We start from the raw sequence: 55402 nt of genomic DNA, 5'->3' as shown, positions 1-55402 counted from the left end.
ATGGAAAAGCAGGCCGCGCGCCATTGGCGCAGCACCAGCAGCAGGGTACCGAGCAGGGCGCCGGCGAGGAGCTGGGTCTGGAAGTCGCCCACCCGGGTGATCAGTACCATCATCCGGTCCAGGCTGGCGTGGCGCTGCTCCTGGACCAGTGCCATCAGGCCCTGGTCCAGCGCCTGCAGGTGCGGCCAGCCGATCAGCAACGCGCCAAGGGCGGCCAGGCACAGCCCGGCCGCCAGTGGATTGGCCGAACGCTTTTCCTGCAGGATGCTGTGGATGATCAGGCCGAGCACGGCCACCACCACCACTATCACCACCCCGGCCTCGCCCCAGAAGCCTTGCGGCAGCGGCAGGCGCAGGGCCGCGCCGGTGGCCCAGCCGGGCACCAGGTAGGCCACCGCCCAGCCGGCGGCGGCCAGCATGCTCACCGCGACGAAGCGAGGAAAGGGCATGTCGAGCATGCCCGCCACCATCGGCAGCATGGGGCGCAGCGGGCCGATGTAGCGGCCCACCAGCAGGCTGGCGACACCGTAGCGATGGAAGTAGTTCTCGGCGCCGCTGATCCATTCCGGGTGATCGCGCAGCAGGGGCAGGCGGCGGATGTTCTGGTGGAAGCGCCGGCCCAGTCCGTAGGAGATCAGGTCGCCCAGCAGGCCACCGAAATAGGCCAGCGCCAGGGTTTCCCAGAGCTCCAGGGCGCCGCTGCCCGCCATCACCCCGACGGCGAAGAGCAGGGCGACACCGGGGACCACGATGCCGGCGATGGCCAGGCACTCGATGCAGGCGATCAGGAAGATGGCCAGGCCCAGCCACTCCGGGTTGGCGCCCAGCCAGGCGGTGGCCTGGTCGAACCATTGACTCATGGGTGGATATCCTCGATCAGCTGGTAGTCGCGTCCTTCGAGCTGCCCGCGGCGCAGCGGATTGCGCGTGCAGAAGCGGGCATAACCGGCATCGACGAAGCGGTAGGGCAGGTGTTCGTCACGACCATGGGGGATGCCCAGGCGGGAGGTCTGGATGATGGCAGCCGGGCGTTCGCCGACGTCCTCGACGAACAGGCGCTGGCAGTCGAAGCGCTGGCCGTCCCAGTCCGGCACCTTCAGGCCGAGGGCCTTGCACAGCAGGGTCTGGCCGGCGCAGAGGCGCTCGGCCGGTCGCGCCTGACCCTTTGCGTCGGGGTTGTTGCGTTGCATGGCGGCCAGGGCGTCGGCGGGCGAGATGGCGTCGACCCAGGGGTGGCCCGACTTGATCAGTACTGCGTTGCCGGCGCCATTGGCGCTGAAGTTCAGCGAGTCGCCGCCACGGGCGTAGTACATATAGATGTGCCCGCCATCGAGGAACAGCGCGCGGCGCTTGTGGGTGTAGCCGAGCGAGGCGTGGCTGCCCTTGTCCACCAGGTAGTAGGCCTCGGTCTCGATGATGCGGGCGGACAGCCAGCGGCCATCGACGCAATGGCGGATCACCTTGCCCAGCAGTTCCCGCGCCACCAGTTGGGCGTCGCGGTCGAAGAAAGCGTCCGCCAGCGGGCGGGCGCCGGGCCAGGGCAAACTTAGGATGGGATCGCGGGACATGGGGCTGTCGCTGGGTTCCGGCTGGGAATAGGCTGGCGATTATACGGAAGCCATGCTGAGCCGAAGCTGAAGTCCGGCGTCGGAATCGTCACGCAAAATAACAAGAGCCCGTTGCCATGTCCCGAGCCGCCCGCCTCGACAGCGCCCATATCACCCCCAGCGCCCATTACACCGGCTACGTCTGGTATCGCCACCACCTGGCCGACGAGTCCTTCGTCACGCCGTTCGGACGCCTCGCCCATGCCGCACTGGCGCCGGTCAACTGGGGCGCGCGTCTGGCCTTCGGCCTGGATGTGGAGCGTTTCCTGCTGCAGCGCCACCTGCTGATCGACGCCCTGTTGCGCCAGGCCATCGAGCAACATGGGGTGCGCCAGGTGGTGGAAATCGCCTGCGGTCTGTCGCCCCGGGGACGGCGCTTCTGCTCGCGCTACCCGGATTTGCGTTACCTGGAGGCCGACCTGCCCCACATGGCGGCGCGCAAGCGCCTGCTGCTGCATGAGGAAGGGTGGCTGGATGCGCGGCATCAGGTGCGTCCTGTGGATATCCTTGTCGAGCAGGGTGGCAATGACCTGCAGGCGCTGTTCTCCGGCCTGGACCGCGAAGCGCCCGTGCTGGTGATCACCGAAGGGCTGGTGAACTACTTCGCCCTGCCGGTGATCGAGTCGTTCTGGACCCGGCTGGCGGCGCAACTGCGTGTGTTCCCATCCGCTACCTATCTCACCGACCTCTATCCCGATCTGCGTGAGCACCCGCGCTATCGCCAGCTGCGCTGGGGCATCGACATCGTGGGCCGGCTGACCCGTGGCCGCTACTACCTGCACTACGCAGGGGAGCAGGCCATGGTCGAGGGCTTTGGCGGCTGCGGTTTTACCGAGGTGCGCGTGCATGACCCGCAGGAGCTGGATGCCGCCCTGCGGGACGCCTGGCCGGCGCTGGTGCGGGTGGTGGAGGCGCGAATCTTGTAGGGGCGAATTCATTCGCCAAGGGATGCGCAGCAGCCCCTGCAATTCTGAAGGGCCGGCCCTTCGGCCCGGTTGGCGAATAAATTCGCCCCTACAGAGTTAGTGCGAACCTTTGCGTCAGCCAATGGCCACGGCGCGGGGTTCGGCCTGCACCACCTGCGCCGCCAGCGCCTCGCTGGCCTGCGCGTCGATGTGGGGGAATACCAGTGCCAGGCTGTCGCGATCCCGGCGCAGCGGCAGCAGGTCCAGTGCCGGCAGGTCGCCGGTCTGCAGGCGCCAGCCGCGCTCCGGCAGCGTCGCCGGTAGATTGCCCTGCACCAGACCACCAAAGAAACCCAGTTCGCTGACTTCCACCGGCCACTCGCCGGCTTCGGCGTGGAACATACGGCCGCGCCGGTTCAAGGGCGCCACCCTTGGCTCCTGGCGCCGTTCCAGGCAGTCCAGGCGGCTGCGCGAGAGCCGCGTGGCGCCTGGGTTGGCCAGGGGCAAGGTGGTGCCCCGGAGAAAGGGTCGGTAGAAGCTGGCGCAGGCCTCGCGCTGTTCGAACTGGGCCAGGTGGTCGGCATTGTGGATAAGCGCACAGTCGGCATTGGCGCAGGCGGCGGCGAATCCGGCGTGCTCCCAGGGCTGGGTGAAGTGGTCGTATTCGCCGGCCAGGACCAGGGTAGGGCAGGCCGGGTGCCGGTCGAATCCGGTGAAATCCAGCAGTCGGCGGCTATTCTGACGGTAACGTTCGACTTCCTGCGGGGAAAGTCGATGCATCTGCCGTAAAAGCGACTTGCGGAATGCCTGCGGGACACCGGTCTCTTCCAGGCGCAAGGGGTTGACCAGGCCGGTCAGTGCCCCCTGGGCGAAGCGCTGGGCCTGGCCCTCGGCCAGCAGGTCGAGGCCTTCCTCGAGCAGGCGTCGCGCACCGGGGCGGCCGAAGGCGGTGATGCCGGCGAGCAGCAGGCGGGCGCAGCGCTCGGGGTGGCGTACGGCGAACAGCGCAGCCAGGGCCGAGCCATAGGACAGGCCGATGGGCATCAGGGGCGGCAGCCGCAGTTCCGTGGCGAAAGCGGCGATCAGGTCGGCCAGTTGTTCCAGGGCGAGTTCCGGCGCCAGCTGCAGGTTGCTGCCCTGGCTGGGCAGGTCGAGGAGAATCACCGGATGGTGCGGTAACAGCTCCTGCACTTCCGCGCCGAAGGAGCGGAAGCTCTGGAACGCGCCGCCGAGCATCAGCACCGGTTCCCGGCTGTCCTCGGCGTGGCGGGAAAAGGCCAGGAAATGCAGGGACCAGGGGCCGATCCGGAGGACGCGGGGAGCATCGGCCAGCCGCTGCGGGGCGAAGTCGGTCTGGTAACGCATGGCGGATTCTCCGGCGCCGGGGCGCTTGTTGTTGTTCTGCGACGACTCGGAATGCAAGGTAAACAGCACGGTCGATTTTGGTTACCCAACCTTCGGGCGGCGGGGCTGGCCGGGTGTCACCGTGCCGGCCGCGGCCCGCTTGGGCCGGGGGCTCTGCCGTTACCGTCGGCTGGCCGGTCTACCATCCGCCCGGCGCCGCTGGGCGCGGACGAGCGCGGTCGCTATAATCAGCCGCTTTCCCTTCGCCAGAACCCGAGACCATGACCGAGTCCGTTCTCGATTACATGACCCGCCTGGGCCGCGCCGCACGCGCCGCCTCGCGCGTGGCCGCCCGTGCCAGCACCGCGCAGAAGAACCGCGCCCTGCTGGCTGCCGCCGATGCCCTGGACGCCGCCCGTGCCGAGCTGTCCGCCGCCAATGAGCAGGACCTGGCCAATGGCCGGGCCAATGGCCTGGAACCAGCCATGCTCGACCGCCTGGCCCTGACCCCGGCGCGCATCGACGACATGATCGAGGGCCTGCGTCAGGTCGCCACCCTGCCGGACCCCATTGGCGAGATCCGTGATATGCGCTATCTGCCGTCCGGTATCCAGGTGGGCAAGATGCGTGTGCCGCTGGGCGTGATCGGCATCATCTACGAGTCGCGTCCCAACGTGACCATCGACGCCGCCAGCCTGTGCCTGAAGTCCGGTAACGCCACCATCCTGCGTGGCGGCTCCGAGGCCATCCATTCCAACCAGGCCATCGCCGCCTGCATCCAGAAGGGCCTGGCCGAGGCCGGCCTGCCCAGCGAGCTGGTGCAAGTGGTGGAAACCACCGACCGCGCCGCCGTGGGCGCGCTGATCAGCATGCCGGAGTACGTGGACGTGATCGTCCCGCGCGGTGGCAAGGGCCTGATCGAGCGCATCAGCCGCGAAGCCAAGGTGCCGGTGATCAAGCACCTGGACGGCATCTGCCACGTCTATATCGACGTCGCCGCCGACCTGGACAAGGCGATCCGCGTGGCGGACAACGCCAAGACCCAGCGTTACGCGCCGTGCAACACCATGGAAACCCTCCTGGTGCACAGCGCCATCGCCGCTCGCGTGCTGCCGCCGCTGGCCGCCATCTACCGCGACAAGGGCGTTGAGCTGCGCGGCGATGCCGCCACCCGCGCGCTGCTGGGCAGCGATGTGCTGGAAGCGACCGAGGAAGACTGGCGCACCGAGTACAACGCGCCGATTCTCTCGATCCGCATCGTCGACGGCCTCGATGCGGCCATCGAACACATCAACACCTACGGCTCGCAGCACACCGACGCCATCATCACCGAGAACTTCAGCGACGCGCGGCGCTTCCTCACCGAGGTGGATTCCGCTTCGGTGATGGTCAACGCCTCGACCCGCTTCGCCGATGGTTTCGAGTACGGCCTGGGGGCGGAGATCGGCATTTCCACCGACAAGCTGCACGCTCGCGGCCCGGTCGGCCTGGAAGGCCTGACCAGCGAGAAGTACGTGGTGTTCGGCGACGGTCACGTACGCACCTGATGGGCAAGCGCATCGGCCTCTTCGGCGGCACTTTCGATCCCGTGCACATCGGTCACCTGCGGGGTGCCCTGGAAGTGGCCGAGCAGTTCGGCTTCGACGAGCTGCGCCTGATCCCCAGCGCGCGTCCGCCGCATCGCGAGACCCCGCAGGTGTCGGCGGATCAGCGCCTGGAAATGGTCCGACTGGCGGTGGACGGTGTCGCGCCGCTCTTGGTGGACGATCGCGAGCTCAAGCGCGAGCGGCCCTCCTGGACCATCGAAACCCTGGAGTCCCTGCGCGCCGAACTGGACGCCGAGGACCAGTTGTTCCTGCTGGTGGGCTGGGACGCTTTCTGCGGGCTGCCGAGCTGGCACCGCTGGAGCGAGCTGCTGGACCACTGCCACATCCTGGTGCTGCAGCGGCCCGATGCCGACAGCGAGCCGCCGGAAACCCTGCGCGACCTGCTGGCCGCGCGCAGCGCGGTCGATCCGCAATCCCTGTTGGGGCCCGCCGGGCAGATCGCCTTCGTCTGGCAGACGCCCCTGGCGATTTCCGCCACCCAGATTCGCCAATTGCTGGGGGAGGGGCGCTCGGTGCGCTTCCTCGTGCCCGACGCCGTATTGGTCTATATCCATGCGCACGATCTGTACCGTGCGCCGAACTGATTCACTGAGGTAGTTGAACCCGATGCAAAACGAAGAACTCGTCAAGGTCGCCATCGCGGCCCTGGAAGACCTGAAGGGTCAGGAAATCACCACCATCGACGTGCGTGGCAAAACCAGCATCACCGATTTCATGGTGATCGCCAGCGGTACCTCCGGTCGCCATGTGAAGTCCATGGCCGAAAACGTGCTGGAGAAGGTCAAGGAGCAAGGCGTGCGCCCACTGGGCAGCGAAGGCCTGGACGGCGGTGAATGGGCCCTGCTGGACCTGGGCGATGTGGTGGTGCACGTGATGCAGGTGGCCACCCGCCAGTTCTATGACCTGGAGCGCCTGTGGCAAGGCGCCGAGCAGAGCCGCGCCCACCACCACCACGAATAAGCGGGGCGTCCCTTGCGTCTTCGTCTTATCGCGGTCGGCTCGCGCATGCCGCGCTGGGTGGAAGAGGGCTGGCAGGAGTACGTCAAGCGCCTGCCGTCCGAGCTCAGCCTGGAGCTGGTGGAAATCCCCCTGACCACGCGCGGCAAGAACGCCGACGTGGCGCGGATGATCCGCCAGGAGGGCGAGGCCATGCTGGCCAAGGTGCAGCCGGGGGAACGCATCGTCACCCTGGAAGTCCAAGGTCGACCCTGGAGCACCGAGCAGCTGGCGGCCGAGCTGGATCGCTGGCGCCTGGATGCGCGTACCGTCAACCTCATGGTCGGCGGCCCGGAAGGGCTGGCGCCGGAGGTCTGCGCGCGCAGCGAGCAGCGCTGGTCGCTATCGCCGCTGACCCTGCCGCACCCCCTGGTCCGCATCCTCATCGGTGAGCAGATCTACCGTGCCTGGACCGTGCTGTCCGGCCACCCCTACCACAAGTAAGTCCTGGTCATGCCGCAACCGATCCGCCTGAAAGACCACGAAAAGGATGCCCGCCTGGTGCGCCAGCGCGTGATCGTGGGCGCGGTGGCGGTATTGATGCTGACCTGCGCGCTGATCGCCCGTCTCTATTACCTGCAGGTAATCCAGTACGAGTACCACTCGGCTCAGTCCGAGAAGAATCGAATTCACGTGCAACCGATTCCGCCCACCCGTGGGCTGATCTTCGACCGCAATGGGGTGATCGTCGCCGATAACCGGCCGAGCTTCAGTCTCAGTGTCACCCGCGAGCGGGCCGGTGACTGGCAGAAGACCCTCGATGTGATAGTCGAAGTGCTGGAGCTGACCCCGGACGACCGCGTGCTGTTCGAGAAGCGCATGAAGCAGGGTCGCCGCCCCTTCGAGCCGGTTCCCATCCTCTTCGAGCTGACCGAAGAACAGATCGCGCGGGTGGCGGTGAACCAGTTCCGCCTGCCTGGCGTGGAGGTGGTGGCGCAACTGGTGCGGCACTATCCGCAGGGTGCGCATTTCGCCCATTCGGTGGGTTACGTGGGGCGGATCAACGAAAAGGAACTCAAGCAGCTCGATTCGACCAACTACGCCGGTACCCACCATATCGGCAAGACCGGCATCGAGCGCTTCTACGAAGCGCAGCTGCATGGCGAGGTAGGCTACGAGGAAGTCGAGACCAATGCTCGTGGCCGCGTCTTGCGGGTGTTGAAGCGCACTGACCCGAAGCCCGGCACGGACCTGGTGCTGACCCTTGATGTGCGCCTGCAGGAAGCCGCTGAGCAGGCCCTGGCGGGACGCCGTGGCGCCATCGTCGCCATCGAGCCGTCCAGTGGCGACGTGCTGGCCATGGTCAGCCAGCCGAGCTTCGACCCGAACCCCTTCGTCACCGGCATTAGCTTCAAGTCCTATGCCGAGTTGCGCGATTCCATCGATCGGCCGCTCTACAACCGTGTGCTGCGCGGCCTCTACCCGCCGGGTTCGACCATCAAGCCGATGGTGGCGGTGTCCGGCCTGGACGCCGGCGTGGTAACGCCGGCCTCGCGCGTGTTCGACCCGGGTTTCTACCAGTTGCCGAACTACGACCACAAGTACCGCAACTGGAACCGCTCCGGTGACGGCTGGGTGAACATGGAAACCGCGATCATGCGGTCAAATGACACCTATTTCTATGATCTTGCCCACAAGATGGGCATAGATCGCCTCCACGACTACATGAGCCGCTTCGGCTTCGGCCAGCGCGTGGCGCTGGACATGTTCGAGGAGTCGTCCGGGCTGATGCCCTCCCGCGAGTGGAAGCGTGCCCGCTACCGCCAGGCCTGGTTCCCGGGTGAGACCCTGATCCTCGGCATCGGCCAGGGCTACATGCAGGCCACGCCGCTGCAGCTGGCCCAGGCCGTTGCGCTGATGGCCAACCGTGGCAAGTGGATCCGCCCGCACCTGGCCAAGACCATCGAGGGCCAGCCGCCGGTGGACCCCGAGCCGATGCCGGACATCGTCCTGCGCGATCCGAAATACTGGGATTACGGCCGCATCGGCATGGAACAGGTGGTTCACGGCGCCCGTGGCACCGCGCACAAGGTGGGCGCCACCTCGGTCTATCGCATCGCCGGCAAGTCCGGTACTGCCCAGGTGGTGGCGATCAAGCAGGGCGAGAAGTACGACCGCAACAAGCTGCAGGAGCGCCATCGCGACCACGCGCTGTTCGTCGCCTTCGCCCCTGCCGAGGATCCGAAGATCGCCGTGGCGGTGATGGTGGAGAACGGCGAGTCCGGTTCCGGCGTCGCCGCCCCGGTGGTCAAGCAGGTGATGGACGCCTGGCTGCTCGGTGAAGACGGCCAGTTGAAACCCGAGTTCCGCCCACCGCAGCCGTTGGCGGACCAGCAGAGCGCCAATCGATGAACAGCAATTTCGATCGCACCATCTCCCAGGAGGACGTGCTCAAGCGCCGCGCCACCCTGCTGCAGCGCATGCACATCGATGGCTGGCTGCTGCTGATCCTCCTGTTGCTCGCCGCCGGCAGCCTGTTCGTCCTCTATTCGGCCAGTGGCAGGCACTGGGACCTCCTGGCCAAGCAGGCCAGCTCGTTCGGCCTGGGCCTGGGGGCGATGGTCGTCATCGCCCAGTTCGAGCCGCGCTTCATGGCGCGCTGGGTTCCCCTGGGTTATGTGGTGGGGGTGGCCCTGCTGATGGCGGTGGAGGTCATGGGCCACACCGCCATGGGCGCCACCCGCTGGATCAACATTCCCGGGGTGATCCGCTTCCAGCCTTCGGAGTTCATGAAGATCATCATGCCGGCGACCATCGCCTGGTACCTGTCGCGGCACAACCTGCCGCCCAAGCTCAGGCATATCGCCATCAGCCTGGTGCTGATCCTGGTGCCCTTCGTGCTGATCCTCAAGCAGCCGGACCTCGGCACCGGCATGCTGATCCTCGCCTCGGGCGCCTTCGTGCTGTTCATGGCCGGCCTGCAGTGGCGCTGGATCTTCGGTGCGGTGGCGGCGGTGGTCCCGGTGGCGGTCGGCATGTGGTACTTCGTCCTGCACGACTACCAGAAGCAGCGCATACACACCTTCCTCGATCCGGAGAGCGATCCGCTGGGTACCGGCTGGAACATTATCCAGTCGAAGGCGGCCATCGGTTCGGGCGGGGTGTTCGGCAAGGGCTGGCTGCTGGGCACTCAGTCGCACCTGGATTTTTTGCCCGAAAGCCACACGGACTTTATCATTGCGGTCCTCGGCGAAGAGTTCGGCCTGGTGGGCGTCTGCCTGCTGCTGCTGGTCTACATGCTCCTTATCGGCCGTGGGCTGGTGATCACCGCCCAGGCCCAGACCCTGTTTGGCAAGCTGATGGCGGGCAGCCTGACCATGACCTTCTTCGTATACGTGTTCGTCAACATCGGCATGGTCAGCGGACTCTTGCCGGTCGTGGGGGTACCCCTGCCCTTCATTAGCTACGGCGGAACCCATCTGGTTACGCTGCTGTCTGGGTTCGGGGTGTTGATGGCGATTCACACCCATCGCAAGTGGATCGCCCAGGTTTGAAACGAGTGAACGATTTGAAAGCACTGCGCAAGTGGATGCAGTTGGGCGCCAGTGGCGCCGCCCTGGTCGGACTGCTGGGGGCAGCCGCACCGGCACTTTCCGGGGACTATGAGGGATCGCCGCAGGTGGCCGAGTTCGTCGCTGAGATGACCCGTGACTACGGCTTCGCCGGCGAGCAACTGGTGGACCTGTTCCGCGAGGTGGAGCGCAAGCAGTCCATTCTCGACGCCATTTCCCGACCCGCCGAGCGGGTCAAGCCGTGGAAGGAATACCGTCCGATCTTCATCACCCCGGCGCGCATCCAGAAAGGCGTGACCTTCTGGAACCAGCACGCCGATGCCCTGGCCCGCGCCGAGAAAGAATACGGCGTACCGGCCCAGGTGATCGTGGCGATCATCGGCGTCGAGACCTTCTACGGTGGCAACACCGGCAACTTCCGCGTGATCGACGCGCTGTCCACCCTGGGCTTCGACTACCCGCCGCGCGCCGACTTCTTCCGCAAGCAGTTGAAGGAATTCCTCCTGCTGGCCCGCGAGGAACAGGTCGATCCGCTGGTGCTCAAGGGTTCCTACGCCGGCGCCATGGGCCTGCCGCAGTTCATGCCGAGCAGCTTCCGCGCCTACGCCGTGGATTTCGACGGCGACGGCCATATCGATATCTGGAACAACCCGGTGGATGCCATCGGCAGTGTCGCCAGCTACTTCAAGCGCCATGGCTGGGTCTCCGGCGGTCCGGTGGTCAGTCGCGCCCAGGTCCGCGGCGTGCGAGTCGACGAAGGGTTGACCCAGGGGCTGGACCCGGTGAAGAACGTCGGCGATCTTAGGACGCTGGGCTGGGCAAGCAGCGACGCACTGCGCGATGATGTGCCGGTTACGGCCTTCAGGCTGGAGGGTGACGAGGGAGCGGAGTACTGGATGGGATTACCGAACTTCTACGTCATTACCCGCTACAATCGCAGCGTGATGTACGCCATGGCCGTGCATCAGCTTTCCGAACAGCTGGTCAACGCAAGGGGCGGGCGTTAACCGATGCCACAACCGATAAGAGTCGCCGTATACGGCGCCGTAGCATTGTTGCTGGCCAGCTGCTCGAGCAGCCGCGCGCCGGAGCCGGTCCAACCCGGCGGGCCGATTTCCGGCCCCGGCGATTATTCGCGTCCGCACAGGGACGGCGCGCCCTGGTGGGACGTCGACGTCTCGCGCATTCCCGATGCCGTACCCATGCCGCACTACGGCGCGGTCAAGGCCAACCCCTATACGGTGCTGGGCAAGACCTACTACCCGATGGACGACGCGCGCCGCTACCAGGCGGTGGGTACCGCATCCTGGTACGGCACCAAGTTCCACGGCCAGGCCACCGCCAACGGCGAGGCCTACGACCTCTATGGCATGACCGCAGCGCACAAGACCCTGCCGCTGCCGAGCTATGTCCGGGTGACCAACCTGGACAACGGCCGCAGCGTGATCCTGCGGGTCAATGACCGCGGCCCGTTCTACTCCGACCGCATCATCGACCTGTCCTTCGCCGCGGCGAAGAAGCTCGGTTATGCCGAGACGGGCACTGCCCACGTCAAGGTGGAAGGCATCGATCCGCAGCAGTGGTGGGCGGCCCAGGGCCGTCCGGTGCCGATGGTGCTGGCGCAGCCGAAAATGGCCGCCAAGCCCCAGGCCCAGCCGCAGCCGGCCGTCCAGGTGGCCAGCGCGCCGATCGAGCAGTACACCCCGCCGCCGCAGCAACACGCGGCCGCCGTCCTGCCCGTGCAGATCGACGCAAAAAAAAACGATTCACTCGCAGCCTCTGGCCTGTATCTCCAGGTGGGCGCCTTCGCCAATCCGGACGCTGCGGAACTCCTCAAGGCCAAGCTGAGCGGGACGGTGAGTGCCCCGGTCTTCATCAGCTCGGTCGTGCGCAACCAGCAGATACTGCACCGGGTACGCCTGGGGCCGATCGGAACGCAGGGTGAGGCGACGGAGGTACAGAATACTGTGCGCCTGGCCAATCTCGGCCAACCGACCCTGGTGAAGCCGGACTGACGGCTTCTCTTATTTGCCCGCAAGGGCCTGTTAGACCATTAGCTACTTCTCAGAGAGACGGATGAACATCTTCAGCTTCGCCAAACGCCTATTACTGCCCGCAGCCCTGCTCATCGTCGCGCCGGTCTCCATGGCGAACCAGCAGGTCGTCCCGTCGGCCCCGCAACTGGCCGCCAAGTCCTACGTGCTGATGGACGCCCAGAGCGGACAGGTGCTGGTGGAGAACAACGGCGACCAGCGCCTGCCCCCGGCCAGCCTGACCAAACTGATGACCGCCTATATCGCCACCCTGGAGATCCGCAAGGGCCAGATCGGCGAGAGCGATCCGGTGACCATCAGCGAGCACGCCTGGCGTACCGGCGGTTCGCGCATGTTCGTCCAGGTCAACACCCAGGTAACCCTGAGCGACCTGCTGCACGGCATCATCATCCAGTCGGGCAACGATGCCAGCGTGGCCGTGGCCGAGCACATCGCCGGCAGCGAAGATGCCTTCGCCGACATGATGAACACCACTGCCGAGAAGCTCGGCATGAGTGGCAGTCACTTCATGAACGCCACTGGCCTGCCGGACCCGGAGCACTACTCCACGGCTCATGACATGGCTCGCCTGGCCCGCGCGATCATCTACGAAGATCCGGCCCACTACGCGATCTACTCCCAGAAAGAGTTCTTCTGGAACAACATCAAGCAGCCCAACCGCAACCTGCTGCTGTGGCGCGACAAGACCGTCGACGGCCTGAAGACCGGCCATACCGACGAAGCCGGCTACTGCCTGGTGGCCTCCGCCGTGCGTGACAACATGCGCCTGATCGCAGTGGTCTTCGGTACCAACAGCGAGCAGGCCCGCGCGGCCGAGACCCAGAAGCTGCTGACCTACGGCTTCCGCTTCTTCGAAACCCAGACCTTCTACCAGAAGGGTGCCGAACTGGCCAAAGCCCAGGTGTGGAAGGGCTCGACCCGTGAAGCCAAGGCCGGCCTCGCTCAGGACCTGACCCTGACCCTGCCCAAGGGCCAGGCCAAGAAACTGCAGGCCAGCATGACCCTCAACCCGCAGCTGATCGCGCCCATCAAGCAAGGCGACGTGATCGGCAAGGTGGAGGTCAAGATGGAGGACCAGGTTGTCCACAGCGCCGACCTGATCGCCCTGGAGACCGTCGAGGAAGGTGGCTTCTTCCGCCGCCTGTGGGATAGCATTCGCCTGTTCTTCTACGGCCTGTTCAACTGACCAACTGAGCCGACGCCTCGCGCCCTACCTGGGCCCGGGGCGTCCGCATCGCGGATCACGAGTCCGCCGCTGCCATGACCGATACTCCTGACGTACAACCCCCGAAAATCGAGTTCCCCTGCGAGCGCTACCCCATCAAGGTGATTGGCGACTCCTTCGACGGCTTCGCCGACCTGGTGATCGAAATCATCCGGCGCCATGCGCCCGATCTCGATGCCTCCACCCTGGTGGTGCGCGACAGCCGCAACGGCCGCTTCCTCTCGGTGCAGGTGCTGATCACCGCCACCGGCGTCGATCAGTTGCAAGCCATCCATGTCGACCTGCGCGCCACTGGCCGCGTGCACATGGTGCTGTAGTGCCACCTGCCGAACTCATCGTGCGTCACTTGGGGCTGGTGGACTACCTGCCGACCCTGGAGGCGATGCGTCGCCTGACCACCGAGCGCGACGAGCGGACGCCCGACGAAATCTGGCTGCTGCAGCATCCCAGGGTGTTCACCCAGGGCCAGGCCGGCAAGGCCGAGCATCTGCTGGCACCGGGAGACATTCCGGTGATCCAGGTCGAGCGCGGTGGCCAGGTCACCTACCATGGCCCCGGCCAGTTGGTGGCCTATCTGATGCTGGACCTGCGCCGCCTGGGACTGGGCGTGCGCGAGCTGGTCACGGCCATGGAGCAGAGCCTGGTCGATGTGCTGGCTGCCTATGGCGTCGAGGCGGCGCCCAAGGCGGATGCGCCCGGCGTCTATGTCGAAGGCGACAAGATCGCCTCGCTGGGGCTGCGGGTCAGCCGGGGCTGCTCCTTCCACGGCCTGGCGCTCAACGTGGATATGGACATGTCGCCCTTCTGGCGGATCAACCCTTGCGGCTACGCCGGACTGAAGATGGTGCAGCTCAAGGACCTGGTCGAGACGCCGCCGCAGTTCGATGAGGTGGCGCAGCACCTGGAGCAGGCCCTGCGCCGGCGGCTGGGCTACACGCGGTAGAAGCACGTTCCCGGAAAAACGACGGCCCCCTCTCCCATCGGGAGAGGGGGCCGTTTCGTTTGCTCGCGTCTGATTACCCGCTGCAATCACCCCAGCCCTCTCCCTCGGGAGCGGGCTGGGCAGTTCCTGCTCAACCCAGGTTGAGTGTCGGAATGAGGCTCGAGTCGAGGGGCTGGCCCGGTACCGGAACGGGCGCCGCCAGGCCCAGGTTGTTCTTCTCGAACACCCGATCGGCGCGGTAGCTGGAGCGCACCAGCGGGCCGGCTGCGACTTCCATGAAGCCCTTCTGCAGGCCGATATCGCGGAAGCGGTTGAACTCTTCCGGGCTGACCCAGCGCTGGACCTTCAGGTGGTTACGGGTGGGCTGCAGGTATTGGCCGAGGGTGAGAATGTCGACGCCGATGGCGCGCAGGTCGTCCATGGTTTCGATGACTTCCTCGTCGGTCTCGCCCAGTCCCAGCATCAGGCTAGTCTTGGTAAGAACCTGCGGGCGGTGGCGCTTGGCATGCTCCAGCACGCCCAGGGTCTTCTCGTAGCCGGCGCGCGGGTCGCGCACCACATGGGTCAGACGCTTGACCGTCTCGACGTTCTGCGCGAACACCTCAAGGCCGGAGTCCACTACCTGTTCGATCGCCTCATGAACGCCATCGAAATCCGGGGTCAGGGCTTCCACGACCACCTGCGGCGTGCGCTCCTTGATGGCGCGCACGCAGGCCGCGTAATGGCTGGCGCCGCCATCGTCGAGGTCGTCGCGATCCACCGAAGTCAGCACGATATAGCGCAAGGCCATCAGCTCCACCGACTTGGCGGTGTTCTGTGGCTCTTCCTGATCCAACCAGCCGTTGGGGTTGCCGGTGTCCACGGCGCAGAAGCGGCAGGCACGGGTGCACACCGAGCCCATCAGCATGATGGTGGCGGTGCCGTTGGACCAGCACTCACCCATGTTCGGGCAGTGCGATTCCTGGCACACGGTGCTCAGGCGATGCTCGCCGACATTGCGCTTGACCGCCTCGAAGCGGCTACCGCCCGGTGCCTTTACCCGCAGCCACTTGGGCTTGGGTTCGAATACCTGGGGTTCGGCCGAGGGGCGGCGCTTCTGGCCATCCTTGATCGCGGTGATGCCCTGGGCAGTACGAAACTTTTCGCCGCTGGCGACGGGTTTGGACGAGTCTGTATCGGACATCGGAAATCTGGCTCCGCGAGAGGCTCGGTTGGCTGCCGCAGGGGGCAAAAGGGGTTGCGCAGTTTATCACAAAGGTGCCTGCACGAGCGGGCGGCCGTCTGGAGGCGGGAGCCTTCAGCGCCCCTCTCCCAAGGGTGGGCCGAGCAACGAGCAAGGGCCCCGAGGGGCCCTTTCAATTCGGGACCGCTGCGCGGTCCTTGGCGAATGAGTTCGCCCCTACACGGGTGGGGTAAACCGGATGTGGGTGGAAAGTGCAAAGCAATTTCCACCAGACGGGGCGAGGCTTCGTAGCTGTTACGACTCGGGTTGTCTGGCTAGAGCGACGGAACCGACCAGGTAGGGTGCGCCGTGCGCACCAAGGGTTGAGCGAGGCGCAGGGGCTGATCCCGCGATCGGTGCGCATGGCGCACCCTACGGTGGGGCGAGTGCAGAAGCCTCGCCCCAGGTGCGTAGGTAGGCCCCGCCAGTTACCCCTCACTGCAGTCGCAGGTTCTCCAGTAGTTTCTGGGTGGGGAAGCCGTCCGCCGGCCAGCCCAGGCGCTGTTGGTAGCCGCGGATCGCCTTGCGGGTGTTGGCGCCGATGATGCCGTCTGCGGAGCCGGGGTCATAGCCGGCCGCGCTCAGGGACTCCTGCAGTTCGACCCTTTCGCTGCGGCTCAGCGGACGCTCGTCCCGGGGCCAGTTGCCGACAATCTGGCCGCCGCCGTCGAAGCGCTCGCCGAGCAGGCTGACGGCGAGGGCGTAGGACGAGGAGTTGTTGTACTTGAGGATGGCGCGGAAATTGTCCAGCACCAGGAAGGCCGGACCCCGATGGCCGGCCGGCAACAGCAAGGAGGCGGACTCTCCAGCCAGGCTGGCCGCTTGTGGGCTGACCTGCACGCCCATGGCCTGCCACTGCGCGACCGATTTGCGGATGTCGGCGTCGGCATGGGCGTAGTCGAAGCCGGCGGGCAGTTGCACCTGCAGTGCCGCGGGTTGGCCCTTGCGCCAGCCGGAGGCCTGCAGGTAATGCGCGGCGGAGGCCAGGGCATCGGCCGAGGAATTCCAGATGTCGCGGCGGCCGTCGCCATCGAAGTCGACCGCGTGGCTGTTGTAGGTGGTGGGGATGAATTGGGTCTGGCCCATGGCGCCTGCCCAGGAGCCAAGCATGCTGGCTGGCTGGATGTCGCCGTGCTGGAGGATCTGCAGGGCGGCCAGCAATTGCTCGTGGGCGAAGGCAGGACGCCGGCCTTCATAGGCCAGGGTGGCCAGGGAGCGGATCACCGACTTGTCGCCCATGAACTGGCCGAAGCTGCTTTCCATGCCCCAGATAGCCACCAGCGGCTCGCGGTCGACGCCGAAGCGCTGCTCGATGGCGTCCAGGGTGGCCGCGTGTTCGGCGATCAGGGCCTGACCCTTGCGGACCCGATAGGTCGACATGGCGCCTTCCAGGTACTCCCAGACCGGCCGGGTGAATTCGGGCTGGCTGCGGTCGGCGGTGATCACCGTGGGGTCGGGGGTGATTCCGGCGAAGGCGCGATCGAAGAGGCTGGCATCTATGCCGTTGGCCAGGGCCTCGCGGCGGAAACCATCGCGCCAGTCATTGAAGCTGATGGCCGGCATCACCACCGGGGCCTGTGCAGGTGCCGCGGGGGTTTTGGCGGCCGGTTGGCTGGCCTGGGGCAGGGGCGCGCTGGCGGGCTTCTGGGCAGGCGCTTCGGCGCAGGAGGAAAGCAGGGCAAGGCTGGTGGCCACGGCCAGGCTGCGGAACATCTGGCCAGGGGCTGGGGCGTCGAACATACCGGGGTCTCGAGGCAGACGAATCAGCCGCGACCTTAACACGTCTCGGCCTTTTCACGCCGCTATAAGCGACGAAGCCTCCCAATTGTGGGAGGCTTCGCGGCGGTAACTTCCTTTGCCTTTCAGGGGCTTTTCCTGGCGGCAGCGGAAGAGGGGTTGGGCTACCAGGGATTTCGCGCGATCGGGCGCGCCGTTCTTGCGTTTCTTGGCCATGGACTGTCCTCGCTTGGCGCCCGCAGTGGCGCGGGCGCGCGCATCATCGACCCCTGCTCGGAAAATGTCCAGCTATTGGGCGGAAAGCGGCAGACGCTGGCCAGCCAGCAGCAGCGCAAGACGGGCGAGGCCGTTCCAGGGATCGCCGGGTGCCTGGCCCTTGATTTGCGCGTCGATGCGCTGGGCATCCAGCAGCAGCTGGTTCCAGCGGGATGCCGGGTGGCGTTGCAGGGCGCGGGTGACCAGCGGGCGGCGCTTGTCCCAGACCGGCGGGCGGGCTGCGGCGAAGGCCTTTTCCAGGGGCACGCCCTGGCTGTACTGCTGGGCCAGGCCGGCCAGCAGGCGCAGTTCGCGGGCCAGGGCCCAGAGGATCACCGGTGGTTCCACGCCTTCGCCGCGCAGGCCTTCCAGCGTGCGCAGGGTATGGGCCGGTTCGCCGTTCAGGGCAGCATCGATCAGGCCGAAGACGTCGAAGCGCGCGCTGTCGGCCACCGCCGCCTGGACGGTGGCGGCATCGACCTGGCCACCTTCGGCCAGCAGCTTGAGTTTCTCGATCTCCTGGGCGGCTGCCAGCAGGTTGCCTTCGACCCGCGCGGCGATCAGGTCGACCGCCTCCTGGTTGGCCGCGAGCCCGGCCTGAGACAGGCGCTGGCGTATCCACTGGGGCAGGTTGTGGGCCTCGATGGGCCAGATCTGGATGAACTGGGCGTCCGGCCCGTCGATCAGGGCCTTGGCCCATTTGGTCTTCTGGGTGCTGCCGTCGAGCTTGGGCAGGCTCAGCAGCAGCACGGTGTCTTCCGGCGGCCGGGCCAGGTACTCCAGCAGCGCAGCGGCGCCCTTGTCCCCCGGCTTGCCCGAAGGCAGGCGCACTTCCAACAGGCGTTTCTCGGCGAACAGCGAGAGGCTGGCTCCGGCTTCCAGCAGCAGGCCCCAGTCGAAGTTGGCCTCGGCGTTGAACACCTGGCGTTCGCTGAAGTCCCGCGCGCGAACACTGGCGCGAATGGCGTCACAGGCTTCCTGGCAGAGCAGGGGCTCGTCGCCGCTGACGACGTAGACCGGGGCCAGCTGGCCCTGCAGGTGTTTGCCCAGTTGTGCGGGGTTGAGTTTCATAGGCGCAAATGATCGGGGCCGCTGGTGCGGCCCCTGGTACTCACTGGATGGGCAGTTGCAGCGGCGATTGCTGCGGTTGCTGGGCCTCTTCGGCCTGGCGCGCGGCTTCCGCCGCATCGGCTTCGGCCTTGGCCTTGGCTTCGGCGGTCTGCTGCAGCTGGTCGAGCTGGGCCGGGGTGATCATCTGCAGGCGCATGACCATCTGCTGGACCATTTCATGGCGCATTTCCTGGCGCAGCTGGGCCGCTTCCTGGTCGGAACCGATGAGGTTGTTGCTGTCGTGCACGTAGTACTTCTGCACGGTCAGCCTGTCGTTCATCAGCAGCAGATCGTTGTTGCCGCGGATCTCGTACTGCAGGACCTGGGTCAGCTCGTACTCGGCGCTACGGGCACCCGTGGTGTAGGAGGCGCTGCGCTGGGACTCGTCCTCGCGCGCCAGCACCAGGGTGTAGGGCGCGCCGGCATGGACGTTGACGCCATTGTCTTCCAGCGCCTTGCGCACGTCCTTCAGGGTCTGGCCGTACTGGTTGCGGGCCGTCACGTCCATTTCGGTGAGGGCGAAGTCGGCGTCGCTGGTGCCGCGCAGATGGAAGCCACAGGCGCTCAGCAGCGTGGCGAGGCCCAGGACCAACAGATTCCGTTTCATCATCGTTTTGCTTTCCCCTTGGCGAGCATTCCGGCGCCGCTCCTTCCAGGAGGGCGCCGGCTTCGATCAGTTGGCGACTATGTTGACCAGTTTGCCGGGCACCACGATGACCTTGCGGATGGTCAGACCGTCGGTGAAGCGCAGCACGTTCTCGTTGGCCCGTGCGGTGGCTTCCACGGCTTCGCGGCTGGCATCGGCCGGTACTTCGATGTGACCGCGCAGCTTGCCGTTGACCTGAACTACCAGCTGCAGGCTGTCCTGCACCAGCGCCGCTTCGTCGATGGCCGGCCAGGTGGCATCGATGACGGCGTCGGCATGGCCCAGTTCGCGCCACAGCTCATGGCTGATGTGCGGGGTGATCGGGGCCAGCAGCAGAGCCACGGTCTCCAGGCCTTCCTGCAGCAGGGCGCGGTCTTCGGCGCTGGCCTGCGGGGCCTTTTCCAGCACGTTCATCAGGGTCATCACGGCGGCGATGGCGGTGTTGAACTTGTGGTACTGGCCGATATCCTGGCTGGCCTGCTTGATCGCCATGTGGATCGCGCGGTGCACGGCCTTCTGGGCGTCGTCCAGGGCGCTGCGGTTCAGCTCGCCCGGCAGGCCCGCGGCGACGTGGCCCTGGGCCAGGCGCCAGACGCGGCGGAGGAAGCGGCTGGCACCTTCGACGCCGGAGTCGGACCACTCCAGGCTCATGTCCGGCGGCGAGGCGAACATCATGAACAGGCGGCAGGTGTCGGCACCGTACTGGTCGATCATCGCCTGCGGGTCGACGCCGTTGTTCTTCGACTTCGACATCTTCTCGGTGCCGCCGATTTCCACCGGCAGGCCGTCGGTCTTCAGCTTGGCGCCGATGACCTTGGCCTTGGCGTCACGCTCGACCTCGACGTCGGCCGGGTTGAACCAGTCCTTGCCGCCGTTGGAAGCGGTGCGGTAGTAGGTCTCGGCGACCACCATGCCCTGGGTCAGCAGGTTCTTGAACGGTTCGTCGGAGCTGACCAGGCCTTCGTCACGCATCAGCTTGTGGAAGAAGCGCGCGTAAAGCAGGTGCAGGATGGCGTGCTCGATGCCGCCGATGTACTGGTCCACGGGCAGCCAGTGGTTGGCCGCGGCCGGATCGACCATGCCCTTGTCGTAGTTCGGCGAGGCGTAGCGGGCGAAGTACCAGGAGCTTTCCACGAAGGTGTCCATGGTGTCGGTTTCGCGCTTGGCCGCGGTGCCGCACTTCGGGCAGGTACAGCCGTAGAACTCGGGCATCTTGGCCAGCGGGCTGCCGGCGCCGTCCGGCACCACGTCTTCGGGCAGCACCACCGGCAGCTGGTCCTCCGGCACCGGCACGTCGCCGCAGTTCGGGCAGTGGATGATCGGGATCGGGCAGCCCCAGTAGCGCTGGCGGCTGATGCCCCAGTCGCGCAGGCGGAACTGGGTGCGGGCCTGACCGAGGCCTTTCTTCTGCAGGGCCACTTCGATGGCGTCGAAGGCGCCCTGGTAATCCAGGCCGTCGAATTCGCCGGAGTTGATCAGTTGGCCGTGCTCGCCGTAGGCGTCCTGCCACGGGGCCGGGGTTTCGTCGCCGGCGGCGGTGCGGATCACCGGCTTCACCGGCAGGTCGTACTTGTGGGCGAAGGCGAAGTCGCGCTCGTCGTGGGCCGGTACGGCCATCACGGCGCCTTCGCCGTAGTTCATCAGTACGTAGTTGGCGACCCACACCGGCAGCTTGTCGCCGGTCAGCGGGTGCTCGACGAACAGCGGAGTGGGCAGGCCCTTCTTCTCCTGGGTGGCGATGTCGGCTTCGGCGACGCCGCCGCGCTTGCACTCGTCGATGAAGGCCTGCAGCTCGGCGGCCTTGTCGGCCGGCAGCTTCTGCACGGCCAGGGTGGCCAGCGGGTGCTCGGCGGCGACGGCGACGTAGGTGGCGCCCAGCAGGGTGTCCGGACGGGTGGTGAAGACCTTCAGCGCGCCTTCCTGGCCGATGCTGGCCTGGTCGAAGGGGAAGGCGACTTCCATGCCGCGGGACTTGCCGATCCAGTTGCGCTGCATGGTCTTGACCTGCTCGGGCCAGCCGTCCAGGTCGTCGAGGCTGCTCAAGAGTTCATCCGCGTAGGCGGTGATCTTGAAGTAGTACATCGGGATCTCGCGCTTCTCCACCAGCGCGCCGGAACGCCAGCCGCGGCCGTCGATGACCTGCTCGTTGGCCAGTACGGTCTGGTCCACCGGGTCCCAGTTGACGGTGCCGTTCTTGCGATAGATCACGCCCTTCTCGAACAGCCTGGTGAACAGCCACTGCTCCCAACGGTAGTAGTCGGGCTTGCAGGTGGTGACTTCACGGGACCAGTCGATGGCCAGGCCCAGGCTTTTCAGCTGGGACTTCATGTAGTCGATGTTCTCGTAGGTCCACTTGGCGGGCGCCACGTTGTTCTTCATCGCGGCGTTTTCCGCCGGCATGCCGAAAGCGTCCCAGCCCATGGGCTGCAGCACGTTCTTGCCCTGCATGCGCTGGTAGCGGGCGATCACGTCGCCGATGGTGTAGTTGCGCACGTGCCCCATGTGTAGCTTGCCGCTCGGGTAGGGGAACATCGACAGGCAATAGAAGGTGTCCTTGCCGGGCTGCTCACTCACTTCAAAGGATTTATGCGCGTCCCAGTGGGCTTGCGCGGCGGCTTCGATTTCGCGGGGCTGATACTGTTCGTGCATGGCTACTGGCGCTGGAGGATTGGGTTCCCTGGGGCCGATTGCGCGAGCGGTCGCTGCGGCGCCGACCCCGTCGGGAAACGGAAATTCAAGCGACGTAGCATACATGACCCCCATCGGCCTAGGGAAACCCTGAATTCGCGGGCGGGCGTCTGTCGGCAATCCCCGCGCCGTTTGTCGCGGGCACCTTGCAGCAGGGAACCGAACGCTAAGCTTTTCATAAGCAAGGCAAGCGTTTACGTGGTACGAGGTGCTGGATGGCTGAATTGCGGCGGACGGATTCAGGGAACGGGCTTTACGAACGGTTGTTGCACCGGTTGGCCCTGGCGCTGGATGAAGCGGATACGGCGGTTCGCTTACGCGACGAGGAACCGCTCGAACTGGAACTCAAGGGGCTGACCCCCGCGGAGATGGAGCTGATCCGCGCCTATCTGGATCGCGACATGCGCTGGCTCCGAGGCTGGCATGCCGCCGCCGAGGAGTTGGCGGCCATCGAGGAGCTGCCACGGCGCTCCGCCAAAGTCGAGCACGGCCCTGACAGGGCCTTCACCCTCAAGCCCAGGCCGACGTTCAAGCGCCGCCAACAGTTGTGTTGCGCCATGTGCGGCACGCCGGCGATCTGGCAGCGTGGCCAGGGTGTGCAGGCCTGCATGTCCTGCGGCTCGCAGCTTTTCCGCACGTCCAATCCCCGCTAGGCTCCGGGCACCATGGAGGTGCCCATGCCGATTCGTTACATCCTCAAGCAATTGCTGCTGCCGCCCGGCGGCTTGTTGTTGCTGTTGCTGTTCGCCTGGTGGCTGCGCCGGCGCATGCCTCGATTGTCCGCGGTGTGCTTCGTCGCGGGCGTGGGTGGCCTCTGGCTGATGAGCCTGCCGATCGTGGTCGAGTGGTCGGCCAGGGCCCTGGAGCGCGAACCGCCCCTGGCGGAGGCGGAATGGTCGCGCCTGCCTGAGCGGGTGGATGCCATCGTCGTGCTGGGGGGCGGACGCGAACGTGACGATCCGGCCTGGCGGAGCGATCAGCCATCGCTGGTCGCCATGGAGCGGGTGCGCTATGCGGCACGTCTGGCCCGCGCCAGCGGCCTGCCGCTACTGACCAGTGGCGGCCTGCATTTCGGCGAGCCGCCCAGCGAGGCGCAGCTCATGGCCGACACCTTCAAGCGTGATTTCGGCCTGGAGGTGCGCTGGCAGGAGGATGAGAGCCGTACCACCTGGGAGAACGCCGCCTACAGCGCGAAGCTGCTCCAGCCCCAGGGAATCCGCCGGGTGCTGCTGGTCACCCAGGCTGCACATATGCCGCGGGCGCGCTGGTGCTTCGAGCGCGCGGGCTTCGAGGTGGTGAGCGCACCCATGGGCTACCTGGGCGTGCCCAACGGCCGGCCGCTGGGTGGCTGGCTGCCGGAGAGCAAGGCGGTGTGGCAGAGCGGGATGCTGCTGAACGAAGCCGTGGGGCTGCTGGCCTATCCGTTGGCCTATCGGTGACCTGGGGACGACCGGGCCGCTTTGCGGCCCTTCGCGAATGAATTCGCTCCTACAGCGATTGCCCCCACACAACCTGTCAGACCGTCTTGGCGATGCGGCCGGCCATCAGCGCCCAGGCGAACAGGAGGCCGCAAAGGATCACCAGCGGCCAGGCGCGCCATTGCAGGTACGGCGTCAGGCCCTGCATGGGCAGGACTTCCCCGTAGAGCACGCCTTGCTGGAACTGCGGGATGCTCTCGGTGACCTGGCCGAACGGGTCGATCAGCACGGTGATGCCGTTGTTGGTGGCGCGAATCATCCAGCGGCCGGCTTCCAGGGCGCGCATCTGCGCCATCTGCAGGTGCTGCAGCGGGCCGATGGAGGTGCCGAACCAGGTGTCGTTGCTCACCGTCAGCAGTATGTCGCTGTTGGCCGCCAGCTCGGCGGCGAACTCGGGATAGACCACTTCGTAGCAGATGTACGGGGCAATGCGGTAACCCTTGGCCAGCAGTGGCGGCTGGTTGGAATCGCCACGGGCGAAGTCGGACATCGGCAGGTCGAAGAAGGCGATCAGCCCGCGCAACAGGTCCTGCAGCGGCACGTACTCGCCGAACGGGACCAGTTTCTGCTTGAGGTAGGTGCCTTCACCCTGGCCCGTCACGGTGATGCCGTTGTAGTAACGCTTCTCGCCGCGTTCGTTGGTCTGCCGGATCGGCACGCCGGTGATCAGCGCGGACTGGCGGTCGTTGGCGAAGCGGCCCATCACGCCGAGGTAGCCGTCGACGAACTCCTTGAGCACCGGTACCGCGGTCTCCGGCCAGACGATCAGGTCGGCCTTCTCGGCGCTGAAGGTCATGTCCCGGTAGAGGGCCAGTTGGGCGTTGAGCTGCTCCGGGTCCCACTTGAGGTTCTGATGCACGTTGCCCTGCATGGCCGCCACCTTCAGCGGCGCGCCGGCGGCCTGGGTCCAGGCGTGGCCCTTGAGCGCCAGTCCGGCGGCCCAGGGCGCGATCAGCAGGACCAGGCCGGCGCCGAGGAAGGCCGGGCGACTGCGCAGGCGCGCCAGGTTCACCAGCAGTGCGGCGGTCAGGGCGAGGGCGAAGGACACCAGCCAGACGCCACCCACTGGCGCCAGTCCGGCCAGCGGGCCTTCCAGCTGGCTGTAGCCGGCGTAGAGCCAGGGAAAACCAGTGAGGAACCAGCCGCGGAAAGCTTCCTGGGCCAGCCAGAGCGCGGCGAAGGCCAGGGTGTCGGCCAGGGCCGCTTCGCTGCGGCGCAGCCAGCGCGCCCAGACCAGCGCCGGCAGGGCGAAGAACAGGGCCACGCCAGCGCTGAAGCCGACGGTGAGGAAGGCTGCCAGGGGCACCGAGGCGGCACCATAGTCGTGGATGCTGACGTAGATCCAGCTGGTGCCGGCGAGGAACAGTCCCAGCCCGTAGCACCAGCCGCGCCAGAACGCGGCCTTGGGCGCGAGGTCGCGCAGGCCCAGGTAGAACAGCGCCAGTGACAGCAGTTCCAGGGGCCAGAAATCGTAGGGCGCGAAGGCCAGGGGGGTCAGGGCGCCGGCGGCCAGCGCCAGCAGGTTGCCCGGCCAGCCGGGGCGGGTGATCCAGTTCATGCTCGTTCCTTGGGCGGATAGGGAGCTGGAATAGCGTGCGGGGCAGGATTATCCACATGCGCCCCTCTGCTGTGGAGGGGCGCAGGCGACTCAATGGGACAGCGGGGAGAGGCGCAGCAGATGAATGCGGCGGCTGTCCGCGTTCAATACGCGGAAGCGGAACTCGCCGATCTCGGTGGTCTCGTTGCGCTTGGGCAGGTGACCGAAGGCGCCCATGACCAGGCCGCCGACCGTATCGAACTCGTCCTCGGAGAAGTCGGTCTCGAAGAATTCGTTGAAGGCATCCACCGGGGTCAGCGCCTTGACGATGAAGTCGCCACTGGGCAGCGGCTTGATGTAGCTGTCTTCCTCGACATCGTGCTCGTCCTCGATATCGCCGACGATCTGTTCCAGGACGTCTTCGATGGTCACCAGGCCCGCCACGCCGCCGTACTCGTCGATGACGATGGCCATGTGGTTGTGATTGGCGCGGAATTCGCGCAGCAGCACGTTGAGACGCTTGGATTCGGGCACGAAGGTGGCCGGACGCAGCAGTTCCTTGATGTTGAAGGACTCGCCGTTCTCCTGGAGGATCAGCGGCAGCAGGTCCTTGGCCAGAAGGATGCCCATGACGTCATCGAGGCTTTCGCCGACGACCGGATAACGGGAATGCGCCGCGTCGATGATCGCCGGGAGGAACTCCCTGGGCGTTTGCGCGGCCTTGATGCTGATCATCTGCGAACGCGGCACCATGATGTCGCGTACCTGCAGGTCGGCGACCTGGATGGCGCCTTCGACGATCGACAGCGCTTCGCTGTCGAGCAGTTTGTTCTGGTGGGCCTCGCGCAGCAGCTCGAGAAGCTCCTGGCGGCTTTTGGGCTCATGGGCAAAGGCCTGGGTCAGCTTTTCCAGCCAGGACCTGTGCCCGTTGCTCGATCGATCTTCGCTCATATGTCCTTTGCTCGATGCTTCTTATTGGTCTTCGTCGTCGCGATAAGGGTCGGGGTGGCCAAGTTCGGCCAGCAATTCCCGTTCCAGTGCTTCCATTTCCTCGGCTTCCTCGTCCTCGATATGGTCGTAGCCGAGCAGGTGCAGGCAACCGTGGATCACCAGGTGCGCCCAGTGCGCCTCCAGGGCCTTGCCCTGTTCGGCGGCTTCCCTTGCCACCACCGGCGCGCAGATCACCAGGTCGCCGAGCAGCGGGATGTCCAGCAACTCGTCCGGTACGTCTGCGGGGAAGGAGAGCACGTTGGTAGCGTAGTCCTTGTGCCGCCAGGTGTTGTTCAGTTCGCGGCCTTCGGGCTCATCCACCAGTCGAATGGTCAGCTCCGAGTCGGCGCTGCGCTGGCGCAGGGCCAGTTCGCACCAGCGACGGAAGTCCGCCTCGCTCGGCAGGCCCTGGGCCGTGCTGGCGAGTTGCAGGTCGAGTTCAAGCATTGTCGTCTATCGCGCCCGGATCATTGTCGGCCGGCTTGGCCCTGGCCTGTTGCTGGCGGCTGTCGAAGCGGTCGTAGGCTTCCACGATGCGCTGCACCAGCGGATGACGGACCACGTCATGGGACTTGAAGTGGGTGAAGCTGATGCCGGGCACGTCGCGCAGCACGTCGATCACGTGGGTCAGGCCCGAGCGGGTGCCCCGCGGCAGGTCGATCTGGGTGATGTCGCCGGTGATCACGGCGGTTGAGCCGAAGCCGATACGGGTCAGGAACATCTTCATCTGCTCGACGGTAGTGTTCTGACTTTCGTCGAGAATGATGAAGCTGTTGTTAAGGGTGCGGCCGCGCATGTAGGCCAGCGGCGCGACCTCGATCACCTGCTTCTCGATCAGCTTGGCCACGTGGTCGAAGCCGAGCATCTCGTAGAGCGCGTCGTAGAGCGGGCGCAGGTAGGGGTCGATCTTCTGCGCCAGATCGCCCGGGAGGAAACCGAGTTTCTCGCCGGCTTCGACCGCCGGGCGCACCAGCAGGATGCGGCGCACCTGTTCGCGTTCGAGGGCGTCAACGGCGCAGGCCACGGCCAGGTAGGTCTTGCCGGTGCCGGCCGGACCGATGCCGAAGTTGATGTCGTGGTCGAGGATCGACTTCACGTAGCGCTGCTGGTTGGCGCCGCGGGGGCGGATGTTGCCCTTGCGGGTGCGCAGGGCCACCGCTTCTGCCTTCGGATCGGCTGCGTCCATGCCGGTCTCGCGCAGGAACAGGTGCACCATGTCCGGCGACAGCTCGCTGGCCTCGGTCTCGCGATACAGACGATTGAGGAGGTGTTCCGTGGCGAGGGTGCGTTGCGGGTCACCGACCAGCTCGAACTGGTTGCCACGGTTGCGGATCTCGATGCCCATGCGCTGCTCGATCAGGCGCAGGTGCTCGTCGAATTGGCCGCACAAGTTGGCGAAGCGGCGGGCTTCAAAGGGGTCCAGGGTGAAGCGGTGCAGATCCAGGGAGGCGTTCAATGTCGTGTGTTCGCCCTTGGGGCGGCAGGAGAGGGATGGGATCAAGCATAACCCCGAGGGCCCGGCGGGAAAAGCACGGGCCCGGGGTGTCTCAGTGCGGGGATTCTTCCAGCAGGCTGCCACGCAGGGAGTGGGGCAGGGCGTCGTCGATGCGAACGTCGACGAACTGGCCGATCAGGCGCGGGTTGGCGCTGCGGAAGTTGACGATGCGGTTGTTCTCGGTGCGGCCCTGGAGCATGCCCGGGTCCTTCTTGGAGAAGTCGCTGACCAGAATACGCTGGATGCTGCCGACCATTCGTCGGCTGATCTCGAAGCCCTGCTGGTGGATGCGGCCCTGGAGGATCTGCAGGCGCTGCTTCTTCACCTCTTCCGGGGTGTCGTCCGGCAGGTCGGCCGCCGGCGTGCCGGGGCGCGAGCTGTAGACGAAGGAGAAGGAGAAGTCGAAGCCGACGTCTTCCACCAGTTTCATGGTCTGCTCGAAATCCTTGTCGGTCTCGCCGGGGAAACCGACGATGAAGTCGGAGCTGATGCAGATGTCCGGCACCGCGGCCTTCAGCTTGCGGATACGCGACTTGTATTCCAGTGCGGTGTGATTGCGCTTCATGGCCGCGAGGATGCGGTCGGAGCCCGCCTGCACCGGCAGGTGGACGAACTTCACCAGTTCCGGCACCTCGGCATGGGCCTGGATCAGGGCGTCGGAGAACTCCAGCGGGTGCGAGGTGGTGTAGCGGATGCGGTCGATACCATCGACGGCGGCGACCACGCGGATCAGTTCGGCGAAGTCGGCGATGCGCCCGTCATGGGTCAGGCCCCGGTAGCCGTTGACGTTCTGCCCCAGCAGGGTCACTTCACGGACGCCATTCTCGGCCAGGTGGATGACCTCGGCCAGCACGTCATCGAACGGGCGGCTGACTTCCTCGCCACGGGTATAGGGCACCACGCAGAAGGTGCAGTACTTGCTGCAGCCTTCCATCACCGAGACGAAGGCGCTGGGGCCGTCGACCCGCGGCTCGGGCAGGCGGTCGAACTTCTCGATCTCGGGGAAGCTGATGTCCACCTGGGGTTTGCGGGTGATGCGCGCGGCATCGATCATTTCCGGCAAACGGTGCAGGGTCTGCGGGCCGAACACGACGTCCACGTAGGGCGCGCGCTCGCGGATGGCGGAGCCTTCCTGGCTGGCCACGCAGCCACCGACGCCGATCACCAGTTCGGGGTTCTGCTGCTTCAGCTCACGCCAGCGGCCAAGTTGCGAAAACACCTTCTCCTGCGCCTTCTCGCGGATCGAGCAGGTGTTGAGCAGAATCACGTCGGCTTCTTCCGGACGCTCGGTGACCTCCAGCGCCTGATGTTCGCCGAGCAGGTCGACCATGCGCGAGCTGTCGTACTCGTTCATCTGGCAGCCGTGGGTTTCGATATAGAGCTTCTTGGCCATGCACTTCAGATCAGGTGGTTCGAAGAACCGCGCATTATAGTCGCCATCCCCCGGCCTTCCTAGCGTTGCCTGCCTGGCGGCTATGCTATGATCTGCGCCCCCGAAATTCCCCCGCGACGACCGCCGATCCGCCATGAGCAAGTCCGACCCCATCTATAAGGTGATTTTCTTCAACCAGGGCCAGGTGTACGAGATGTATGCCAAGCAGATCTACCAGAGCGATCTGTGGGGCTTCCTGGAGGTGGAGGAGTTCGTCTTCGGCGAGCGTACCCAGATGGTGGTCGATCCCAGCGAGGAGAAGCTCAAGGCCCAGTTCGAAGGTGTGGTGCGCAGCTTCCTGCCGATGCACTCGATCATCCGCATCGACGAGGTGGAGCGTCTCGGCACGCCGAAGATCAGCGAGGCCAAGGGCGGTGGCAACGTGATGCCGTTCCCAATGCCGATGCCGGAGAAGTGATCGGGCAATCCGCTGATTGAGCCGCTGCCGTCAGGGTAGCGGCGAGAAGGGCGAGCCGCCGTCCGCGGCCTGCAGTTCCAGCAGGTAGTTGCGGAAGATCTGCCCCAGTACCTGGGTGGCGATTTCCAGTTCGTCGCTACGCATCTGTGCGGCCACCAGGTCGGCGCTGTCCATTGCCTCGTCCGAGCCATTCACCGCCGCCATCTTCAGCACGATGTAGGCCTGCACGTTATTGGCCGGAACGCCTTCGCCGCGGAAGAACATGTTGCCGAGGCGCAACTGGGCCTGGGCGTGGCCCTTGAGGGACGCCTGTTCGAACCATTGCAGGGCCTGGGCCAGGTCGCGGGGGGTGCGCTTGCCATCGTAATAGAACTCGCCGAGCTCGTACTGGGCTTCGGCATCGCCGCCCTTGGCGGCCTGTTGGCAGGCGGAAAGGGCTTCCGAGAGGTTTTCCGGCAGGCTGTTCAGGTTGCAGCGCCCGGTGGCCGGGATCAGCAGGGAATTGCCGCCGGCATTGGCCAGCAGTGGCAGGAAGAGCAACAGGCAGCCCAGCGTGAGGGCGCGGCCGGTGCGGTTCATGGGGATCACAGCGCCTCGGAAGCAGTACGGGCATCATGCCCGGCCGGCGAGAAACGCGCCGACGGCCACATTATGAAATAAGCCGGTGCGATCTTACAAAGCCTTTACCTTGTTTGCATTCGAGCGGAGGCCTGGAAGCGGGAGACCGCGACGGACGGGGGTGGAGCGCGGCAGTTCGCCGTAAAGGCGGAGTGATACCGCTGCCCGGCCAGCGCGAAGCACTGGTCCGGACAGCTGGCCCGGGGAAGGCCGGATCAGGCCTGCTTGAGCGTGGCGAAGGCGCGTTCGGCGGCGTCCAGGGTGATCTTCAGCTCGGCTTCGCCGTGGGCGATGGAGGTGAAGCCCGCCTCATAGGCGCTCGGCGCCAGGTACACGCCGCCTTCCAGCATCAGGTGGAAGAAGCGCTTGAAGCGCTCGGCATCGCTGGCCATCACGTCCTGGAAGGTGACGATGTCGTCGGCACCGCTGAAATAGAGGCCGAACATGCCGCCCGCCTGGGTGGTGACGAAGGGGATGCCGGCGGCATCCGCGCGCTGCTGCAGGCCATCGAGCATGCGGGTGGTGTAGTCGGTCAGCTCGGCGTGGAAGCCCGGGCGGCTGATCAGCTTCAGGGTGGTCAGGCCGGCGGCCATGGCCAGCGGGTTGCCCGACAGGGTGCCGGCCTGGTAGACCGGGCCCAGCGGGGCGATGTGGGACATGATCTCGCGCTTGCCGCCGAAGCAGCCCACCGGCATGCCGCCGCCGATGATCTTGCCGAAGGTGGAAAGGTCCGGGGTGATGCCGTAGTAGGCCTGGGCACCGCCGAGGGCGACGCGGAAACCGGTCATCACTTCGTCGAAGATCAGCACCACGCCGTGTTTGTCGCAGAGGCTGCGCAGGCCATCGAGGAAACCCGGCGCCGGCGGCACGCAGTTCATGTTGCCGGCCACCGGCTCGACGATGATGCAGGCCACTTCCTCGCCCACCTCGGCCAGGGTCTTCTCCACCGCCTCGATGTCGTTGAACGGCAGGGTCAGGGTGTGCTGGGCGAAGGCGGCGGGTACGCCCGGGGAGCTGGGCACGCCCAGGGTCAGGGCGCCGGAGCCGGCTTTCACCAGCAGGGAGTCGGAGTGGCCGTGGTAGCAGCCTTCGAACTTGATGATGCTGTCGCGGCCGGTGAAGCCACGTGCCAGGCGGATGGCGCTCATGGTGGCTTCGGTGCCGGAGCTGACCATGCGCACCATCTCCATGGACGGTACCAGGGAGCAGACCAGGTCGGCCATTTCCACTTCAAGCGCGGTCGGCGCGCCGTAGGACAGGCCGTGCTCCAGTTGCTTGCGCACTGCGCCCAGTACGTCCGGATGGCTGTGGCCGAGGATCATCGGGCCCCAGGAGCCGACGTAGTCCACATAACGCTTGTCGTCCTCGTCCGTCACGTAGGCGCCTTCCGCGTGCTTGAAGAACAGCGGCGTGCCGCCGACGCTCTTGAAGGCGCGGACCGGCGAGTTGACGCCGCCGGGAATGTGTTTCTGGGCGTTGGCGAAGAGGATTTCGGAACGGGACATTGGCAGGTCTCTCTTTACAAGCGAATTCGGGTTCAGGCTGCGTCGAACAGCGCGCTGAAGGCGCGGGCGCGGCGCTCCACTTCGGCGGCCGAGTCGGCACCGAACAGGGCGTGGATCACTGCCACCATGCTGGCGCCGCGGGCGATCAGTTCGGGGGCGTTTTCCAGGGTCACGCCGCCGATGGCGACGATCGGCGAATGGAAACGCTGCCGGGCCTGGTCCAGCAGGTCCAGGGTGGCGGCGGGTGCGCCGGGCTTGGTCTGGGAATTGTAGAAGCGGCCGAAGGCGATGTAGCTGGCGCCTTCCTTGATCGCGGTCTCGGCCAGGTCGAGGCTGGCATGGCAGGTGCCGCCGATGATCGCCTGGCGGCCGAGCAGGGCGCGGGCCGCGGCCAGGGAGCCGTCGCTCTGGCCCAGGTGCAGGCCGACGCCCAGGCGCGCAGCCAGTTCGGCGTCGTCATTGATGATCAGCTGGGCGCCATGGCGGGTGCAGAGCTCCATCAGGGCTTCCGCTTCCCGCAGGCGGCGAGCTTCGTCGCTGGACTTGTCGCGGTATTGCAGCAGCTTGGCGCCGCCCTTCAGGGCCGCTTCCACGTAGGGCAGCAACTTGCCCCCGGCCAGCAGCTGGCTGTCGGTAATGGCGTAGAGACCGCGCAATTTCATTGGCAGAAGTCCAGCGGCAGGCGGCGCGGCACGTATTGGCCATGACCGGGTTGCTCGGCGTCACGCAGGGTGCGCCAGGTGTAGTCGAGGGCGGTGCGCACTGCGCTCGACAGTTCTTCGCCCAGGGCCAGGCGGCCGGACAGGGCGCTGGCCAGGGTGCAGCCGGAGCCATGGTAGCTGCCGGGCAGGCGCTGGCAGGTGAAGGTGTGGCGTTCGCCGTCCCGGGTATAGAGGCGGTTGTGCACCTCGGTCTCGTCGCCGTGACCACCGGTGATCAGCAGGTTGCGGCAGAAGGGCAGGAGCTTCTCCGCGCACTGGTCCGGGGTGCCGTCAGGCAGTTCGGCGAGGATGCGCGCTTCCGGCAGGTTCGGGGTGACGATGGTGGCCACCGGCAGCAGGCGTTCGCGGATCGCGTAGCCCACTTCGTCCTTGCCCAGGGCGCCGCCGCCACCGGCGCGCAGCACCGGGTCGCAGACCAGCGGCACGCCGGGGAGCGACTGCATGATCTCCAGCACGGTCTCGACCATCTCCACCGAGCCGAGCATGCCCAGTTTGACAGCGGCCACCGGCAGGTCGGCGATCACGGCACGGGCCTGGGCCAGCACCCATTCGCGGTCGAGGACGCGGAAGTCCGAAACGTTGACGGTATCCTGCACGGTCAGGGCGGTCACCGTCGGGGCGGCGTGGCAACCTTGCGCGATCAGGGCTTCGATATCCGCCTGGAGACCGGCGCCACCACTGGGGTCGTGGCCGGACAGGCAGAGGACTACGGGGCGAGAGTTGGTCGTTTTCATGGTCGGCGAGCTTACCACTAAACACCTCGCCGAGCCGCACTGGCGGCGCTTTGCCTCAGGTCAACCGCGATGCCCCCTGCCGGTCGCGCTGAAAGTGCCGGAATAGAGCTGTTCGTGGATGATGGCAATGTGCAGCGCTCAGCGGCCTTGCGCTGTGCTAGAGTGGTCGCATTTCGAACGACCTGGCCCTGGGTGGCGCGTCAGACAAGGAGGTGGTGCTCCAGGACGCGGTCAATAGGCCATTGCGGGGCTGCATGCGTATCGTCCTCCTTCTGTTCCTTTGCCTGTTGGCGAACCTGGCCAGTGCCGTGGAGTTCGACGAGCAGCTGCAAAGCCTTCCGCTGGGCCGGCACATGGACGTGTTCGAAGACGTTCGCGGCGATGCCAGCATCGAAGACATCAGCTCTCCCGCGCTGGAGTCCAGCTTTCGGCGTAACGAAAAGGCCGTGCTCAACGCCGGTTATTCGCGCTCGGTATTCTGGCTGCGCGTCGACCTGGATTACCGCCCGCACCGCAAGGGTGGCCTGCAGAAGTGGTTGCTGGAACTGGCCTACCCGCCGCTGGACCACCTCGATCTCTACCTGCCCGATGGCCAGGGCGGCTATGTGCTCGCCCAGCGCACCGGCGACGCGCTGCCTTTCTCCAGCAGGGAAATCCGGCAGAACAACTATGTCTTCAGCGTCGACCTGCAACCCAACCAGCCCCAACGGGTCTACCTGCGCCTGCAGAGCGAGGGCTCGATCCAGGCACCGCTGACGCTCTGGTCGCCCCAGGCGTTCCTCGAGGAACAGCCCAGTCGCATCTATGTGCTCGGCATCATCTACGGCGTGCTGCTGGTGATGCTGATCTACAACCTGTTCATCTACCTCAGCGTCCGCGACACCAGTTACCTCTACTACATCCTCTATATCGCTTCCTTCGGGCTCTATCAGATCTCGGTCAACGGGGCTGGAATCCAGTACTTCTGGCCGGACAGCCCCTGGTGGGCCAATGCGGCCACGCCGTTCCTGATCGGATCGGCGGCGCTGTTCGGCTGCCAGTTCGCCCGCAGCTTCCTGCATACCGCCGACCACAGTCCGTGGATGGACCGCGCGCTCCTCGGCCTGATGTTCCTTGGCGGGCTGGCGATGATCCTGGCGCTGACCTCCAGCTATGGCCTGGCCCTGCGCCTGGCGACCTTGCTGGCGCTGATCTTCACCGTGGTGATCTTCACCGCCGGCGTGCTGGCCTGGCTGCGCGGCATGCGCGTGGCGCGCTACTTCATCATCGCCTGGACCGCCTTTCTCCTTGGGGGGGCGATCAACACCCTGATGGTCCTGGGATACCTGCCAAACGCCTTCTTCACCATGTACGCCAGCCAGATCGGCTCGGCGCTGGAGGTGGGCCTGCTGTCCCTGGCGCTGGCGGACCGCATCAATGCCATGAAGGAGGAGCGCACACGCATTCTCCAGGACGCCGGCCGCAAGCTGGAGGCGCTGAACCAGGAACTGGCCAACAGCAACCGCCTGAAGGACGAGTTCCTCGCCACCGTCACCCACGAACTGCGTACCCCGATGAATGGCGTGATCGGCTCCCTCGAACTGATGCAGACCCTGCCGCTGGACGACGAACTGGAACAGTACCAGCGCACCGCCGCCGGCTCGGCGCGGGACATGATGCGGCTGGTCAACGATATCCTCGCCATGACCGAACTGCAGGCCGGCAAGCTTTACCCCAAGCGCGAGCCCTTCAGCCTGCGCGGGCTGATGGACAGCCTGCGGGTGCAGTACGAACCCCGGGCGGCGGAGAAGGGCCTCGCCTTCGAAGTGGAACTCGACCACAAGCTGCCGGACACCCTCGAAGGCGACGCCGGCAAGCTGGCCCAGGCCCTCGGTTATCTGCTGGACAACGCCATCAAGTTCACCAGCAGTGGCAGCGTCGGCCTCAGGGTCAGCGGCCAGGAGCCGGTCAACGGCAGCCTGGCCCTGAACATCGACGTGACGGATACCGGCATCGGCTTCACCATGCCGCCGGATGGCCGGCTCTATCGCCGTTTCTACCAGCTCGATGGCTCCATGACCCGGGAGTATGGCGGCCTCGGCATCGGCCTGGCCCTCAGCCAGCAGTTGGTCGAACTGCTCGGCGGCAGCCTGGCGCACCAGTCCCAGCCCGGCCGCGGCAGCACCTTCACCCTGGCATTGAACCTGATACTGCCGGCCCAGGTGCCGGTAGTGCCGCTGCGTCGCCCCGGCGGCCAGCCCCAGCGCCGGCCGGAGCAATGCACCGTGCTGGTGGTGGAGGACAACGCCATCAACCAGATGGTGACCCGCGGCATGCTGCTCAAGCTCGGTTACCGGGTGCGCACCGCTGACAACGGCGCCGAAGCCCTGGAGCAACTGCGCCGCGAGCCCATCGACGCCGTGCTGCTGGACTGCCAGATGCCGGTAATGGACGGCTTCGCCACCTGCCGCGTCCTTCGCGCCTTGCCCGGTTGCGCGGACCTGCCGGTGCTGGCCATCACCGCCCACAGCCACAGTGGTGATCGCGAGCGCTGCCTGGCCGCGGGCATGAGCGACTACATGGCCAAGCCGGTGAAGTTCGAGGAGTTGCGCGCAATGCTCCACGACTGGCTGCTGTGCCGGCCGCAGGAGAGCCTGAAGTCCCTGGGCTGAGCCGGTGGGTAGGCGCTCGGCTGGTTTCGCGAATGAATTCGCACAAGGTCCACGGATGGGGCGGCCCGTGGGTGGATAGCGCTCTTTTATCCACCGGCGGGGCAGTGCAAGGCACCGATGGTGGAAATCCCCGAAAGAATTTCCACCCTACGCGCCGATTGACAGGGAATCTCCCACAGACAGCTTCCCCACGGCGCATTTGCCCCGGTTCGCGGCAGGTATCCCGCTTTCTGCAAGGTCTGAATCCTGATTCACTGAAAGAAGTGAATCAGGATTCAGACCATGGCCTACCGCACCACCACCACCCGAATCGACCGTGACCAGGCGTTGCGCAGCCGCATTCTCGACTGCGCCCATGCGCGGGTGGTGGAGGGCGGGTTCGCCGCGCTGACCATGCAGGCCCTGGCCGAGGACGCCGGCATCGCCACCGGTAGCCTCTATCGCCATTTCGGCAACAAGGGCGAGCTGGCGGCGGAGGTCTTCGCCCGGGCCAGCCAGCTGGAAGTGGACAGCCTGGCCCAGGTGCTGCGCGGCGAGGGTCCAGCCGCCGAACGCCTGGAGCGGGGGCTGCGCCAGTTCGCCGCCCGCGCCTGGCACAGCCGGCGTCTGGCCTTCGCCCTGATCGCCGAGCCGGTGGACCCGGAGGTGGACGAGCAGCGCCTGCGCTACCGCGAGGCCTATGCCGAGCTGTTCTGTCGCCTGCTGGAGGAAGGCCGGGCCAGCGGCGAGTTCCAGGTGCCCTCCATTTCCCTGACCGCGGCCTGCCTGGTCGGCGCCATTGCCGAATCCCTGGTGGGCCCGCTGTCACCCCCGGCTCGCGCCCAGCGTGAAGCCGACCGCGCACCGGACGACCTCGAGGCCGTCTGCGCCAATCTTGTCACTTTCTGCCTGCGCGCCCTTGGCGCCAGCCAACCTGCCCCGGAGACCTGAGATGAGCCTGCACGAGTTCGCCGAAACCCATGAAGTCTTCAACCAGGTACCGCCACTGGATGGCGCCAACCTATACCGCGTCGACCTGCCGCTGCAGGAGTGGGTGCGCCGCTACCAGGGCGGCTGGGCCGAGGCGCGCCTCGATGCCTACGGCGCCCTGGCCGGTGGCCCGCTGATGGCGGCGGGCTTCCTCGCCAACGAGAACAAGCCCGTGTTCAAGAGCCACGACCGCTACGGGCACCGCATCGACCTGGTGGAATTCCACCCGGCCTACCACGAGCTGATGCGTGCCGCCATCGAGCATGGCATCCCCTCCATGCCCTGGACCGATCCCCGCGCCGGCGCCCAGGTCGCCCGCGCCGGCATGAGCTACCTGCACAGCCAGGCCGAGGCCGGCACCGGCTGCCCGCTGACCATGACCTTCGCCAGCGTGCCGGCGCTGCGCCTGCAGCCGGACATCGCCGAGAAATGGCTGCCGAAGATACTCGCCACCGAGTACGACCCGCGCAATGTGCCCATGGAGCAGAAGGCCGGGGTCACCATCGGCATGGCCATGACCGAGAAGCAGGGCGGCACCGACGTGCGCGCCAACACTACCCGTGCCCATCCAGTCGGGATTCCCGGTCCGGGCCAGGCCTACGAGCTGGTGGGGCACAAGTGGTTCTGCTCGGCCCCCATGTGCGATGCCTTCCTCACCCTGGCCTACACCGACAAGGGGTTGTCCTGCTTCCTGCTGCCGCGCCATCGCCCGGACGGCAGCCGCAACCAGTTCTACATCCAGCGCCTGAAGAACAAGCTGGGCAACTGGTCCAATGCCTCCAGCGAGGTGGAGTACCGCGGCGCCCTGGCCTGGATGATCGGCGAGGAAGGGCGTGGCGTGCCCACCATCATCGAGATGGTGGCCCTGACCCGCTTCGACTGCATGATCGGCTCCAGCGCCCTGATGCGTCAGGCCCTGACCCAGGCCGCCCATCACTGTGCCCATCGCAAGGTCGGTGGGCGCGTGCTGGCCGAGCAGCCACTGATGCAGAACGTACTGGCGGACCTGGCCCTGGAAAGCGAAGCCGCCCTGGCCCTGACCCTGCGCATGGGACAGGCCCTGGACAACGCCCACGACGAGCGGGAGGACAAGTTCGCCCGGCTGGTCACCGCCGTGGGCAAGTACTGGATCTGCAAGCGCGCCCCCGCGATGATCAACGAGGCCGCCGAATGCCTGGGTGGCGCCGGTTACGTGGAAGACACCATTCTGCCGCGCCTCTACCGCGAAGCCCCGGTCAACTCCACCTGGGAAGGCTCGGGCAACGTGCAGTGCCTGGACGTGCTGCGTGCCCTGTCCAAGGAGCCGGGGGTGCTTGATGCGCTCTTCGCCGAGCTGAGCGACGGCCACGGCGACGCACGCCTGGCGTCCTTCATCGGCAATCTCAAGGCGGCCTTCGCCGACACCGCCGATATCCAGTACCGCGCCCGCCAACTCACCGAGGACGTGGCCGTGGCGCTGCAGGCCAAGCTGTTGCTGGAAGCCGGCAACGCCACGGTATCGGACGCCTTCATCGGCAGCCGCCTGTCCGGCCACGGGCGGGTCTACGGCACCTTGCCGCGTGGCGCGGAGGTGGAAGCGCTGATGGCCCGCTCCACCCCGCACCTCGCATAAGCCCAGGTTCCGCTCACCCACCCGCGCGGCGGGTGGGTGCGAGCTGTCCCATCCTGCCGATTCGTTCTATGCCATTGCCCGTCCAAGCAGGCAAGATAGGTCCACAGCGAACAGACAGGATGCCGACCGTGAGCCTCGAACCGACTGATTTTGTGATTGCTGAAACCGCCGAGGAAGCCGTCGATCGCCTCGCCGAGCTGCACCGGCAGGCCACTGGAGCCCTCAGTCAGGCGCTGAAGCGCTACATCAAGGAACGCATCGAGCCGGACGCCGGACAGCGCGCGCTGTTCCGCTACCCGCTGCTGCGCATCACCTACCGTTGCCAGGGCGAAGTGCCGTCCACCACCCGTGCCTTCGCCAAGATCCAGGTGCCGGGCAACTACTGCGTCACCGTCACCCATCCGGATGCCTTCCGCACTTACCTGCTGGAGCAACTGCGGCCGCTGATGCATGACTTCACCGTGCTGGTGGAAGTGGGCACCAGCCAGCAGAACATCCCCTATCCCTATGTAGTGGAGCATGGCGACGAATTGGCCGGCTCCGGGGTGACTGCCGCCGAACTGGCGCGGGTCTTCCCCAGCACCGACCTCTCGGCGGCCACCGATGGCGTGGCCGACGGCCTCTACGAATGGGAGAGCGCCGAGCAGCTGCCGCTGGCGCTGTTCGACGCCGCGCGGGTGGATTTCTCCCTGCGCCGGCTGGTCCATTACACCGGCAGCGACTGGCGTCACGTGCAGCCCTGGATCCTGCTGACCAACTATCACCGCTACGTCGACCAGTTCATCCGCCATGGCCTCGACCAGCTCCGCGATGATCCGCGCTTCGTGCGCATGGTGCTGCCGGGCAACGTGGTGGTGGAGCGGGGCATGGACGAAGGCGAGATGCAGGCGATCGTCGAGGGTGTTGTCTGGCACAGCTTCCAGATGCCGGCCTACCACCTGATCGCCGCCGACGGCCATGGCGTGACCCTGGTGAACATCGGCGTCGGCCCGTCCAACGCGAAGAACATCACCGACCACCTGGCCGTGCTGCGTCCGCACTGCTGGCTGATGATCGGGCACTGCGGCGGCCTGCGGCAGTCGCAGACCATCGGTGACTACGTGCTGGCCCATGCCTACATGCGCCGCGATGGCATCCTCGACCGGGTACTGCCGCCGAACATCCCGCTGCCGGCCCTGGCCGAGGTGCAGCAGGCGCTGCAGGAAGCCGCGGCCCAGGTCACCGGCGAGCGCGGCGAAGACCTCAAGCGCCGCCTGCGCACCGGCACCGTGCTCACCTACGACGATCGCAACTGGGAACTGCGCTGGGCCCAGGAGCGGCCGCTGATCAACCTGTCGCGGGCGGTGGCGGTGGATATGGAAAGCGGTACGGTGGCGGCCCAGGGCTACCGCCTGCGGGTGCCCTACGGCACCTTGCTGTGCGTGTCGGACAAGCCGCTGCACAGCGAAATCAAACTGCCCGGCTCGGCCAGCGCTTTTTACCAGCGCGCGGTCAGCCAGCACCTGCGCATCGGTATCGCCGCCCTCGACCTGTTGCGTAACCAGCTGAACGCGTTGCACTCGCGCAAGCTGCGCAGCTTCGACGAGCCGCCGTTCCGCTGATCGGCAGAGCGGCTTCGTTGGGGGCTTCTGTGTGGGGGCGAATTTATTCGCCTGGGACCGCAACGCGGTCCTCCGGGGCATCGCACGGCAGACCTTCGGCCTGCTTGGCGAATGAATTCGCCCCTACAGGGTTCCTGCCGGAGGCGGGGGCGCGCGATGCGCCCCATTTTCACTGCGTCAAAGGCGGGATCAGCCACTGATACCCCGGCGTCGGCACGCGGAAGGCGTCGGCGTCCACCTGCCAGTCGTCCAGGGCCTTGGCCAGGTCCCGCGGCGGGGCGAACTGGCCTTCGTCGGTGAGGTTGAAGGTGCCGAAGTGGATCGCCAGGCTGCATTGCGATTCCAGTTGCTGGTGCGCTTGCACCGCATCGTCCGGATTCATGTGGTTATCGCGCATGAACCAGCGCGGCGCATAGGCGCCTATGGGCAGGGCGGCGAAGCGCATCGGGCCGAAGCGCTCGCGGATCAGGCGAAACTCAGGACCGAGGCCGGTATCGCCGGGAAACAGGAAAGGGCCGTCCGGCGATTCGATCACGAAGCCCATCCACAGTGTCTCGTTGGTATCGCTGCGGGTCCGCGCCGACCAGTGCTGTACCGGTACTGCATGCAGTTTCAGGCCGCCATCCAGCGGCAGCTCCTGCCACCAGTCCAGTTCGACCACCTGCTTGAAGCCGGCTTCTCGGATCAGCATCCCATTGCCCAGCCCGGACACCACCCTGGCCAGGGGGAAGCGCTCCACCAGTGAGCGCAGGCTTTCCAGGTCGAGGTGGTCGTAGTGGTTGTGGCTGACCAGGATCAGGTCGATGGGCGGTAGCTGGTCCAGTTCGAGCCCCGGCGGGTGGTGGCGCTTCGGACCGACGAAGGTGAAGGGGCTGACCCGTTGCGACCAGACCGGGTCGGTGAGGATGTTCAGCCCGCGGTGCTGGATCAGCAGGGTGGCGTGGTTGATGTAGGTGACGCGCAATTCGTCGCCCTCCACCCGCACAGGCACCTCGGGCAGGACGGCCGGGCCCGGTTGGTCGATCCAGTCCGCCTGCTGCTCACGGCTGAACTGCCAGCGCAGGAATGAACGCAGATCCTTGTGGGGCTTGGGTTCGAGGTTACGGAAGCGACGGCCGTCGAAGTTGCCCGAGACCGGACCCTGATAGGGAGAGCGGTGATAGCCGGCGAGGGTCATCAGGTTGATCAACCAGGTGGGGCGTAAGGCGCGCGGCATGTCCTTCTCTCTTGCGGCGGGGAGGCAGTCAACCTAGCATGCCTCTCCCATTCCCAGACCGCCAACCCGTTTCCAGGCATGTCGCGTCCACCTCGTCCCGCCCATCCTGCCTCTCGTCGTCCCGGCCCGGCCGCGCCTCGCCGCGTGCCCAAGGCGCCGCCCGCCGAGCCGCGCCTGCTGCTGTTCAACAAGCCATTCGACGTGCTGACCCAGTTCAGCGACGGCGAGGGCCGCGCGACGCTCAAGGACTACATCCCCATTCCCGGCATCTACCCCGCCGGGCGGCTGGACCGTGACAGCGAAGGCCTGCTGCTGCTGACCAACGACGGCCGCCTGCAGGCGCGCATCGCTGATCCGAAGCACAAGCTGGCGAAGACCTATTGGGTGCAGGTGGAAGGCGAGCCGAGCGAGGAGCAGCTCCAGCGGCTGCGCGAAGGCGTTGAATTGAACGACGGACCGACTCTGCCGGCCGAGGCTCGGATGCTGGAGGAGCCCCAGCTGTGGGAGCGCGACCCGCCGGTGCGTTTCCGCAAGAGCGTGCCGACGGCGTGGATCGAACTGGTGATTCGCGAGGGGCGCAACCGTCAGGTCAGGCGCATGACGGCCGCAGTGGGGTTGCCCACGTTACGTCTGGTGCGTGTACGGATTGGCCCCTGGAGCCTCGACGGGCTGGCGCTCGGAGAGTATCGGGAGGTACCTGCCCGGCTTTGAACCGGGCAGGTGTAGGTAGACTCTCAGAAGCCTTCGAGGCCACCAATCACCAGCGTCTTGATCACGAAGCCGAGCACGCCCAGGCCCAGGGCGAGGAACAGGATCATGGTGCCAAAGCGGCCGGCCTTGGACTTCTTGGCCAGGTCCCAGACGATGAAGGCCATGAAGGCCACCAGGACGGCGATCATCGCCGTCATCATCAACTCTTCGAATTTTTCCGGACTCATTGCATACCTCAAGGGCTGAATACAGGCTGCACCCGCCTGGCCATGGGGCCGGGCGGAAGGCGGGCGGTGCGCTTGTGCTTCTGCGAGCCGGAAGACTCTTATGGGGCGGGGCCGCGCGGGGGGTACAGCAGAGTGCGGCGATTATACGCCAAGCCGTTTCCTGCGCGAGGGCCATTCAGCCGCGCAGGTGGCCCAGCGGCAGCTCGGTGCTGCTCAGCACCTGGTTGAGGACGAAGCTCGAGCGCACGCTGGTTACGCCCTCGATGCGGGTCAGCTGGCCAAGCAGGAACTGCTGGTAATGGTCCATGTCCGGCACCACCACCTTCAACTGGTAATCCGCCTCCATTCCGGTGACCAGGCTGCACTCCAGCACTTCCGGGCACTGGCGGATCACTTCCTGGAAGTGCTCGAAGCGTTCCGGGGTGTGCCGGTCCATGCCGATCAGCACATAGGCGGTGAGGCTGAGACCGAGCTTCTTGCGGTCCAGCAAGGCCACCTGGCGGACGATGTAGCCGTCATCTTCCAACTGCTTGACCCGCCGTGAGCAGGGCGAGGGCGACAGGCCGATGCGCTCGGCCAGCTCCTGGTTGGAGATGCGCGCATCGTGCTGCAGTTCGGCGAGAATTTTGAGGTCGTAGCGATCGAGTTTTTCCATGGCGAACCACTCGCTTTATGTTTGATTGCTGCTGATGCTGCTCCTTTAGTGATTAATTGCGCAAGTGCTGTGAATATGAGCAATCTTCGCAATCATTCGTCCCGCGCCTCGCCGTAAGATTTCCCTCAGTTTCACGGCCCGGACAGCAAGTCCACCCGACCCGCCCAATCAGGTGCGTCGGCGCCGCCGATCCAACCGGTTCGAGCAGGCCCCCGGGTCCGCGCTGCCCAACCAGGCAGGCGATGAATGCGGCGACACAATCGCCAGCACAGGACGAATTTCCCGAAGGGGGCCCGCAGTCTGGGGCTCCCTTTTTTATTGCGCGCATAAACGCCTCGGCGCGCTCTAGTCGCGTTTCACCACTTCGCTGGGATCGGCATGCACCAGCACCTCCGCGCTGGGGTAGCGGGCGGTAATCGCGTCCGCCGCCTGTTCGCACAGCACGTGGGCGCGGGACAGCGGCAGCTCGCCGGGCAGCTCCAGGTGCAGCTGCACGTACCAGCGGGTACCGGAAATCCGTGTACGCAGATCATGGGCGCCGAGCACGCCGGGGACCGAGCAGGCCAGGCGCTGCATGTCGGCGCTGATCTCCGGCGACAGCTCCTCGTCCATCAGCACCGATACCGATTCGCGGGCGATGCCGAAGGCACTCCAGAGGATGTAAGCGGCTATGCCCAGGCCGAACAACCCGTCGGCCTGTTGCCAGCCAAGGCTGGCCAGCACCAGCGCCAGGAGGATGCCGCCGTTGAGCAGCAGGTCCGAGCGGTAGTGCAGGGCGTCGGCGCGGATGGCGGTGGAGCCGGTGGCGCGGATCACCCGGCGTTGCAGCGTCAGCAGGCCGGCGGTGAGCAGCAGGGACAGGATCATCACGCCGATGCCGAGCATCTCGGCGCCCAGCGGCTGCGGCTCAACCAGGCGCGCATAGGCCTGGGTCGCCACCAGCACGGCGCTGACCCCGATGAACAGTGCCTGGGCAAGCCCCGACAAGGACTCGGCCTTGCCGTGGCCGTAGCGGTGGTCGTCGTCCGCCGGCTTGAGCGCATAGCGCACCGCCAGCAGGTTGAGGAAGGAGGCCGCGCTGTCCAGCAGCGAGTCGGTGAGTCCCGCCAGCAGGCTGACCGAACCACTCATGGCCCAGGCCACGGCCTTGGCGATCACCAGGATGATGGCGACGGTCAGTGATGCGTGGGTAGCCAGGCGCAGCAGCTGCGCATGTTGCCGGGTAGCGGTCATGCCGGCTCCGGTCGCAAGGTACGCAGGCCGGGAGCCGGGAAAATGGCGGGGAACCGGCCGCGATGCGCCGGGCGCCGGGCCGGATGGTCCACGTCAGGCCGCCGGGCGCAGGCCGTAGGCGGCCAGCTGCTGCAGGTTGCCGCTGCGCTGGAGCAGTTGCGGGTTGTCCAGCGGCAGGCTGCGTCCGGTTTCGCGCTCGATGATGGCCTTCAGGATGACGTTGTCCACCTTGCCGTCGGCGCCAATGGCTTCCTTGAGTTTCTCCGGGGAGACCTGGGCGTGCTGGCCTTCGGGCAGGTAGATGGCACCCGTGGCGAAGTCGACGGCGAAGGCGATCAGGCCGGGGATGACATAGAAGAGGATGCCGATGGCATCGAGGCCGGCGACCACGGGGTCGATCTTGCCTTCGATCTGGCCGCGGCGATCCGGGTAGAAGAGGGTGCCGCAGGCGGTGAGCTGGGTGAGCAGGGTGGCGGCAACCAGACCGCCAATCAAACGGGAAGGCATGCGCATAAGCGTCTCCTGATCGAAAGTTGCCACTATAGCAAGCCGGTTGCTTTAAAACTGCCTGGCATAACTAAGACCCCGGCAAGGAACGGGCGGTTCGCCGTTATACTTCCGCGCCTGTCCGGAGTGCCCATGAATCCGTTACCCATAGATGCCGTCCTGCCCGACTTGCGGGCCGCCCTGCAATCCCGCCATGAAAGCGTGCTGGAGGCGCCTCCCGGCGCCGGCAAGACCACCCGCGTGCCGCTGGCGTTGCTGGATGAACCCTGGCTGGCGGGGCAGAGCATCCTGATGCTCGAGCCGCGCCGCCTGGCCGCCCGCGCCGCAGCCGAGCGTCTGGCCAGCGAGTTGGGCGAAGCGGTGGGCGAGACCGTCGGCTACCGCATCCGCCTGGAGTCGAAGGTCGGCCCGCGCACCCGTATCGAGGTGGTCACCGAAGGCATCCTCGCCCGCCGGCTGCAGGAAGACCCGGCACTGGAAGGCGTCGGCCTGGTGATATTCGACGAGTACCACGAGCGCAGTCTGGACGCCGACCTCGCCCTGGCCCTCTGCCTCAACGGCCGCGCCCTGCTGCGCGACGAGCCGCCACTGAAGGTCCTGCTGATGTCCGCCACCCTGGAAGGCGAGCGCCTGTCGCGCCTGCTGGGCGACGCGCCGGTGGTGCGCAGCGAAGGCCGCATGTTTCCGGTGGCGCAGCATTGGGGGCGGCCGAGCCAGCCAGGCGAAGCGCTGGAACCCCGGGTGGTGCAGACGGTGCTCCAGGCGCTGGCCGACGAGCCTGGCAGCCTGCTGGTGTTTCTCCCCGGCCAGGCGGAGATCCGTCGCGTCGCCGAACAACTGGGCGAGCGTCTGGAGGGGCGTGGCGACATCCTGCTCTGCCCGCTGCACGGCGAACTGGACCTGTCGGCCCAGCGTGCGGCCATCGAACCGGCCCCGGCGGGCAAGCGCAAGTTGGTGCTGGCCACCAACATCGCCGAGACCAGCCTGACCATCGACGGCGTGCGCGTGGTGGTGGACGCGGGGCTGGAGCGGGTGCCGCGCTTCGACCCCGCCAGTGGCATGACCCGCCTGGATACCCAGCGCATCTCCCGCGCTTCGGCCACCCAGCGCGCCGGGCGTGCCGGGCGCTTGCAGCCGGGTTCCTGCTACCGGCTCTGGTCCGAGGCGCAGCATGAGCAGCTGGCCGCCCACGGCAGCGCGGAAATCCTTCAGGCCGACCTCGCCGGGCTGAGCCTGCAACTGGCGCGCTGGGGCGTCGGCGACCCCACCGAACTGGCTTGGCTCGACCCGCCGCCGGCCGCAGCCTATGCCCAGGGCCGCGAACTGCTGCAGCGCCTCGGCGCCCTGGCCGAGGACGGCAGCCTGACCCGCCACGGCCAGGCGATGGCCGAGTTGCCGGCGCATCCGCGCATCGCCCATCTCTTGCTGCGTGGCCAGGCCCTTGGCCTCGGCGCCCTGGCCTGCGACCTGGCCGCCCTACTCGGCGAGCGCGATATCCTTCGCGGCGGCGGGGCCGATCTGCACAGCCGCCTGGCCCTGCTGGCCGGTGAAGACAAGGCCGCGCGCGGCGCCCGCGGCGGCGTGCAGCGCGCCCGGCAGCTGGCGCGGCAATTTCGTACCTATCTGCGCGGCCCGGCCAGCGAGCCGGTGGCGGACCCGGATCACCCGCGCTGGCTCGGCTGCCTGCTGGCCTTCGCCTACCCGGACCGCATCGCCCAGCAGCGCCGGTCCGGCGGTGCCGACTACCGTCTGGCCAACGGCCGCGCGGCCAGCTTCGGCGAGCCGGACGCATTGATGAAGGAGCCCTGGCTGGTGATCGCCGACCTGGGGAGCCGCCAAGGGCAGCGCGAAGAGCGCATCTACCTCGCGGCCGATCTCGATCCGTCGCTGTTCGACGGGCCCCTGGCCGAACAGGTCAGCCGCCAGGACCTGCTGGACTGGGACGAGCGCGAGGGCGTGCTGCGCGCCGAGCGCCAACTGCGGGTCGGCGAACTGGTGCTGGCGCGCGAGGCTCTGGCGGAACTGGACGAGGACGCGCGCTCGCGGGCGTTGCTTGGCCTGGTGCGTCGCAAGGGCCTGGAGCTGTTGCCCTGGACTGCGGAGCTGCGCCAGTGGCAGGCGCGGGTGGCACTGCTGCGCCGCCTGGACCTCGGCGACAGGGGCGAAAGCGAATGGCCCGACCTGTCCGACGCCGCCCTGCTGGCCAGCCTGGAAAGCTGGCTGCAACCCTGGTTGGGCAAGGTCAGCCGCCTCAGCCACTTCGGCAACCTGGATCTGGCCGGCATCCTTCAGGGCCTGTTGCCCTGGCCCCTGCCGCAGCGCCTCGACGAACTGGCCCCGCGCACCCTGGAGGTGCCGTCCGGTTCGCGCATCCGCCTCGATTACAGCGAGGAAATGCCGGTGCTCGCCGTGCGCCTGCAGGAACTCTTCGGTCTCGCTGAAACCCCGCGCATCGCCGGCGGCCGCCAGGGCATCAAGCTGCACCTGCTGTCCCCGGCCCAGCGTCCGGTGCAGGTCACCCAGGACCTGGCGAGTTTCTGGCGCAATACCTACGCCGAGGTGAAGAAGGACCTCAAGGGGCGCTATCCCAAGCACTACTGGCCGGACGACCCCCTGGTGGCCGAGCCGACGGCGCGGGCCAAGCCGAGGAAGTGAGGCGAGGGCGAGAGCTTTTCCTGTAGGGGCGAATTCATTCGCCAAGGGACGCGAAGCGGCCCCGGCAATCTGGAAGGGCAGACCTTCGGCCTGCTTGGCGAATGAATTCGCCCCTACAAGGATTGCCTACGCCGAGGTGAAGAAGGGCCCCAAGGGTCGCGCCTTCAATGCGCCGGCGGCAGGAAGAATCTCGCCGTCAGCGGCAGGTGGTCGGAGATGCGCAGGGTATCGCCCTGGCGCACCCTGGCCTCGATGCGGGTGAGGTCGGGGCTGTGGAAGAAATAGTCGAGGGTCCGGTCCGGTCCCTTCACCCGTGGGTCGTTGGGGTAGTGGGTGAACCACTGGGCCTGTTGCGCGCCGCTGCCTTCCTCGACGCTGGGGATCATCGGGTAGCGGCTCCAGAGCGCCTTCAGCCCGTTGTCGCGGACATAGTAGCTGCGCTGGACTTGTGCCAGGCGTTCGTACTGCCCAGGTGGCAGTTGGCTGAAGTCGCCGCCCAGGACCCAGGAGATTCCCTCGGACTGCAACTGATCGAGCAGGCCGCGGGTCATCGCCACCTGGCGTTGCAGGGTTTCCTGGTCGTCGGCCAGGGCGTCCAGGTGGGTATTGATCGCCGCCAGGCGGCCGCCGCCGCGAATCGGCAGGTAGCTCACCAGCAGGGCGCGCTTCTTGTCGAACTGACGGCTGATGGGGTCGCTTTCCGCCAGGGGCAGTTGCAGGCGTTCGGCGCGCTCGATGCGGAAGCGGCTGAGGGTGGCCAGCTTCATGCCGACGCTGCCGAGGATGCGTGGGTGGGGCACGAAGGCGGCCTTCCAGTAGAAGGCTTGGCTGGCGCAGGGGTAGAGGTCGGCCAGGCGCTCCTGGAGCAGGGCCAACTGGTCCTGATAGTCGGTGGCCCGGGCGCCTTCATGCAGCTCCTGCAGGTTGACGATGTCCGGCTGTTCCTCGCGTATCACCCGGACCACCTCATCCAGGCTGTAGGCCAGGTCCTCGGCGGTGGGGCGCTCGTCCGGGCCTTCGCGATCGGGCAAGTCGTAGTAGAAGACGTAGCGCTTGCCGGCCAAGTACTGCAGGTTCCAGGTCATCACCTTGAGCGCCTGGCCGGGCTGCAGCTGAGGCGCTTCGGCCTGGCACAGCAGAGGTGCGGATTCGCGGGCCGCCGGATGCCAGGTGAGCACATAGACCAGGGCGACCAGGCCAACGGCAAGGATCAACAGGCTCAGCAGGGCGGTACGCAGGACTCGGGGCATCGGCAAGGGCCGGGAACTATGCTGGAAGAGGGCGAGCATACCCGAGAGGCTGCCGAGGCCCAAGCCAAGCGCGCCCGGGAGGGGCGCCGTGACCAGTGAAGCGCTGATCGCGCAGAAGGGGCCGCTCTCATTGCTCGGTCGCCTGTTCGGTCACCAGGGTGAACATCCGGTACAGGGCGATGCTGACGAACAACTGGAAGAAGCTGTTGAAGGTCTCCAGCAGGACGGTGCCTACGGGGTCGGGGTGTTGCCCCAGTTCGCGGTAGGCGAACCAGTCCACCAGCCAGATCGGTCCCATCACCATCAGCACACAGACAAGGATGGTCCAGAAGTGCCCGTTGGTGAGGGCGAAGCTTTCCTTGATGGCGTCCAGCGGCGCCCGCCCTTCCAGCACCAGCAGGTACTCGGCGAAGGCCAGTTTGATCATCACGTAGAGGCCGGGAAGGATCAGCATCCAGGCGCCGACCATGATCAGCAGGGTGCTGATGGCCGCCAGCACGGCGAAGGCGGGCCAGCGCGCCAATGCCATCTCCAGCACCTGCCGGGGCTTGAGGCGGATGCGGTGGCTGCGGCTGTCGACGAAGATGATCAGGGCGCCGACATAGACCGGGTAGAACAGCATGCTGACCACGATGGAGGCACCCTGGGACTTTTCCGGGCCGAGCCAGGCGATCAGGCCCTGCTGGGAGATGGCCTCGATCATGATGGCCGGCAGGCAAAGCAGGGCGATTTGGCCTGCATTGCGGGAAAAGAAGTACCAGGAGGCACGCAGCAGCTCTAAGGGATTCATCGGCAGGCATTCACATCTTGCGGCAGTCAGTGTTGGGCACTTTAGCCCAAGCCGTGGCCGCCTCCAAAGGTCGGTTCAAGCGGAGCGATAGTGCAGCACCCGATTGCGCAGTCGCGGCAGCAGGCGAGCGAGGTCTGCGGTGGCCACCTCCAGAGTGCGTTCCGGCGGGCCGGGGGAGTAGATCAGGAAGTCGTGGCGGAAGATCGTCTCGTCGAAAACCAGGGCGATCTCCTCGGCGTGGCCCAGGGGGCAGGCGCACTGGGGCACGCAGCCGGTCAGCTGCACCAGTTCCGCGTCGCTGGCGATGCTCGGCCGCGCGCCCAGCAGCGCCTTGAGCTGGACCCAGTCGGCCCGCGCGCCTTCCAGGGTCACCAGCATGGCGTAGCCGCCACCCTTCAGGCGCAGGAACAGGCTCTTGCTCTCCACGCCACGCAGGCCGAAGCGCTGGCGAACCGCGTGGGCGGTGGGGTAGTCGAGCACGGCTTCGTGGCTGACCTCCCGGTAGGGGATGTCGTGGCATTCGAGCAGGGCCAGGTTGCGGGCGTGGAGCGACATGAGGGGACCGGTGACTCTGGGACGGGGGCGCCATGATAGTCCTCTTCAAGGCGGGCTGAGGTCATCCAGGCCGGCGTCGTGCAGCACCTGCCGCTCGATTTCCCGGAGGCGGCCGCTCCTGGCCATGTGCTGCAGGACTTCCTCCAGGCGCGGTGCCAGTTCGCGATGACGCGGGTTGAGGTAGTGGTGCATGGAGAAACGCTCGAGCACCGGGTGCAGTGGCTGGACGCCGCGCATGCCGCTCTGGCGCAGGACGCACATCCCCGAGTAGTAGTCCTCCACATGCACGTCCACCCGGCCGCCGGCCAGCTTGCGCATACCGTTCTCCACCCCGTTGGACGGTGACAGCCGAACACCCTTCAGGCGCAACTCCAGCGCGGCCTTGCCGCGCTCGAAGCCCACCAGGTAGGGCTTGAGGCTTGACCAGCCGTGCAACTGCAGCGGGCGGCTGGCGAAGGCCACGGCATAGGACTCGAACAGCGGTGTGCGAATCAGCAGCAGGTCGCTGCGCTGCTCGGCGATCAGACTGGTGCGGCAGAGTTCACCGTCGTTCAGGCCGCGCTCGGCGTACTGCAGGGCGCGCGCGGCCGGCGCGGCGCGGGTCTCGATGTCGATGCCGAGTTCTGCGTAGGCTTCCACCAGGATGCGTTTGCAGATCTGGAATAGCGGCAGACCCTGGTCGGGAAAGGCGCTGAATACCAGGTGGGCCTCGGCGTGGCAGGGCGCGGAAAGCAGCAGCAGGGCAAGCAGGCAGCATCCATGAGCGCGCATTGCACAATCGCCTGGGGCACGGCCTGCGCTGGAGTGACTGCCAGACGGCGCCGCCTGCCATGGCGAGCGCCTTGCTCCCTGCAACAGACCCATGCGGTGGGTCGCGGCGTCTTCCCCGTTGTCGAAGCTCGCGGGGTCAGCTGCAACTATAGTCGGCTGCCTTCAGGGCGTCGGCCAGTCCGCCAGCAGCTCATCCGCTCGCAGTACCCGGGCGTACTCCCCCTGCAGGTTGGCCATGGCCATGTCGTGCACTTCTTCGGCGCTGCGCGGACGGCCGGCGAAGTCGAGCTTGGCGAAGGTGTAGCAGGCGTCCTCCACCACCGTGGTGGCGAAGCCCAGATTACCGGCACTGCGCGCCGTGGCCTCCACCGAGTTCTCGCTGGCCACGCCCACGATCACCACCGCGTCCAGGCCGCGCACCCGCAGCCAGTGTTCCAGACCGCTGTTGATGAAGGCGTCGGGGACGTTCTTCTCCAGCACCTGCTCGCGTTCCCGGGGCGCCAGGGGCGGCTGGAACAGCGCGCCCGGTTGGCCCGGGGCGAAGACCGAATCGGCTTCCCGGGAGATATGGCGGATATGCACCAGCGGCCAACCGGCCTTGCGCCAGTGTTCGAGCAGGGCGGCGATGCACTTTTCCGCGCCGGGATTGTTGCGCGGCTTGTCCAGGCGCTGGATGCCCTGCTGCTGGTCGATGATCAGCAGGGCACCTGGCGACTTCTGCATGGTCCTATCCACTTTCCATTCCCCGAGGCTGGCATACTGGCCGCAATCTACTCTTAACCAGTCGCCGCCAGCCAGACACCGAGGAGCCGCGTTGAAGAAGATCGCAGTATTCGCCGACGTGCAGAACCTCTACTACACGGTGCGCCACACCTATGGCTGCCACTTCCATTACAGCGCCTTCTGGCAGAGCGTCAGCGCCGAGGGCGACATAGTCGAAGCCAACGCCTACGCCATCGACCGCGGCGACCCGCGTCAGCAGCAGTTCCAGCAGATCCTGCGCAACCTGGGCTTCACCGTGAAGCTCAAGCCCTTCATCCAGCGCAGCGACGGCTCGGCCAAGGGCGATTGGGACGTCGGCATCACCATCGATGTGCTCGACGCCGCACCCCGGGTGGACCTGGTGGTGCTGGCTTCGGGCGATGGCGACTTCGACCTGTTGCTGGAACGGGTGGCCCAGGCCCATGGCGTGGAAACCCTGGTCTACGGCGTACCTGGCCTCACCGCCCAATCCCTGATCCGTGCCGCCAGCCGCTACCAGCCCATCGAGGGCGGCCTGCTGCTGCGCAATTGAACTGATCCAACCTGGAATCACCCGTGGACCCCATAGCTGTCATTGACTTCGAGACCACCGGCATTACCCCCGCAAGCGATTGCCGCGCCACCGAGATCGGCGTGGTCATCCTCGACGGCGGGCGCGTCGTCGACCGCTACCAGAGCCTGATGAATGCCGGCATCCCGGTGCCGCCCTTCATCCAGAACCTCACCGGCATCAGCACTGCCATGCTGCGGGCGGCCCCGCCGGTGGAGCAGGTGATGAGGGAGGCGGCCGACTTCGTCGGCGACCTGCCGCTGCTGGCGCACAACGCCTCCTTCGACCAGAAGTTCTGGGACTTCGAGCTGGCGCGCATCGGCCGGTCCCGCCGCCAGGCGTTCGCCTGCTCCCTGTTGCTCGCCCGACGCCTGCTGCCCGAGGCGCCCAACCATAAACTCGGCACCCTCAACACCTGGGCGCGCCTGCCCGACACCGGCAGGGCCCACCGCGCCCTCGCCGATGCCGAGATGGCCGCCAATCTCACCTTGCACCTGGCTGGACGGCTGCGGGACAAGCACGGCATAAGCACGGTGTCGCACCAGCTGTTCTGCAGCCTGCAGAAGGTCCCGGCGGCGAAGATTCCCGAAGCGTTGCGGAAACATCGCGGCGGCTGAGCTCGTAGGATGGGTCGGGCGGCGTTCCGCGAGCGGAGCGATACCCATGCGGACAGGGCTGATGGGTTTCGCTTCGCTCTACCGCATCCTACGAGTTGGCGATGGCGTGGGCCGCTCAGCCCTTCACCGTCCTCAGCGTCTCCACCTTGCCGCGCTCCTGCAGCACGCCGGGGATGCGCTGCTCGAAGGGCGTGGAGAGGATCAGCGAGGTCTTGGTCGCGCCGAACTTGCCGATCTGGTCGATCAGGTCCTGCAACTCCGGCATCGAGGCCACGGCGGCCTTGATCAGCAGGCAGGCGTCGCCGGTGACGCGGTGGCAGAGGTTCAGCTGGGGAATGTTCTCCAGGGCTTCCTGGGTGCGCTTGTAGTCACGGTCGGTGATGCGCAGTTCGATCACGCATTCGATGGGCAGCCCCACCTTCGCCAGGTCCACGCTGGCGTGGTAGCCGGTGATGATGCCGGCGGCCTCCAGCTTGGCCACCCGGTCGGCCACCGCCGGCGGCGACAGGTTGACCCGGCGCGCCAGGTCGGCGAAGGAAGCGCGGCCGTTCTCGATTAACGCGGCAAGCAGCAGGCGGTCGTATTTGTCCACGAGGACCTCCGAATTCAGCTTCTGTCGAATCAACGGTAGAAACGGATGAAATCAGTTCTTTCCAAGGTTCAGGGCTGCGTGAACAAGGTGTTCATCCTTATTTAGCGCTCATCGCCTTACTTAGAATAGACGCCTCAATCCTGCCTGTGTCGAGTTCCGATCATGCCTGCGCGCCGCTTCCCGCTCCTGCTCATTGGAGCCTTCATCGCTCTCTATCTGATCTGGGGATCCACCTACCTCGCGATCCGTATCGGCGTCGAATCCTGGCCGCCGCTGTTGATGGCCGGCATCCGCTTCGTGGTGGCCGGTGCCCTGATGTACGGCTTCCTGCGCTGGAGCGGCGTGCCCAACCCGAGCTGGCAGGAGTGGAAGTCCGCCGCGGCCATCGGCTTCCTGCTGCTCAGCTGCGGCAACGGCGGCGTGACCCTCGCCGAGGACCTGGGCGTGGCGTCCGGCGTAGCGGCGCTGGCGGTGGCCACGGTGCCGCTGTTCGCCCTGCTGTTCGGGCTGATCTGGGGCCAGCGCACCACCCGCCTGGAATGGGCCGGCATCCTGCTCGGGCTGGCGGGCATCGGCCTGCTCAACCTCGGCTCCAACCTGCAGGCCAGCCCCCTGGGTGCGGCGCTGATCATCTTCGCCGCGGCGGCCTGGTCGTTCGGCTCCATGTGGAGCAAGAACCTCAAGCTGCCCGCCGGCCCCATGGCCAGCGCGGTGGAGATGCTCGCCGGCGGTTTCGCCCTGCTGGCCGGCAGCCTGCTCAGTGGCGAACGCCTGGTGGCAGCGCCCACCCTGGCGGGCTGGGGGGCGCTGGCCTACCTGATCGTCTTCGGCTCCATCATCGCCTTTAGCTCCTACCTGTACCTGCTGAAGAACGTGCGCCCGGCCGCGGCCACCAGCTACGCCTACGTCAATCCGGTGGTGGCGGTGTTGCTGGGCATCGGCTTCGCCGGCGAGAGCATCGGCATCGAGGAGGGCCTGGCCATGCTGGTGATCATCGGCGCCGTGGTGCTGATCGGTCTGCCGCAGTGGCGCGAGCGCAAGGAAGAGAAAGCACGGCAGGAAGAGGGGCTGCAGCAGACCAGTTGATCACGGCGGGGGCGGGCGGCCTGCTAGAATCGCGGCTTTTCCGCACTCTATGGCTGCCTCCATGACCTTCGCATCCCTCGGCCTGATCGAACCCCTGCTGCGCGCCACCGAAGCGCTCGGCTACCAGACCCCGTCGCCGGTGCAGGCCGAGGCGATTCCCGCCGTGCTCAAGGGCCGCGACCTGATGGCCGCGGCCCAGACCGGTACCGGCAAGACCGCCGGCTTCGCCCTGCCGCTTTTGCAAAAGCTGACCCAGGAAGGCCCGCAGGTGGCCAGCAACTCAGTGCGTGCGCTGGTGTTGGTGCCCACCCGCGAACTGGCCGAGCAGGTCAACGAGAGCTTCCGCGTTTACGGCCAGCACCTGCCGCTGCGCAACTACGCGGTCTACGGTGGCGTCAGCATCAACCCGCAGATGATGCGGCTGCGCAAGGGCATCGACATCCTCGTCGCCACCCCCGGCCGCCTGCTCGACCTCTATCGGCAGAACGCGGTGAAGTTCAACCAGCTCCAGGCGCTGGTGCTGGACGAGGCCGACCGCATGCTCGACCTGGGTTTCGCCCGCGAGCTCGACGAACTCTTCGCCGCACTGCCCAAACGCCGGCAGACCCTGCTGTTCTCCGCCACCTTCTCCGATGCCATTCGCCAGATGGCCCGCGAGCTCTTGCGCGACCCGCTGTCGATCGAGGTCAGCCCGCGCAACGCGGCGGCCAAGAGCGTGCGCCAATGGCTGATACCGGTGGACAAGAAGCGCAAGGGCGAACTCTTCCTGCACCTGCTGGAAGATCGCCGCTGGGAGCAGGTGCTGGTCTTCGCCAAGACCCGCAAGGGCGTCGACCAACTGGTCGAGGAGCTCCAGGCGCGCGGCGTCAATGCCGACTCCATCCACGGCGACAAACCGCAGCCTTCGCGGCTGCGCGCGCTGCAGCGCTTCAAGGCGGGCGAGGTGCAGGTCCTGGTCGCCACGGACGTGGCGGCCCGTGGTCTGGACATCGACGACCTGCCGCTGGTGGTCAACTTCGACCTGCCCATCGTCGCCGAGGACTACGTGCACCGTATCGGCCGTACCGGCCGCGCCGGCGCCACGGGCGAGGCGGTGTCGCTGGTCTGCGCCGACGAGGTGCAACTGCTCGCCGCCATCGAAATGCTGACCCGCCAGACTATCCAGCGCCGCGATGAACCGGACTTCATTCCCGATCACCGGGTGCCCATGACCGATGCCACGGGCCAGGTGATCAAGAAGCCGAAGAAACCGAAGAAGCCCAAGGAACCCCAGGTCGAAGCTGGCAAGCCGGGCAAGGGCGCGGCCCTGGGGCGCTGGATCGATAGCGAGAAGCCCAAGGTGAAGTCGGTGCGCAAGGCGCCGGGATTTGGCAAGGCGAAGAAGGGCTGAGGGTGTTCGCTTGGCGTTTTGTTGCTCAGTTCATTGCCGAGTGAGCTTCAGGTCTCTGTTTCGCCTCCCGGCGAGTCACTTCTGGCAGTCGCCCCAGAAGTAACCAAGAGGGCTTGCCCCTGCATCCGGGTCCGGCTTCGCCGGACTTCCCTCGCTCCATCGTCGCTCCGGGGGCCCGGGGGGGGGGGGGGGGGGGGGGGGGGGGGGGGGGGGGGGGGAGGGG

At 66.6% G+C, this 55402-nt stretch carries 54 protein-coding genes (1 of these 54 cut by a window edge); 25 read left to right on the top strand and 29 right to left on the bottom strand.

The annotated features are described in order from the left end of the window. Together ACFW0H_RS15465 and ACFW0H_RS15460 are read right to left on the bottom strand one after the other, a co-directional pair. On the bottom strand, positions 1 to 860 hold the 5' portion of the coding sequence (locus tag ACFW0H_RS15465) for a bifunctional DedA family/phosphatase PAP2 family protein (protein ID WP_422914771.1). 457 nt of this gene lie to the left of the window's left edge; 860 of the gene's 1317 nt are visible here — the first part of the coding sequence; its start codon is at positions 858 to 860; the stop codon falls past the left edge of the window. Continuing rightward, complete coding sequence (locus ACFW0H_RS15460; protein WP_422914770.1) at positions 857 to 1567, bottom strand: DNA-3-methyladenine glycosylase; 711 nt, start codon at positions 1565 to 1567, stop codon at positions 857 to 859. Before ACFW0H_RS15460 ends, ACFW0H_RS15465 begins: the two co-directional genes overlap by 4 nt. Positions 1568 to 1683: 116 nt before the next feature. Here ACFW0H_RS15460 and ACFW0H_RS15455 point away from each other — a divergent pair, with 116 nt between their 5' ends. Then, positions 1684 to 2532: a class I SAM-dependent methyltransferase gene (locus ACFW0H_RS15455; protein ID WP_422914769.1), complete on the top strand. Its 849-nt coding sequence runs from the start codon at positions 1684 to 1686 to the stop codon at positions 2530 to 2532. Between the two features lie 114 nt (positions 2533 to 2646). On the opposite strand, the gene ACFW0H_RS15450 is transcribed toward ACFW0H_RS15455, so the two are convergent. Then, complete coding sequence (locus tag ACFW0H_RS15450) at positions 2647 to 3876, bottom strand: alpha/beta fold hydrolase (RefSeq protein ID WP_422914768.1); 1230 nt, start codon at positions 3874 to 3876, stop codon at positions 2647 to 2649. Positions 3877 to 4136: 260 nt separating this feature from the next. Here ACFW0H_RS15450 and ACFW0H_RS15445 point away from each other — a divergent pair, with 260 nt between their 5' ends. The 11 genes from ACFW0H_RS15445 (at position 4137) to lipB (ending at position 14192) form a co-directional block, all read left to right on the top strand. Beyond that, positions 4137 to 5402, top strand: coding sequence for a glutamate-5-semialdehyde dehydrogenase (locus tag ACFW0H_RS15445; RefSeq protein WP_422914767.1), 1266 nt, complete (start codon positions 4137 to 4139; stop codon positions 5400 to 5402). Further along, positions 5402 to 6046 carry a nicotinate-nucleotide adenylyltransferase gene (gene nadD, locus ACFW0H_RS15440; RefSeq protein WP_422914766.1) on the top strand — a complete coding sequence of 215 codons (645 nt, stop codon included), beginning with the start codon at positions 5402 to 5404 and terminating at the stop codon, positions 6044 to 6046. Before ACFW0H_RS15445 ends, nadD begins: the two co-directional genes overlap by 1 nt. 22 nt (positions 6047 to 6068) lie before the next feature. Further along, a complete protein-coding gene (gene rsfS / locus ACFW0H_RS15435; RefSeq protein ID WP_422914765.1) occupies positions 6069 to 6422 on the top strand; it encodes a ribosome silencing factor in 354 nt (117 codons plus the stop codon). A gap of 12 nt (positions 6423 to 6434) precedes the next feature. Continuing rightward, the gene (rlmH, locus tag ACFW0H_RS15430; protein ID WP_422914764.1) at positions 6435 to 6902 is read left to right on the top strand and encodes a 23S rRNA (pseudouridine(1915)-N(3))-methyltransferase RlmH; all 468 of its coding nucleotides are present in this window, start codon (positions 6435 to 6437) and stop codon (positions 6900 to 6902) included. Between the two features lie 9 nt (positions 6903 to 6911). Beyond that, positions 6912 to 8810 (top strand): penicillin-binding protein 2, encoded by a 1899-nt coding sequence (gene mrdA, locus ACFW0H_RS15425; RefSeq protein ID WP_422914763.1) that lies wholly within the window; start codon positions 6912 to 6914, stop codon positions 8808 to 8810. Beyond that, positions 8807 to 9952 carry a rod shape-determining protein RodA gene (gene rodA / locus ACFW0H_RS15420; protein WP_422914762.1) on the top strand — a complete coding sequence of 382 codons (1146 nt, stop codon included), beginning with the start codon at positions 8807 to 8809 and terminating at the stop codon, positions 9950 to 9952. Before mrdA ends, rodA begins: the two co-directional genes overlap by 4 nt. Positions 9953 to 9987: 35 nt before the next feature. Then, positions 9988 to 10977: a lytic murein transglycosylase B gene (mltB, locus tag ACFW0H_RS15415; RefSeq protein WP_422914909.1), complete on the top strand. Its 990-nt coding sequence runs from the start codon at positions 9988 to 9990 to the stop codon at positions 10975 to 10977. A 3-nt stretch (positions 10978 to 10980) separates the two neighbouring features. Beyond that, entirely contained in the window at positions 10981 to 11985 is a 1005-nt protein-coding gene (locus ACFW0H_RS15410; protein ID WP_422914761.1) for a septal ring lytic transglycosylase RlpA family protein, read from the top strand. A gap of 61 nt (positions 11986 to 12046) precedes the next feature. Further along, entirely contained in the window at positions 12047 to 13210 is a 1164-nt protein-coding gene (locus ACFW0H_RS15405; protein WP_422914760.1) for a D-alanyl-D-alanine carboxypeptidase family protein, read from the top strand. 74 nt (positions 13211 to 13284) lie between these two features. Then, positions 13285 to 13566 (top strand): DUF493 domain-containing protein, encoded by a 282-nt coding sequence (locus ACFW0H_RS15400; RefSeq protein WP_422914759.1) that lies wholly within the window; start codon positions 13285 to 13287, stop codon positions 13564 to 13566. Beyond that, positions 13566 to 14192, top strand: a complete 627-nt coding sequence (gene lipB / locus ACFW0H_RS15395) for a lipoyl(octanoyl) transferase LipB (RefSeq protein ID WP_422914758.1) — start codon at positions 13566 to 13568, stop codon at positions 14190 to 14192. Before ACFW0H_RS15400 ends, lipB begins: the two co-directional genes overlap by 1 nt. A 130-nt stretch (positions 14193 to 14322) precedes the next feature. Here the strand turns inward: lipB and lipA are convergent, their stop codons facing one another. From lipA to leuS, 6 genes are all read right to left on the bottom strand, one after another. Further along, positions 14323 to 15375: a lipoyl synthase gene (gene lipA, locus ACFW0H_RS15390; protein ID WP_422914757.1), complete on the bottom strand. Its 1053-nt coding sequence runs from the start codon at positions 15373 to 15375 to the stop codon at positions 14323 to 14325. 474 nt (positions 15376 to 15849) lie between these two features. Continuing rightward, positions 15850 to 17154 (bottom strand): lytic murein transglycosylase, encoded by a 1305-nt coding sequence (locus ACFW0H_RS15385; protein ID WP_422914756.1) that lies wholly within the window; start codon positions 17152 to 17154, stop codon positions 15850 to 15852. Between the two features lie 54 nt (positions 17155 to 17208). Then, on the bottom strand, positions 17209 to 17367 hold the full coding sequence (arfA, locus tag ACFW0H_RS15380) for an alternative ribosome rescue factor ArfA (protein ID WP_422914755.1): 159 nt from the start codon (positions 17365 to 17367) through the stop codon (positions 17209 to 17211). 72 nt (positions 17368 to 17439) lie between these two features. Then, a complete protein-coding gene (holA, locus tag ACFW0H_RS15375) occupies positions 17440 to 18477 on the bottom strand; it encodes a DNA polymerase III subunit delta (protein ID WP_422914754.1) in 1038 nt (345 codons plus the stop codon). A 40-nt stretch (positions 18478 to 18517) separates the two neighbouring features. Then, positions 18518 to 19126: an LPS-assembly lipoprotein LptE gene (locus tag ACFW0H_RS15370; RefSeq protein ID WP_422914753.1), complete on the bottom strand. Its 609-nt coding sequence runs from the start codon at positions 19124 to 19126 to the stop codon at positions 18518 to 18520. A gap of 63 nt (positions 19127 to 19189) precedes the next feature. Next, entirely contained in the window at positions 19190 to 21811 is a 2622-nt protein-coding gene (leuS, locus tag ACFW0H_RS15365; RefSeq protein ID WP_422914752.1) for a leucine--tRNA ligase, read from the bottom strand. Between the two features lie 254 nt (positions 21812 to 22065). On the opposite strand from leuS, the gene ACFW0H_RS15360 reads away from it, so the two are divergent. After that, positions 22066 to 22503 (top strand): hypothetical protein, encoded by a 438-nt coding sequence (locus tag ACFW0H_RS15360; RefSeq protein WP_422914751.1) that lies wholly within the window; start codon positions 22066 to 22068, stop codon positions 22501 to 22503. 24 nt (positions 22504 to 22527) lie between these two features. Next, on the top strand, positions 22528 to 23289 hold the full coding sequence (locus ACFW0H_RS15355) for a YdcF family protein (protein WP_422914750.1): 762 nt from the start codon (positions 22528 to 22530) through the stop codon (positions 23287 to 23289). 76 nt (positions 23290 to 23365) lie between these two features. Here ACFW0H_RS15355 and lnt read toward each other — a convergent pair whose 3' ends face one another. From lnt to miaB, 5 genes are all read right to left on the bottom strand, one after another. Then, positions 23366 to 24886 (bottom strand): apolipoprotein N-acyltransferase, encoded by a 1521-nt coding sequence (lnt, locus tag ACFW0H_RS15350; protein ID WP_422914749.1) that lies wholly within the window; start codon positions 24884 to 24886, stop codon positions 23366 to 23368. A gap of 90 nt (positions 24887 to 24976) precedes the next feature. Next, a complete protein-coding gene (locus tag ACFW0H_RS15345) occupies positions 24977 to 25816 on the bottom strand; it encodes an HlyC/CorC family transporter (protein WP_422914748.1) in 840 nt (279 codons plus the stop codon). A gap of 21 nt (positions 25817 to 25837) precedes the next feature. Continuing rightward, a complete protein-coding gene (gene ybeY / locus ACFW0H_RS15340; protein WP_422914747.1) occupies positions 25838 to 26302 on the bottom strand; it encodes an rRNA maturation RNase YbeY in 465 nt (154 codons plus the stop codon). Beyond that, the gene (locus tag ACFW0H_RS15335; RefSeq protein WP_422914908.1) at positions 26295 to 27311 is read right to left on the bottom strand and encodes a PhoH family protein; all 1017 of its coding nucleotides are present in this window, start codon (positions 27309 to 27311) and stop codon (positions 26295 to 26297) included. The genes ybeY and ACFW0H_RS15335 overlap by 8 nt, the downstream gene beginning before the upstream one ends. A 91-nt stretch (positions 27312 to 27402) precedes the next feature. Next, a complete protein-coding gene (miaB, locus tag ACFW0H_RS15330; RefSeq protein ID WP_422914746.1) occupies positions 27403 to 28743 on the bottom strand; it encodes a tRNA (N6-isopentenyl adenosine(37)-C2)-methylthiotransferase MiaB in 1341 nt (446 codons plus the stop codon). A gap of 133 nt (positions 28744 to 28876) precedes the next feature. Between miaB and ACFW0H_RS15325 the strand changes: the two genes are divergently transcribed. Continuing rightward, on the top strand, positions 28877 to 29200 hold the full coding sequence (locus ACFW0H_RS15325; protein WP_422914745.1) for a DUF1820 family protein: 324 nt from the start codon (positions 28877 to 28879) through the stop codon (positions 29198 to 29200). A gap of 30 nt (positions 29201 to 29230) precedes the next feature. Here ACFW0H_RS15325 and ACFW0H_RS15320 read toward each other — a convergent pair whose 3' ends face one another. The 4 genes from ACFW0H_RS15320 to ACFW0H_RS15305 all read right to left on the bottom strand — a co-directional run bounded on the left by ACFW0H_RS15320 (position 29231) and on the right by ACFW0H_RS15305 (position 32779). Next, the gene (locus ACFW0H_RS15320; RefSeq protein ID WP_422914744.1) at positions 29231 to 29779 is read right to left on the bottom strand and encodes a tetratricopeptide repeat protein; all 549 of its coding nucleotides are present in this window, start codon (positions 29777 to 29779) and stop codon (positions 29231 to 29233) included. A gap of 254 nt (positions 29780 to 30033) precedes the next feature. Beyond that, positions 30034 to 31323, bottom strand: a complete 1290-nt coding sequence (gene hemL / locus ACFW0H_RS15315) for a glutamate-1-semialdehyde 2,1-aminomutase (RefSeq protein ID WP_422914743.1) — start codon at positions 31321 to 31323, stop codon at positions 30034 to 30036. 32 nt (positions 31324 to 31355) lie between these two features. Further along, the gene (gene thiE, locus ACFW0H_RS15310) at positions 31356 to 31985 is read right to left on the bottom strand and encodes a thiamine phosphate synthase (RefSeq protein WP_422914742.1); all 630 of its coding nucleotides are present in this window, start codon (positions 31983 to 31985) and stop codon (positions 31356 to 31358) included. Beyond that, positions 31982 to 32779, bottom strand: a complete 798-nt coding sequence (locus ACFW0H_RS15305; protein ID WP_422914741.1) for a hydroxymethylpyrimidine/phosphomethylpyrimidine kinase — start codon at positions 32777 to 32779, stop codon at positions 31982 to 31984. The genes thiE and ACFW0H_RS15305 overlap by 4 nt, the downstream gene beginning before the upstream one ends. A 254-nt stretch (positions 32780 to 33033) precedes the next feature. Between ACFW0H_RS15305 and ACFW0H_RS15300 the strand changes: the two genes are divergently transcribed. The 4 genes from ACFW0H_RS15300 (at position 33034) to amn (ending at position 39612) form a co-directional block, all read left to right on the top strand. Next, entirely contained in the window at positions 33034 to 35430 is a 2397-nt protein-coding gene (locus ACFW0H_RS15300) for a hybrid sensor histidine kinase/response regulator (protein ID WP_422914740.1), read from the top strand. Between the two features lie 282 nt (positions 35431 to 35712). Beyond that, a complete protein-coding gene (locus ACFW0H_RS15295; RefSeq protein WP_422914739.1) occupies positions 35713 to 36360 on the top strand; it encodes a TetR/AcrR family transcriptional regulator in 648 nt (215 codons plus the stop codon). A gap of 1 nt (position 36361) precedes the next feature. Beyond that, entirely contained in the window at positions 36362 to 38011 is a 1650-nt protein-coding gene (locus ACFW0H_RS15290) for an acyl-CoA dehydrogenase family protein (RefSeq protein ID WP_422914738.1), read from the top strand. 119 nt (positions 38012 to 38130) lie between these two features. Further along, positions 38131 to 39612, top strand: coding sequence for an AMP nucleosidase (gene amn / locus ACFW0H_RS15285; RefSeq protein WP_422914737.1), 1482 nt, complete (start codon positions 38131 to 38133; stop codon positions 39610 to 39612). A 169-nt stretch (positions 39613 to 39781) separates the two neighbouring features. On the opposite strand, the gene ACFW0H_RS15280 is transcribed toward amn, so the two are convergent. Beyond that, positions 39782 to 40828: an MBL fold metallo-hydrolase gene (locus ACFW0H_RS15280; protein WP_422914736.1), complete on the bottom strand. Its 1047-nt coding sequence runs from the start codon at positions 40826 to 40828 to the stop codon at positions 39782 to 39784. A 78-nt stretch (positions 40829 to 40906) separates the two neighbouring features. Between ACFW0H_RS15280 and ACFW0H_RS15275 the strand changes: the two genes are divergently transcribed. Next, a complete protein-coding gene (locus ACFW0H_RS15275) occupies positions 40907 to 41539 on the top strand; it encodes a pseudouridine synthase (protein WP_459077306.1) in 633 nt (210 codons plus the stop codon). Between the two features lie 23 nt (positions 41540 to 41562). On the opposite strand, the gene ACFW0H_RS15270 is transcribed toward ACFW0H_RS15275, so the two are convergent. The 4 genes from ACFW0H_RS15270 to ACFW0H_RS15255 form a co-directional block, all read right to left on the bottom strand. Then, positions 41563 to 41766: a DUF2788 domain-containing protein gene (locus tag ACFW0H_RS15270; RefSeq protein WP_422914734.1), complete on the bottom strand. Its 204-nt coding sequence runs from the start codon at positions 41764 to 41766 to the stop codon at positions 41563 to 41565. Between the two features lie 175 nt (positions 41767 to 41941). Next, positions 41942 to 42421, bottom strand: coding sequence for an Lrp/AsnC family transcriptional regulator (locus ACFW0H_RS15265; RefSeq protein WP_422914733.1), 480 nt, complete (start codon positions 42419 to 42421; stop codon positions 41942 to 41944). 345 nt (positions 42422 to 42766) lie between these two features. Continuing rightward, positions 42767 to 43654 (bottom strand): cation diffusion facilitator family transporter, encoded by an 888-nt coding sequence (locus ACFW0H_RS15260; protein ID WP_422914732.1) that lies wholly within the window; start codon positions 43652 to 43654, stop codon positions 42767 to 42769. Positions 43655 to 43747: 93 nt separating this feature from the next. Continuing rightward, positions 43748 to 44167, bottom strand: a complete 420-nt coding sequence (locus ACFW0H_RS15255) for a polyribonucleotide nucleotidyltransferase (RefSeq protein WP_422914731.1) — start codon at positions 44165 to 44167, stop codon at positions 43748 to 43750. A gap of 126 nt (positions 44168 to 44293) precedes the next feature. Here ACFW0H_RS15255 and hrpB point away from each other — a divergent pair, with 126 nt between their 5' ends. Further along, positions 44294 to 46816, top strand: coding sequence for an ATP-dependent helicase HrpB (gene hrpB, locus ACFW0H_RS15250; RefSeq protein ID WP_422914730.1), 2523 nt, complete (start codon positions 44294 to 44296; stop codon positions 46814 to 46816). A gap of 164 nt (positions 46817 to 46980) precedes the next feature. Here hrpB and ACFW0H_RS15245 read toward each other — a convergent pair whose 3' ends face one another. The 5 genes from ACFW0H_RS15245 to ACFW0H_RS15225 form a co-directional block, all read right to left on the bottom strand. After that, positions 46981 to 48066 (bottom strand): endonuclease/exonuclease/phosphatase family protein, encoded by a 1086-nt coding sequence (locus ACFW0H_RS15245; protein ID WP_422914729.1) that lies wholly within the window; start codon positions 48064 to 48066, stop codon positions 46981 to 46983. A gap of 127 nt (positions 48067 to 48193) precedes the next feature. Next, positions 48194 to 48856 carry a YciC family protein gene (locus ACFW0H_RS15240; RefSeq protein ID WP_422914728.1) on the bottom strand — a complete coding sequence of 221 codons (663 nt, stop codon included), beginning with the start codon at positions 48854 to 48856 and terminating at the stop codon, positions 48194 to 48196. A gap of 75 nt (positions 48857 to 48931) precedes the next feature. Next, a complete protein-coding gene (locus ACFW0H_RS15235; protein ID WP_422914727.1) occupies positions 48932 to 49411 on the bottom strand; it encodes a YbaK/EbsC family protein in 480 nt (159 codons plus the stop codon). Positions 49412 to 49456: 45 nt separating this feature from the next. Then, a complete protein-coding gene (locus ACFW0H_RS15230) occupies positions 49457 to 50182 on the bottom strand; it encodes a substrate-binding periplasmic protein (RefSeq protein WP_422914726.1) in 726 nt (241 codons plus the stop codon). A gap of 162 nt (positions 50183 to 50344) precedes the next feature. Continuing rightward, entirely contained in the window at positions 50345 to 50905 is a 561-nt protein-coding gene (locus ACFW0H_RS15225; RefSeq protein WP_422914725.1) for a cysteine hydrolase family protein, read from the bottom strand. Between the two features lie 91 nt (positions 50906 to 50996). Between ACFW0H_RS15225 and ACFW0H_RS15220 the strand changes: the two genes are divergently transcribed. Together ACFW0H_RS15220 and ACFW0H_RS15215 are read left to right on the top strand one after the other, a co-directional pair. Then, complete coding sequence (locus ACFW0H_RS15220) at positions 50997 to 51476, top strand: NYN domain-containing protein (RefSeq protein WP_377695034.1); 480 nt, start codon at positions 50997 to 50999, stop codon at positions 51474 to 51476. 23 nt (positions 51477 to 51499) lie between these two features. Continuing rightward, positions 51500 to 52111, top strand: coding sequence for a 3'-5' exonuclease (locus ACFW0H_RS15215; RefSeq protein ID WP_422914724.1), 612 nt, complete (start codon positions 51500 to 51502; stop codon positions 52109 to 52111). A gap of 115 nt (positions 52112 to 52226) precedes the next feature. Here the strand turns inward: ACFW0H_RS15215 and ACFW0H_RS15210 are convergent, their stop codons facing one another. Then, entirely contained in the window at positions 52227 to 52703 is a 477-nt protein-coding gene (locus tag ACFW0H_RS15210) for an Lrp/AsnC family transcriptional regulator (RefSeq protein WP_422914723.1), read from the bottom strand. Between the two features lie 162 nt (positions 52704 to 52865). Here ACFW0H_RS15210 and yedA point away from each other — a divergent pair, with 162 nt between their 5' ends. Together yedA and ACFW0H_RS15200 are read left to right on the top strand one after the other, a co-directional pair. Further along, positions 52866 to 53789 carry a drug/metabolite exporter YedA gene (yedA, locus tag ACFW0H_RS15205; RefSeq protein WP_422914722.1) on the top strand — a complete coding sequence of 308 codons (924 nt, stop codon included), beginning with the start codon at positions 52866 to 52868 and terminating at the stop codon, positions 53787 to 53789. A gap of 61 nt (positions 53790 to 53850) precedes the next feature. Continuing rightward, positions 53851 to 55179, top strand: a complete 1329-nt coding sequence (locus ACFW0H_RS15200; protein ID WP_422914721.1) for a DEAD/DEAH box helicase — start codon at positions 53851 to 53853, stop codon at positions 55177 to 55179. Positions 55180 to 55402 lie beyond the last annotated feature (223 nt).

Origin of the sequence: Metapseudomonas cellulosilytica, from assembly GCF_049334135.1 — a bacterium.
Taxonomy (GTDB): domain Bacteria; phylum Pseudomonadota; class Gammaproteobacteria; order Pseudomonadales; family Pseudomonadaceae; genus Metapseudomonas.
Note: the sequence above shows the minus strand (reverse complement) of the source record. Positions and strands in the feature narration are given on the sequence as shown.

Coding starts and splice junctions, on each gene's coding strand:
- ACFW0H_RS15460 (WP_422914770.1), bottom strand. CDS start 1,567: ATGTCCCGCGATCCCATCCTAAGTTTGCCCTGGCCCGGCGCCCGCCCG.
- ACFW0H_RS15455 (WP_422914769.1), top strand. CDS start 1,684: ATGTCCCGAGCCGCCCGCCTCGACAGCGCCCATATCACCCCCAGCGCC.
- ACFW0H_RS15450 (WP_422914768.1), bottom strand. CDS start 3,876: ATGCGTTACCAGACCGACTTCGCCCCGCAGCGGCTGGCCGATGCTCCC.
- ACFW0H_RS15445 (WP_422914767.1), top strand. CDS start 4,137: ATGACCGAGTCCGTTCTCGATTACATGACCCGCCTGGGCCGCGCCGCA.
- nadD (WP_422914766.1), top strand. CDS start 5,402: ATGGGCAAGCGCATCGGCCTCTTCGGCGGCACTTTCGATCCCGTGCAC.
- rsfS (WP_422914765.1), top strand. CDS start 6,069: ATGCAAAACGAAGAACTCGTCAAGGTCGCCATCGCGGCCCTGGAAGAC.
- mrdA (WP_422914763.1), top strand. CDS start 6,912: ATGCCGCAACCGATCCGCCTGAAAGACCACGAAAAGGATGCCCGCCTG.
- rodA (WP_422914762.1), top strand. CDS start 8,807: ATGAACAGCAATTTCGATCGCACCATCTCCCAGGAGGACGTGCTCAAG.
- mltB (WP_422914909.1), top strand. CDS start 9,988: ATGCAGTTGGGCGCCAGTGGCGCCGCCCTGGTCGGACTGCTGGGGGCA.
- ACFW0H_RS15410 (WP_422914761.1), top strand. CDS start 10,981: ATGCCACAACCGATAAGAGTCGCCGTATACGGCGCCGTAGCATTGTTG.
- ACFW0H_RS15405 (WP_422914760.1), top strand. CDS start 12,047: ATGAACATCTTCAGCTTCGCCAAACGCCTATTACTGCCCGCAGCCCTG.
- ACFW0H_RS15400 (WP_422914759.1), top strand. CDS start 13,285: ATGACCGATACTCCTGACGTACAACCCCCGAAAATCGAGTTCCCCTGC.
- lipA (WP_422914757.1), bottom strand. CDS start 15,375: ATGTCCGATACAGACTCGTCCAAACCCGTCGCCAGCGGCGAAAAGTTT.
- ACFW0H_RS15385 (WP_422914756.1), bottom strand. CDS start 17,154: ATGTTCGACGCCCCAGCCCCTGGCCAGATGTTCCGCAGCCTGGCCGTG.
- arfA (WP_422914755.1), bottom strand. CDS start 17,367: ATGGCCAAGAAACGCAAGAACGGCGCGCCCGATCGCGCGAAATCCCTG.
- holA (WP_422914754.1), bottom strand. CDS start 18,477: ATGAAACTCAACCCCGCACAACTGGGCAAACACCTGCAGGGCCAGCTG.
- ACFW0H_RS15370 (WP_422914753.1), bottom strand. CDS start 19,126: ATGATGAAACGGAATCTGTTGGTCCTGGGCCTCGCCACGCTGCTGAGC.
- leuS (WP_422914752.1), bottom strand. CDS start 21,811: ATGCACGAACAGTATCAGCCCCGCGAAATCGAAGCCGCCGCGCAAGCC.
- ACFW0H_RS15360 (WP_422914751.1), top strand. CDS start 22,066: ATGGCTGAATTGCGGCGGACGGATTCAGGGAACGGGCTTTACGAACGG.
- ACFW0H_RS15355 (WP_422914750.1), top strand. CDS start 22,528: ATGCCGATTCGTTACATCCTCAAGCAATTGCTGCTGCCGCCCGGCGGC.
- lnt (WP_422914749.1), bottom strand. CDS start 24,886: ATGAACTGGATCACCCGCCCCGGCTGGCCGGGCAACCTGCTGGCGCTG.
- ACFW0H_RS15345 (WP_422914748.1), bottom strand. CDS start 25,816: ATGAGCGAAGATCGATCGAGCAACGGGCACAGGTCCTGGCTGGAAAAG.
- ybeY (WP_422914747.1), bottom strand. CDS start 26,302: ATGCTTGAACTCGACCTGCAACTCGCCAGCACGGCCCAGGGCCTGCCG.
- miaB (WP_422914746.1), bottom strand. CDS start 28,743: ATGGCCAAGAAGCTCTATATCGAAACCCACGGCTGCCAGATGAACGAG.
- ACFW0H_RS15325 (WP_422914745.1), top strand. CDS start 28,877: ATGAGCAAGTCCGACCCCATCTATAAGGTGATTTTCTTCAACCAGGGC.
- ACFW0H_RS15320 (WP_422914744.1), bottom strand. CDS start 29,779: ATGAACCGCACCGGCCGCGCCCTCACGCTGGGCTGCCTGTTGCTCTTC.
- hemL (WP_422914743.1), bottom strand. CDS start 31,323: ATGTCCCGTTCCGAAATCCTCTTCGCCAACGCCCAGAAACACATTCCC.
- thiE (WP_422914742.1), bottom strand. CDS start 31,985: ATGAAATTGCGCGGTCTCTACGCCATTACCGACAGCCAGCTGCTGGCC.
- ACFW0H_RS15305 (WP_422914741.1), bottom strand. CDS start 32,779: ATGAAAACGACCAACTCTCGCCCCGTAGTCCTCTGCCTGTCCGGCCAC.
- ACFW0H_RS15300 (WP_422914740.1), top strand. CDS start 33,034: ATGCGTATCGTCCTCCTTCTGTTCCTTTGCCTGTTGGCGAACCTGGCC.
- ACFW0H_RS15295 (WP_422914739.1), top strand. CDS start 35,713: ATGGCCTACCGCACCACCACCACCCGAATCGACCGTGACCAGGCGTTG.
- ACFW0H_RS15290 (WP_422914738.1), top strand. CDS start 36,362: ATGAGCCTGCACGAGTTCGCCGAAACCCATGAAGTCTTCAACCAGGTA.
- amn (WP_422914737.1), top strand. CDS start 38,131: ATGCCGACCGTGAGCCTCGAACCGACTGATTTTGTGATTGCTGAAACC.
- ACFW0H_RS15280 (WP_422914736.1), bottom strand. CDS start 40,828: ATGCCGCGCGCCTTACGCCCCACCTGGTTGATCAACCTGATGACCCTC.
- ACFW0H_RS15275 (WP_459077306.1), top strand. CDS start 40,907: ATGTCGCGTCCACCTCGTCCCGCCCATCCTGCCTCTCGTCGTCCCGGC.
- ACFW0H_RS15270 (WP_422914734.1), bottom strand. CDS start 41,766: ATGAGTCCGGAAAAATTCGAAGAGTTGATGATGACGGCGATGATCGCC.
- ACFW0H_RS15265 (WP_422914733.1), bottom strand. CDS start 42,421: ATGGAAAAACTCGATCGCTACGACCTCAAAATTCTCGCCGAACTGCAG.
- ACFW0H_RS15260 (WP_422914732.1), bottom strand. CDS start 43,654: ATGACCGCTACCCGGCAACATGCGCAGCTGCTGCGCCTGGCTACCCAC.
- ACFW0H_RS15255 (WP_422914731.1), bottom strand. CDS start 44,167: ATGCGCATGCCTTCCCGTTTGATTGGCGGTCTGGTTGCCGCCACCCTG.
- hrpB (WP_422914730.1), top strand. CDS start 44,294: ATGAATCCGTTACCCATAGATGCCGTCCTGCCCGACTTGCGGGCCGCC.
- ACFW0H_RS15245 (WP_422914729.1), bottom strand. CDS start 48,066: ATGCCCCGAGTCCTGCGTACCGCCCTGCTGAGCCTGTTGATCCTTGCC.
- ACFW0H_RS15240 (WP_422914728.1), bottom strand. CDS start 48,856: ATGAATCCCTTAGAGCTGCTGCGTGCCTCCTGGTACTTCTTTTCCCGC.
- ACFW0H_RS15235 (WP_422914727.1), bottom strand. CDS start 49,411: ATGTCGCTCCACGCCCGCAACCTGGCCCTGCTCGAATGCCACGACATC.
- ACFW0H_RS15230 (WP_422914726.1), bottom strand. CDS start 50,182: ATGCGCGCTCATGGATGCTGCCTGCTTGCCCTGCTGCTGCTTTCCGCG.
- ACFW0H_RS15225 (WP_422914725.1), bottom strand. CDS start 50,905: ATGCAGAAGTCGCCAGGTGCCCTGCTGATCATCGACCAGCAGCAGGGC.
- yedA (WP_422914722.1), top strand. CDS start 52,866: ATGCCTGCGCGCCGCTTCCCGCTCCTGCTCATTGGAGCCTTCATCGCT.
- ACFW0H_RS15200 (WP_422914721.1), top strand. CDS start 53,851: ATGACCTTCGCATCCCTCGGCCTGATCGAACCCCTGCTGCGCGCCACC.